This is a genomic window from Pseudomonas sp. LBUM1651, assembly GCF_059716135.1.
On sequence record NZ_CP166805.1, the window covers coordinates 4,003,709 to 4,055,870 of the forward strand.

Annotated in this window: 74 protein-coding genes and 1 pseudogene (2 of these 75 cut by a window edge); 46 read left to right on the top strand and 29 right to left on the bottom strand. The window is 58.1% G+C overall.

Annotation, left to right across the window (positions count from 1 at the left end; genetic code table 11):
• The 6 genes from ACA066_RS18655 to ACA066_RS18680 all read right to left on the bottom strand — a co-directional run.
• Positions 1–331 carry the beginning of a phage portal protein gene (locus ACA066_RS18655; protein ID WP_497696119.1) on the bottom strand. The gene continues 1,193 nt to the left of window position 1, outside the view, so 331 of the gene's 1,524 nt are visible here — the first part of the coding sequence; the start codon lies at positions 329–331; its stop codon lies off the left edge, out of view.
• Positions 328–537: a phage head-tail joining protein gene (locus ACA066_RS18660; RefSeq protein ID WP_497696120.1), complete on the bottom strand. Its 210-nt coding sequence runs from the start codon at positions 535–537 to the stop codon at positions 328–330. The genes ACA066_RS18655 and ACA066_RS18660 overlap by 4 nt, the downstream gene beginning before the upstream one ends.
• Before the next feature lie 8 nt (positions 538–545).
• Positions 546–2,447 (bottom strand): phage terminase large subunit family protein, encoded by a 1,902-nt coding sequence (locus tag ACA066_RS18665; RefSeq protein WP_497696121.1) that lies wholly within the window; start codon positions 2,445–2,447, stop codon positions 546–548.
• Between the two features lie 16 nt (positions 2,448–2,463).
• A complete protein-coding gene (locus ACA066_RS18670; RefSeq protein ID WP_497696122.1) occupies positions 2,464–3,000 on the bottom strand; it encodes a terminase small subunit in 537 nt (178 codons plus the stop codon).
• 136 nt (positions 3,001–3,136) lie between these two features.
• Positions 3,137–3,880 (bottom strand): hypothetical protein, encoded by a 744-nt coding sequence (locus ACA066_RS18675; protein ID WP_497696123.1) that lies wholly within the window; start codon positions 3,878–3,880, stop codon positions 3,137–3,139.
• A gap of 13 nt (positions 3,881–3,893) precedes the next feature.
• Positions 3,894–4,217, bottom strand: a complete 324-nt coding sequence (locus ACA066_RS18680; protein WP_497696124.1) for a phage holin, lambda family — start codon at positions 4,215–4,217, stop codon at positions 3,894–3,896.
• A 351-nt stretch (positions 4,218–4,568) separates the two neighbouring features.
• Between ACA066_RS18680 and ACA066_RS18685 the strand changes: the two genes are divergently transcribed.
• On the top strand, positions 4,569–5,009 hold the full coding sequence (locus tag ACA066_RS18685; RefSeq protein ID WP_497696125.1) for a hypothetical protein: 441 nt from the start codon (positions 4,569–4,571) through the stop codon (positions 5,007–5,009).
• 68 nt (positions 5,010–5,077) lie between these two features.
• Here the strand turns inward: ACA066_RS18685 and ACA066_RS18690 are convergent, their stop codons facing one another.
• The 10 genes from ACA066_RS18690 to ACA066_RS18735 all read right to left on the bottom strand — a co-directional run bounded on the left by ACA066_RS18690 (position 5,078) and on the right by ACA066_RS18735 (position 10,680).
• Positions 5,078–5,431 carry an antiterminator Q family protein gene (locus tag ACA066_RS18690; RefSeq protein WP_497696126.1) on the bottom strand — a complete coding sequence of 118 codons (354 nt, stop codon included), beginning with the start codon at positions 5,429–5,431 and terminating at the stop codon, positions 5,078–5,080.
• A 3-nt stretch (positions 5,432–5,434) separates the two neighbouring features.
• A complete protein-coding gene (locus tag ACA066_RS18695) occupies positions 5,435–5,758 on the bottom strand; it encodes a hypothetical protein (protein ID WP_497696127.1) in 324 nt (107 codons plus the stop codon).
• On the bottom strand, positions 5,755–6,216 hold the full coding sequence (locus tag ACA066_RS18700) for a hypothetical protein (protein WP_497696128.1): 462 nt from the start codon (positions 6,214–6,216) through the stop codon (positions 5,755–5,757). The genes ACA066_RS18695 and ACA066_RS18700 overlap by 4 nt, the downstream gene beginning before the upstream one ends.
• A 2-nt stretch (positions 6,217–6,218) precedes the next feature.
• A complete protein-coding gene (locus ACA066_RS18705; RefSeq protein ID WP_497696129.1) occupies positions 6,219–7,499 on the bottom strand; it encodes a tyrosine-type recombinase/integrase in 1,281 nt (426 codons plus the stop codon).
• Positions 7,496–7,912: a VRR-NUC domain-containing protein gene (locus tag ACA066_RS18710; protein ID WP_497696130.1), complete on the bottom strand. Its 417-nt coding sequence runs from the start codon at positions 7,910–7,912 to the stop codon at positions 7,496–7,498. Before ACA066_RS18710 ends, ACA066_RS18705 begins: the two co-directional genes overlap by 4 nt.
• A gap of 106 nt (positions 7,913–8,018) precedes the next feature.
• Complete coding sequence (locus ACA066_RS18715) at positions 8,019–8,321, bottom strand: nuclease domain-containing protein (RefSeq protein ID WP_497696131.1); 303 nt, start codon at positions 8,319–8,321, stop codon at positions 8,019–8,021.
• Positions 8,312–8,521, bottom strand: a complete 210-nt coding sequence (locus ACA066_RS18720) for a hypothetical protein (protein WP_497696132.1) — start codon at positions 8,519–8,521, stop codon at positions 8,312–8,314. Before ACA066_RS18720 ends, ACA066_RS18715 begins: the two co-directional genes overlap by 10 nt.
• Positions 8,514–9,197, bottom strand: coding sequence for a replication protein P (locus tag ACA066_RS18725; RefSeq protein WP_497696133.1), 684 nt, complete (start codon positions 9,195–9,197; stop codon positions 8,514–8,516). Before ACA066_RS18725 ends, ACA066_RS18720 begins: the two co-directional genes overlap by 8 nt.
• Complete coding sequence (locus ACA066_RS18730) at positions 9,194–9,943, bottom strand: DnaT-like ssDNA-binding domain-containing protein (protein WP_497696134.1); 750 nt, start codon at positions 9,941–9,943, stop codon at positions 9,194–9,196. Before ACA066_RS18730 ends, ACA066_RS18725 begins: the two co-directional genes overlap by 4 nt.
• On the bottom strand, positions 9,943–10,680 hold the full coding sequence (locus ACA066_RS18735; protein ID WP_497696135.1) for a phage antirepressor KilAC domain-containing protein: 738 nt from the start codon (positions 10,678–10,680) through the stop codon (positions 9,943–9,945). Before ACA066_RS18735 ends, ACA066_RS18730 begins: the two co-directional genes overlap by 1 nt.
• 145 nt (positions 10,681–10,825) lie before the next feature.
• On the opposite strand from ACA066_RS18735, the gene ACA066_RS18740 reads away from it, so the two are divergent.
• A complete protein-coding gene (locus ACA066_RS18740; protein WP_497696136.1) occupies positions 10,826–11,077 on the top strand; it encodes a hypothetical protein in 252 nt (83 codons plus the stop codon).
• 2 nt (positions 11,078–11,079) lie between these two features.
• Here the strand turns inward: ACA066_RS18740 and ACA066_RS18745 are convergent, their stop codons facing one another.
• The 4 genes from ACA066_RS18745 to ACA066_RS18760 form a co-directional block, all read right to left on the bottom strand.
• Positions 11,080–11,283, bottom strand: coding sequence for a hypothetical protein (locus ACA066_RS18745; RefSeq protein ID WP_497696137.1), 204 nt, complete (start codon positions 11,281–11,283; stop codon positions 11,080–11,082).
• 197 nt (positions 11,284–11,480) lie between these two features.
• On the bottom strand, positions 11,481–11,732 hold the full coding sequence (locus tag ACA066_RS18750; protein ID WP_497696138.1) for a hypothetical protein: 252 nt from the start codon (positions 11,730–11,732) through the stop codon (positions 11,481–11,483).
• Positions 11,733–11,754: 22 nt separating this feature from the next.
• Positions 11,755–12,099, bottom strand: a complete 345-nt coding sequence (locus ACA066_RS18755; protein ID WP_497696139.1) for a hypothetical protein — start codon at positions 12,097–12,099, stop codon at positions 11,755–11,757.
• A 34-nt stretch (positions 12,100–12,133) separates the two neighbouring features.
• On the bottom strand, positions 12,134–12,340 hold the full coding sequence (locus tag ACA066_RS18760; protein ID WP_497696140.1) for a Cro/CI family transcriptional regulator: 207 nt from the start codon (positions 12,338–12,340) through the stop codon (positions 12,134–12,136).
• 108 nt (positions 12,341–12,448) lie between these two features.
• Between ACA066_RS18760 and ACA066_RS18765 the strand changes: the two genes are divergently transcribed.
• The 5 genes from ACA066_RS18765 (at position 12,449) to ACA066_RS18785 (ending at position 15,431) form a co-directional block, all read left to right on the top strand.
• Positions 12,449–13,321 carry a S24 family peptidase gene (locus ACA066_RS18765; RefSeq protein ID WP_497696141.1) on the top strand — a complete coding sequence of 291 codons (873 nt, stop codon included), beginning with the start codon at positions 12,449–12,451 and terminating at the stop codon, positions 13,319–13,321.
• Positions 13,322–13,538: 217 nt separating this feature from the next.
• Positions 13,539–13,862: a type II toxin-antitoxin system RelE/ParE family toxin gene (locus tag ACA066_RS18770; RefSeq protein ID WP_497696142.1), complete on the top strand. Its 324-nt coding sequence runs from the start codon at positions 13,539–13,541 to the stop codon at positions 13,860–13,862.
• A 2-nt stretch (positions 13,863–13,864) separates the two neighbouring features.
• On the top strand, positions 13,865–14,278 hold the full coding sequence (locus ACA066_RS18775; protein ID WP_497696143.1) for a helix-turn-helix domain-containing protein: 414 nt from the start codon (positions 13,865–13,867) through the stop codon (positions 14,276–14,278).
• The gene (locus ACA066_RS18780) at positions 14,253–14,684 is read left to right on the top strand and encodes a hypothetical protein (RefSeq protein WP_497696144.1); all 432 of its coding nucleotides are present in this window, start codon (positions 14,253–14,255) and stop codon (positions 14,682–14,684) included. Before ACA066_RS18775 ends, ACA066_RS18780 begins: the two co-directional genes overlap by 26 nt.
• 129 nt (positions 14,685–14,813) lie before the next feature.
• The gene (locus tag ACA066_RS18785; protein WP_497696145.1) at positions 14,814–15,431 is read left to right on the top strand and encodes a hypothetical protein; all 618 of its coding nucleotides are present in this window, start codon (positions 14,814–14,816) and stop codon (positions 15,429–15,431) included.
• A 50-nt stretch (positions 15,432–15,481) separates the two neighbouring features.
• On the opposite strand, the gene ACA066_RS18790 is transcribed toward ACA066_RS18785, so the two are convergent.
• Complete coding sequence (locus tag ACA066_RS18790) at positions 15,482–15,799, bottom strand: DUF1654 domain-containing protein (RefSeq protein WP_497696146.1); 318 nt, start codon at positions 15,797–15,799, stop codon at positions 15,482–15,484.
• Positions 15,800–16,235: 436 nt separating this feature from the next.
• Here ACA066_RS18790 and ACA066_RS18795 point away from each other — a divergent pair, with 436 nt between their 5' ends.
• The 7 genes from ACA066_RS18795 to ACA066_RS18825 all read left to right on the top strand — a co-directional run bounded on the left by ACA066_RS18795 (position 16,236) and on the right by ACA066_RS18825 (position 18,858).
• Positions 16,236–16,625, top strand: a complete 390-nt coding sequence (locus tag ACA066_RS18795) for a response regulator transcription factor (RefSeq protein WP_497696147.1) — start codon at positions 16,236–16,238, stop codon at positions 16,623–16,625.
• 21 nt (positions 16,626–16,646) lie between these two features.
• The gene (locus tag ACA066_RS18800; RefSeq protein ID WP_497696148.1) at positions 16,647–16,841 is read left to right on the top strand and encodes a hypothetical protein; all 195 of its coding nucleotides are present in this window, start codon (positions 16,647–16,649) and stop codon (positions 16,839–16,841) included.
• 66 nt (positions 16,842–16,907) lie between these two features.
• Entirely contained in the window at positions 16,908–17,267 is a 360-nt protein-coding gene (locus ACA066_RS18805) for a hypothetical protein (protein WP_497696149.1), read from the top strand.
• 99 nt (positions 17,268–17,366) lie between these two features.
• Positions 17,367–17,729, top strand: a complete 363-nt coding sequence (locus ACA066_RS18810) for a hypothetical protein (RefSeq protein WP_497696150.1) — start codon at positions 17,367–17,369, stop codon at positions 17,727–17,729.
• Complete coding sequence (locus ACA066_RS18815; RefSeq protein WP_497696151.1) at positions 17,726–17,959, top strand: hypothetical protein; 234 nt, start codon at positions 17,726–17,728, stop codon at positions 17,957–17,959. Before ACA066_RS18810 ends, ACA066_RS18815 begins: the two co-directional genes overlap by 4 nt.
• Positions 17,956–18,417 carry a hypothetical protein gene (locus tag ACA066_RS18820; protein WP_497696152.1) on the top strand — a complete coding sequence of 154 codons (462 nt, stop codon included), beginning with the start codon at positions 17,956–17,958 and terminating at the stop codon, positions 18,415–18,417. Before ACA066_RS18815 ends, ACA066_RS18820 begins: the two co-directional genes overlap by 4 nt.
• Positions 18,418–18,498: 81 nt before the next feature.
• A complete protein-coding gene (locus tag ACA066_RS18825; RefSeq protein ID WP_497696153.1) occupies positions 18,499–18,858 on the top strand; it encodes a hypothetical protein in 360 nt (119 codons plus the stop codon).
• Here ACA066_RS18825 and ACA066_RS18830 read toward each other — a convergent pair.
• A complete protein-coding gene (locus ACA066_RS18830; protein WP_497696154.1) occupies positions 18,842–19,288 on the bottom strand; it encodes a hypothetical protein in 447 nt (148 codons plus the stop codon). The genes ACA066_RS18825 and ACA066_RS18830 overlap by 17 nt on opposite strands.
• Before the next feature lie 111 nt (positions 19,289–19,399).
• Here ACA066_RS18830 and ACA066_RS18835 point away from each other — a divergent pair, with 111 nt between their 5' ends.
• Positions 19,400–19,801 carry a hypothetical protein gene (locus ACA066_RS18835; protein ID WP_497696155.1) on the top strand — a complete coding sequence of 134 codons (402 nt, stop codon included), beginning with the start codon at positions 19,400–19,402 and terminating at the stop codon, positions 19,799–19,801.
• Between the two features lie 12 nt (positions 19,802–19,813).
• On the opposite strand, the gene ACA066_RS18840 is transcribed toward ACA066_RS18835, so the two are convergent.
• The gene (locus tag ACA066_RS18840) at positions 19,814–20,092 is read right to left on the bottom strand and encodes a hypothetical protein (RefSeq protein ID WP_497696156.1); all 279 of its coding nucleotides are present in this window, start codon (positions 20,090–20,092) and stop codon (positions 19,814–19,816) included.
• Between the two features lie 71 nt (positions 20,093–20,163).
• Here ACA066_RS18840 and ACA066_RS18845 point away from each other — a divergent pair, with 71 nt between their 5' ends.
• From ACA066_RS18845 to folE, 11 genes are all read left to right on the top strand, one after another.
• On the top strand, positions 20,164–21,255 hold the full coding sequence (locus tag ACA066_RS18845; RefSeq protein ID WP_497696157.1) for a DNA-methyltransferase: 1,092 nt from the start codon (positions 20,164–20,166) through the stop codon (positions 21,253–21,255).
• Positions 21,256–21,300: 45 nt separating this feature from the next.
• Complete coding sequence (locus tag ACA066_RS18850; protein ID WP_497696158.1) at positions 21,301–21,585, top strand: hypothetical protein; 285 nt, start codon at positions 21,301–21,303, stop codon at positions 21,583–21,585.
• Positions 21,582–21,896: a DUF4406 domain-containing protein gene (locus ACA066_RS18855; protein WP_497696159.1), complete on the top strand. Its 315-nt coding sequence runs from the start codon at positions 21,582–21,584 to the stop codon at positions 21,894–21,896. The genes ACA066_RS18850 and ACA066_RS18855 overlap by 4 nt, the downstream gene beginning before the upstream one ends.
• Positions 21,893–22,177, top strand: a complete 285-nt coding sequence (locus ACA066_RS18860; protein WP_497696160.1) for a hypothetical protein — start codon at positions 21,893–21,895, stop codon at positions 22,175–22,177. The genes ACA066_RS18855 and ACA066_RS18860 overlap by 4 nt, the downstream gene beginning before the upstream one ends.
• Positions 22,174–22,410 (top strand): hypothetical protein, encoded by a 237-nt coding sequence (locus tag ACA066_RS18865; RefSeq protein WP_497696161.1) that lies wholly within the window; start codon positions 22,174–22,176, stop codon positions 22,408–22,410. Before ACA066_RS18860 ends, ACA066_RS18865 begins: the two co-directional genes overlap by 4 nt.
• 89 nt (positions 22,411–22,499) lie before the next feature.
• Complete coding sequence (locus ACA066_RS18870) at positions 22,500–23,240, top strand: hypothetical protein (protein WP_497696162.1); 741 nt, start codon at positions 22,500–22,502, stop codon at positions 23,238–23,240.
• Between the two features lie 49 nt (positions 23,241–23,289).
• Entirely contained in the window at positions 23,290–23,715 is a 426-nt protein-coding gene (locus ACA066_RS18875; protein WP_497696163.1) for a hypothetical protein, read from the top strand.
• A 51-nt stretch (positions 23,716–23,766) separates the two neighbouring features.
• On the top strand, positions 23,767–24,105 hold the full coding sequence (locus tag ACA066_RS18880; RefSeq protein ID WP_497696164.1) for a hypothetical protein: 339 nt from the start codon (positions 23,767–23,769) through the stop codon (positions 24,103–24,105).
• 46 nt (positions 24,106–24,151) lie between these two features.
• Positions 24,152–24,493, top strand: coding sequence for a hypothetical protein (locus ACA066_RS18885; protein ID WP_240040542.1), 342 nt, complete (start codon positions 24,152–24,154; stop codon positions 24,491–24,493).
• Positions 24,397–25,542 (top strand): tyrosine-type recombinase/integrase, encoded by a 1,146-nt coding sequence (locus ACA066_RS18890; protein WP_497699916.1) that lies wholly within the window; start codon positions 24,397–24,399, stop codon positions 25,540–25,542. Before ACA066_RS18885 ends, ACA066_RS18890 begins: the two co-directional genes overlap by 97 nt.
• 22 nt (positions 25,543–25,564) lie before the next feature.
• Positions 25,565–26,110: a GTP cyclohydrolase I FolE gene (gene folE / locus ACA066_RS18895; RefSeq protein ID WP_010456659.1), complete on the top strand. Its 546-nt coding sequence runs from the start codon at positions 25,565–25,567 to the stop codon at positions 26,108–26,110.
• Positions 26,111–26,188: 78 nt separating this feature from the next.
• On the opposite strand, the gene ltrA is transcribed toward folE, so the two are convergent.
• The gene (gene ltrA, locus ACA066_RS18900) at positions 26,189–27,610 is read right to left on the bottom strand and encodes a group II intron reverse transcriptase/maturase (RefSeq protein ID WP_497696165.1); all 1,422 of its coding nucleotides are present in this window, start codon (positions 27,608–27,610) and stop codon (positions 26,189–26,191) included.
• Positions 27,611–28,129: 519 nt separating this feature from the next.
• Between ltrA and ACA066_RS18905 the strand changes: the two genes are divergently transcribed.
• The gene (locus tag ACA066_RS18905) at positions 28,130–28,501 is read left to right on the top strand and encodes a glutathione S-transferase N-terminal domain-containing protein (RefSeq protein ID WP_497696166.1); all 372 of its coding nucleotides are present in this window, start codon (positions 28,130–28,132) and stop codon (positions 28,499–28,501) included.
• Between the two features lie 353 nt (positions 28,502–28,854).
• Here ACA066_RS18905 and ACA066_RS18910 read toward each other — a convergent pair whose 3' ends face one another.
• Complete coding sequence (locus ACA066_RS18910) at positions 28,855–30,021, bottom strand: aminotransferase-like domain-containing protein (protein WP_497696167.1); 1,167 nt, start codon at positions 30,019–30,021, stop codon at positions 28,855–28,857.
• A gap of 82 nt (positions 30,022–30,103) precedes the next feature.
• On the opposite strand from ACA066_RS18910, the gene ACA066_RS18915 reads away from it, so the two are divergent.
• From ACA066_RS18915 to ACA066_RS18925, 3 genes are all read left to right on the top strand, one after another.
• The gene (locus ACA066_RS18915) at positions 30,104–30,550 is read left to right on the top strand and encodes a MarR family winged helix-turn-helix transcriptional regulator (RefSeq protein ID WP_497696168.1); all 447 of its coding nucleotides are present in this window, start codon (positions 30,104–30,106) and stop codon (positions 30,548–30,550) included.
• Positions 30,551–30,847: 297 nt separating this feature from the next.
• A complete protein-coding gene (locus ACA066_RS18920) occupies positions 30,848–32,197 on the top strand; it encodes an NCS2 family permease (RefSeq protein ID WP_497696169.1) in 1,350 nt (449 codons plus the stop codon).
• A gap of 80 nt (positions 32,198–32,277) precedes the next feature.
• Entirely contained in the window at positions 32,278–32,904 is a 627-nt protein-coding gene (locus tag ACA066_RS18925; RefSeq protein WP_497696170.1) for a LysE family translocator, read from the top strand.
• A 203-nt stretch (positions 32,905–33,107) separates the two neighbouring features.
• Here the strand turns inward: ACA066_RS18925 and uraH are convergent, their stop codons facing one another.
• Positions 33,108–33,461: a hydroxyisourate hydrolase gene (gene uraH, locus ACA066_RS18930; protein ID WP_017339772.1), complete on the bottom strand. Its 354-nt coding sequence runs from the start codon at positions 33,459–33,461 to the stop codon at positions 33,108–33,110.
• A gap of 421 nt (positions 33,462–33,882) precedes the next feature.
• Between uraH and puuE the strand changes: the two genes are divergently transcribed.
• From puuE to ACA066_RS18975, 9 genes are all read left to right on the top strand, one after another.
• Positions 33,883–34,809: an allantoinase PuuE gene (gene puuE, locus ACA066_RS18935; protein WP_497696171.1), complete on the top strand. Its 927-nt coding sequence runs from the start codon at positions 33,883–33,885 to the stop codon at positions 34,807–34,809.
• Positions 34,806–35,321 carry a 2-oxo-4-hydroxy-4-carboxy-5-ureidoimidazoline decarboxylase gene (gene uraD / locus ACA066_RS18940; RefSeq protein ID WP_497696172.1) on the top strand — a complete coding sequence of 172 codons (516 nt, stop codon included), beginning with the start codon at positions 34,806–34,808 and terminating at the stop codon, positions 35,319–35,321. Before puuE ends, uraD begins: the two co-directional genes overlap by 4 nt.
• 99 nt (positions 35,322–35,420) lie before the next feature.
• A complete protein-coding gene (alc, locus tag ACA066_RS18945; protein ID WP_033057158.1) occupies positions 35,421–36,416 on the top strand; it encodes an allantoicase in 996 nt (331 codons plus the stop codon).
• A 119-nt stretch (positions 36,417–36,535) separates the two neighbouring features.
• Positions 36,536–37,039, top strand: a complete 504-nt coding sequence (locus tag ACA066_RS18950; RefSeq protein ID WP_007988150.1) for an ureidoglycolate lyase — start codon at positions 36,536–36,538, stop codon at positions 37,037–37,039.
• A gap of 50 nt (positions 37,040–37,089) precedes the next feature.
• Positions 37,090–38,382, top strand: a complete 1,293-nt coding sequence (locus ACA066_RS18955; protein WP_497696173.1) for a urate hydroxylase PuuD — start codon at positions 37,090–37,092, stop codon at positions 38,380–38,382.
• 189 nt (positions 38,383–38,571) lie between these two features.
• A complete protein-coding gene (locus ACA066_RS18960) occupies positions 38,572–39,930 on the top strand; it encodes a nucleobase:cation symporter-2 family protein (RefSeq protein WP_497696174.1) in 1,359 nt (452 codons plus the stop codon).
• 187 nt (positions 39,931–40,117) lie between these two features.
• Positions 40,118–40,903 carry an outer membrane protein OmpK gene (locus tag ACA066_RS18965; RefSeq protein WP_497696175.1) on the top strand — a complete coding sequence of 262 codons (786 nt, stop codon included), beginning with the start codon at positions 40,118–40,120 and terminating at the stop codon, positions 40,901–40,903.
• Position 40,904: 1 nt separating this feature from the next.
• Complete coding sequence (locus ACA066_RS18970; RefSeq protein WP_497696176.1) at positions 40,905–41,252, top strand: hypothetical protein; 348 nt, start codon at positions 40,905–40,907, stop codon at positions 41,250–41,252.
• A 26-nt stretch (positions 41,253–41,278) separates the two neighbouring features.
• The gene (locus tag ACA066_RS18975) at positions 41,279–42,064 is read left to right on the top strand and encodes an outer membrane protein OmpK (protein WP_497696177.1); all 786 of its coding nucleotides are present in this window, start codon (positions 41,279–41,281) and stop codon (positions 42,062–42,064) included.
• Between the two features lie 105 nt (positions 42,065–42,169).
• Here ACA066_RS18975 and ACA066_RS18980 read toward each other — a convergent pair whose 3' ends face one another.
• Positions 42,170–43,342 (bottom strand): patatin-like phospholipase family protein, encoded by a 1,173-nt coding sequence (locus ACA066_RS18980; RefSeq protein WP_497696178.1) that lies wholly within the window; start codon positions 43,340–43,342, stop codon positions 42,170–42,172.
• A 172-nt stretch (positions 43,343–43,514) separates the two neighbouring features.
• Complete coding sequence (locus tag ACA066_RS18985; protein WP_497696179.1) at positions 43,515–44,447, bottom strand: lipid A biosynthesis lauroyl acyltransferase; 933 nt, start codon at positions 44,445–44,447, stop codon at positions 43,515–43,517.
• 118 nt (positions 44,448–44,565) lie between these two features.
• On the opposite strand from ACA066_RS18985, the gene minC reads away from it, so the two are divergent.
• The 7 genes and pseudogenes from minC to ACA066_RS19020 all read left to right on the top strand — a co-directional run bounded on the left by minC (position 44,566) and on the right by ACA066_RS19020 (position 50,617).
• Complete coding sequence (gene minC / locus ACA066_RS18990; protein ID WP_497696180.1) at positions 44,566–45,303, top strand: septum site-determining protein MinC; 738 nt, start codon at positions 44,566–44,568, stop codon at positions 45,301–45,303.
• 201 nt (positions 45,304–45,504) lie between these two features.
• The gene (gene minD / locus ACA066_RS18995; protein WP_028624193.1) at positions 45,505–46,317 is read left to right on the top strand and encodes a septum site-determining protein MinD; all 813 of its coding nucleotides are present in this window, start codon (positions 45,505–45,507) and stop codon (positions 46,315–46,317) included.
• Positions 46,317–46,571, top strand: coding sequence for a cell division topological specificity factor MinE (gene minE / locus ACA066_RS19000; RefSeq protein ID WP_007944431.1), 255 nt, complete (start codon positions 46,317–46,319; stop codon positions 46,569–46,571). Before minD ends, minE begins: the two co-directional genes overlap by 1 nt.
• 181 nt (positions 46,572–46,752) lie before the next feature.
• Positions 46,753–47,388 carry an RluA family pseudouridine synthase gene (locus ACA066_RS19005; RefSeq protein WP_253429331.1) on the top strand — a complete coding sequence of 212 codons (636 nt, stop codon included), beginning with the start codon at positions 46,753–46,755 and terminating at the stop codon, positions 47,386–47,388.
• 212 nt (positions 47,389–47,600) lie between these two features.
• On the top strand, positions 47,601–48,890 hold the full coding sequence (locus tag ACA066_RS19010; protein WP_084319930.1) for a M18 family aminopeptidase: 1,290 nt from the start codon (positions 47,601–47,603) through the stop codon (positions 48,888–48,890).
• A gap of 197 nt (positions 48,891–49,087) precedes the next feature.
• Positions 49,088–49,264 (top strand): hypothetical protein, encoded by a 177-nt coding sequence (locus ACA066_RS19015; RefSeq protein WP_497696181.1) that lies wholly within the window; start codon positions 49,088–49,090, stop codon positions 49,262–49,264.
• Positions 49,265–49,390: 126 nt separating this feature from the next.
• Positions 49,391–50,617: pseudogene (locus ACA066_RS19020) on the top strand (mechanosensitive ion channel family protein).
• A 193-nt stretch (positions 50,618–50,810) separates the two neighbouring features.
• Here ACA066_RS19020 and ACA066_RS19025 read toward each other — a convergent pair.
• Positions 50,811–52,162, bottom strand: the 3' portion of a protein-coding gene (locus ACA066_RS19025; protein ID WP_461954045.1) for a DEAD/DEAH box helicase. Its footprint extends 322 nt past the window's final position; 1,352 of the gene's 1,674 nt are visible here — the last part of the coding sequence; its start codon lies beyond the right edge, outside the window — the gene reads right to left on this strand; it ends in the stop codon at positions 50,811–50,813.

The window sequence follows — 52,162 nt, forward strand, 5'->3', positions numbered from 1 at the left end:
ACTTCACGCCATCTCGATCGCGCTTGGCCAGGGGCAGTGGCACGATCCCCGCGCCGACCACGTTGTCTGCGATGCCGGTTATGGCGCGTTCGGCAAAAGGGTTGTTCCGGCGCTGATCCCTCGCGCGATTACGAAGCTTGGCCAACGCTGGCGCATTCTCGGCGTTGGCATCAGTGCCGCTGGTACGCCACCCGTCATTGCGCCGGCCGCCCGCCGCGCCCTCGAAGCGGCGCTTGATCACGTCCATGGTCATTTCATTGCGAAGCTTTTTAAGGCGTGCATCTGATCGCTTGGCGGCGTACCCAGGGAACAGGCTGTCGAGCATGCTCATGGGTAATGTCCTTTCGAGAATGATGTGTAGCGGCGACCGCCGTCGTTGTTTGCGTTGAGCCCGAGCTCACCGGCCATCAGTTTCAGAATCCGGATCATCTCGTCGAGTGACCGGTAGGCGACGCTTTTATCGGCATAGCGGACGGACAGCGCGCCTTCGGCGATGGCCGCCTGCAAGGCCTGGTACTGCTCGATTGTGAAAGCCATAAGTCTCGCTACCAGAAGGTTGATTTCTTGCGTGGCCGATCATCTTCTTCAGGTTGCCCACCACCCTGTGCGATCTCGAGCAGGTCAAGGTTCAAACTGAAGCGTTGCTGGCTGATCCGCAGAGCGGCAAGCGCGTACACGAAGCAATCAAGCGCCTCGTTACGACGCTTCGCTGCATCCCAGCGAGGAACACGGCGCCCGCCGACAATTTTCAGGATCTTGGTTTCTGCGGTGAGCTGCTTCAGCTCCGCTTCGTCGCACAGTTCGTCATTCGCCGGAAGGTGAATGACGCCAGGCTGAGGATCCCCAGACTGAGAGCGAGAGGTATCAACCTGCAGTTTCAGCCGGGAATAGATCAGCTCTTTGGCGTTGTCGGTACCGACCTCGGTGAGGTAGACCTTTTTGATTTTGTTGCGTGAGCGAGGCATGTTTGCGATCGGTTTGCCGTACACGCTGGCCCCTTTAATCGGGATCACCCAGTGCACGCCATGCTTGCGACTCTGCTCATAGACCTCGTCGGTGTAGTGACCACCAGAGTCCCAGCACCAACGCTCAACCTTCATGATCTGACCATCGGAACGAACGAACTGGCGATGCAGCTCAAGACCTACCTGCCGCTTCAGTTCGTCGCTCGCAGGGTTGCCTGGGAGAATGAAGCGATGAATCAGCCAGCATTCTTCGCCCGCACCAAACGCCCAGACTCGCCCTTCGTATCTGTCGCCCTGAGTATCGATGCCACCCATCAATGCGACGGCTCGAGCAGGAATACCCGTCCATGTCTCGCGACGGCCGAACAACATTTCCCACTCGACCTTCTCGCCTTGATCCTCTTCCCATGTCTCGCCCAGCGTCGTGTTGGTGAAAGTCTTGAGCGTGTTGCTCGCCCCTTTCGCCAGCAGAAACTCGGTGGCTATGCGGCCCCACGTAGTGAACGGGCTGTATGCCGTCCAGATGTGGAACGAAACCGACTCGGGTGTTGGAATGGCTTGATCATCAGAATCGAAAAAATCGAGACCATCACGGGTCCAGATATTTGTGCGCTCACAAACCCAACGGCCATTGCCCTGTTGGTCTTGCATCTCGAACTGCTGAATGACGCAGGCGTTTGTTTCGCATTGGTACCACGCCCCTAATGGCTTGCCCGGATCCCACTTGATTCCGAAACCGCAATCTTTGCCGCCCCACTTCAGGCTCTGCTCTGAACCACAGTGCGGGCATGGAACATGAAGCCGGAACAGGTGCGGCGATTCGTCTGCGGCCGCCTCGATCTGGCAGCCACCCTCATCAACCGGGCCCCTGATCTTCGGGGTACTCCCCCTGATGCATTTGGGAAAGCTTGAGCCTTCAACCCGCTTGTCACCCAGAAAGGTCGGCGAGCCTTCCTTCTCGATGTCATGATCGAATGCCGCAAGCTCGTCATAAATGACGGTGTCGACAGATAGCTCGCGATAGTTGGTCGCGGCATTCCCGCCCCGACAGAAAAGCTGCTTGCCGTGACTGAATCGCTTGGCATCGAGCGTACTATCGCGGTGATTTTTGATCCCATACCAGGGTGCCAAGTCGCGAACAGCCGGCACGTCCCGAATCATCGTCTCGATCTGAGTCTTCATGAATCGATCTGAGCTGGTGTCGTTTGGCACCAGGAACAGAATGTTGCGGCGCTTGTGTTCGACCATGTAGCCGGCGACAGCGATCAGCAGTTTCGAGTATCCCACCCGAGCAGACTTCAGCACATTGACCGTGCGGATCTCGTCATTGCCCATGGCGTTGAGCATTGCCACCTGAAACGGCAGCGTTTCCCAGCGACCTTCCTGATAGGAGGATTCACTGGAGAGGTAAAAATTATCATCCGCCCACTCGACCGGCGTTTGCGGTGGTTTTCTGGCAAGCCCCTGCAGACCGGCCGACATGGCGCTACGACACGCGTCAATCTGTGCTATCGATAAACTCGTCATGCCACTCTGGCAACCTGTCGGAGGATTGCGCGATCAGGTTCCGCGCCTTCGTGATCTCTCTATTGATCGAATCAAGCTGCCCCGGCGTCAGGTCGGGATGCCGACGCCTGAGCGTCATGACCAGCGTGTCGAATATGGATGCTGCTGCAGGTATGAACTTGCCGAATGCGAAGGTGAGAAACTCGACCGGGACCAGCTTGCGGTGAGCGACTTCGTTCTTCAGCTCCTGGCCTTCAGCTTGGGCCGAAGTCAGGCGTAGCCTCTCGGCGATGAGCTTGTGCTCCGCGTATGGGTCGAGACCTTCAGGCCCGTCAAACTCGCCACCCGTTTCCGGTTTCACCTGAGAGTTTCCAAGGCCCCGCAAATATCGAATGTAGGCCATCCGACAGGACTCAACATCGAAGCCGCCGCGCCCCTTTGAGCCAGGCAGCACACCATCTGTAAGCAGATTTCGTACTTGGCGATCAGTCAAATCGAGGTGCTTTGCGACTTCGACTTGAGTTGCCATAGATCACCAAACCGGAACCGGAACCGGCTCTCCTGAAAAAAGTTCGTAAGTAGTCCGAGGGCGGGGCCCGAATTACCCGCAAGGGGTCGGGGGCCCGGGAAGGACCCAAAGGGGGGGGTACCCCCTGCCCTGCCCGTCAGCCTCGAGCTGTCGACAGTGCCTGGTCCATCGCGCTGGCGAACTCACGCGCTCTGTTCGCCTTCACGATGTTGTCTGCGATCTTGTAGAACGGAACGATCACTCGATACCCAGGCTCGCTTTCACTGAAGATGAAGACAGGTCGAACGGCATCACCGAACGCAGTCTTCTTCCTCTCCCAGATACCTTGGGTGCCATCGACATCACCCGCGAAGTACTTCTGTGCATTGCCTTTGCGCTTACTGCGCTTGCTGCCCGTGGCGTTGGCCTGCACACCACTGACTGTCTCGGCCGCACCCAGGCCCGACAGGATCTTCATGATCGTGCCTCGCGGTACGTTGCCGAATTGATTGAGTGCTGATGCTGCTGGGATTGCGTACTGACCTGGCTTCATGATGCCTTTGCCGATCAGCGCTTTCTCGAAACGCTTGTGCGGCCGACGACCACCCTTCACTGCCTGTTGCAGGTAGGTGTCCGCTGGTACGCCCGAGGTCCATGCGTCCTTGAAGAAGGTGCGCGCCTCAGGGTTACCCTTCTTGGCGGCCTTCACATAAAGGCTATTCATCGTTGTTGCGGTTGGCCTATCGAGGCGAGCCCTCAACACTGAGAGCTCACCCTGCTTAACCAGCATCGCTAACCGTGTAGCCATCAGGGCGAAAGCAAATGGGAGCTGCTTGCTACCAACGGTGCGCAGAGCCTTGGAAAGCTCTTCTACATTGGTTTTGGCATCGATCTTTACCATGCCTCACCTCAAATCAGCCTTCTACTTTTCGAGCCGCTGCCCGTTCGTAGTACCCGCGAACCTTCTCTACGCCAAGGAAACCAACTGCTCCACCGACAAAGGTTGCCATGCTTTGCGGCAGCCCCATCCATTCAAGCAATGGCACCAGCGAGAGTGTGACCAAGCCGCAAAGCGCACCCTCAAGGTACATTTGGCGACGTGTACCGCCGCCGTACATCACTCGCAAAACAGCGATACCGACGGATAAGCCAGCAGCGAAGAGTTGCGGCTGGCGCATCACCAACCAGGCAAGCGCAGCGGCCCACAGACCAGGATCCTTCTCAGGCATGTTCGGCATCTCGATTCCTCCCTTTCGGGGAGCGCAAATAGATCCGGCTCCAGCAGCACTCCCAGCTCGGAGCAATGGGTGTGGTGGAGCCGAAAACGAAAAAGCCCCGGCAAATGCCGAGGCTCTGTGAACTGTAGAAAGCAAAAAGCCCAACTCAGGGTTGGGCTTTGCTCGCGGAAAAACCGCAAAGTAGCTGAAATCTATATATCGACCCCGGTCCTGTCAACAGCAATTTGCAAAACATTTTCCATAACCAAAACTCAGCTATCCGAGTGTAATATTATATTGCCAGCAGCCTTGGCTGATCCAGCGCTTCGGACAGCGATGGACCCCACACTGCTTTCAAGAATGGAGTTTTTAATGCGTAAGTTTTTCGCCGTTGCACTTGTATCTGCGCTATCTCTTTCCGCTCAAGCCACTGAGTGGAAACAATTCAATCCAAAAGCCTACACGCTCGCTCCAGCGGAGGACAAAAAGGTAATTGCGCTTGCAACGCTCAATGGAGATGCGATCGTCGTAAACCTGTTTGATGTCAGAGAGCCATGTGGAGAAACAAGTAGCGCACTTTCCTCTGTAGGTCCTTACAAGGTAAACGGCACCAACGTTAAATTCGTTCAGGCCTGCGTGAGTGGTGCCTTAATCATTTCTCCCGAGACTCCAAACGGTAAACGTTTTTTCGCCGACGCTATCACCAGCGGTCCTGCGACCGTAGAGCTTGATGGAGGTCACACCCTCCATTTCAATACTGAAAACTATCAGTCAGTTAAGAAGGCGATGCTCGATACCAGGTCTGCACTTTAATCAACAAAATTAAGCAGGGGGCGCTCAGTAAATCATACTGCAGCGCCCATTTTCTCACTGGAGAGTGGTCACGCAGCTTCTCGACGAACATCTAAAGCACCATCAATCCACGCAATACCGGCCTTCCAGAGTTGCCTGGTCTTCTCTTCACCAAAACCCAATTTCTTGCCCACATCTACCAGGGCCTGGTCCCGCGCGGTGTAGTACTTCATGAGGACGTTTCCGCACTCGGGGTGTCGTTTTAATAAACGCCCCATCAGGCCATCGATCATCAACGCATCGTCATCAGTGATCATCGGCGTGTGAAGGGTGTTTTCGCGTGAGGCACAGCAGGACACGCCCGAGCCCAATATCACCCAGCGGCCCCAATGCTCCAGCAGGTCTTCCGATGTGCGGTCGGTGAAGCTCTTCGTTCTGGCCATTGATTAATCCCCTGTGAAGTTCGAAGCGCCGGCGCCGCGGCGGTTGTTCTTTTCGTATTGTTCGTGAGCCCCGCCTTGTACCTGCTTTGCCCTGGCCAACTCGGCCGAGGCATTACGCAACTTCATGTTCAGTTGCGTGACCAGCTCTTCAAGCGGCAGTGCGTTACCGGTGTCCCGGCATACCCAGCCCGATGCGTTGCAGGCCGAGCAACCGATCTGATGGAAAACGCCCTCTGTAACGCCGGCACCCCGACAGGTACTGCACTCCATCAGCGGCTTCAGCTGCTTCAGCTGCTTGCGAAAGGCAGGGCCATGGGACTTGTTCATTCACCCTCCTTCATTACGGCGGCGATCCGTGCATCACACTCCCGCCATTTGGGCGAGAACGGACCGCAGGAGTAGCAAGAGGATCGAGGGTGCGGCAGGCCGGAAGCCGCCATTCGCTGACGGCACAGCAGCGGCGTATCGAAAACATCGGCGGCGGCCATCGCCTCATCTATCACCTTGTCCAGGTCATGAACCCACGGGCCGGTTGAGGCGTACACGATCTGGAAAGAGTGAGTCCGAAACCAACGATAACGCTCGGCATCTTTGCGCAACGCCTCAAGTGAAAGTACGTCATCACCAGCGAACTCCCAGCCCAACACTGGCAGTTCAATTCGATCAGTGGCCACGTCCAAGCCACTTACGATGAGGCCCTTTTCCTTTGCCAGCTCAACCATGGCGTCAATTCGGGCAGCTGTTTCGTTGGCCGCTTCGTAATCCTCAAGATTCTTTTCGGTCATTTTTAAACCTCGCCTATGGTTGATTCTTGAAGGGCCTCGCAGGCCTTATTTTCCGTGGCTTCCGGGGCATTACCAGAATCTCCCGATCTAAAGCCGGTCAACGCGTGAATGCGCTTGAAGCCCTTCGCGTCTAGATACGCACACCACCGATCCAAAGCCTCACGCTTGCGGCTCATCACGTCCGATTGGATGTACACCTTCACGTTGTGGCCCATGGCGTGGTTGATCAGCAGCTCACCGATCAGGTGGTCGACGCCGATGTCTGCCCAACCGGTACGGGCTACCTTGCGCAGGTCGTGACTGGTCCATTCGCCCTGCCCCAGTCGCGTGAACACGGCACTGGCCTGCCCTTCACTCAGGGCCTTACCGTTGCGGGCCGGAAACAGGAACTGGCCGTCGTAGCCGTTGGCCCACTGGGTTTCGCGATAAGTGATCAGCATCTGTCGCACCTGATCAGTCAGTGGCAGGTGATGCTCGACACCGGTCTTAGTATTCTCGGCAGGAATGAACCACTCCCGCTCGGCCAGGCTGATGTGCGACCACTGGGCCTGGCGGGTTTCGCCAATGCGGGTGCCGTGGCAAAGCATCATCAGGGCGAGCATGGCGTCTGCCGGTGCGCCGGCCATGGCATCACGCAGCAGAGCAATCAGGTCCTGCAGCTGGGTGACGCGCAACCGTGACGGCTTCACGCCCACCTTGGCCTTGGAAAAGTCGCTGAACTTGACGTCCTTCATCGGGTTGGTGGCGATCAACCGAAGCTTGAACGCCTGGCGGAAGGCCAGGGCCAGCAGCTGGAACGCAGAGCGCACGTAATCGATGCCGATGGCTTCCTGCGCCGGCCACATGAACTGATCGTCCAGGGTGGCCTTGTTGATGGAGGCCAATGCCACAGTGCCCAGCAGCGGCTTTAGGTGGCATTTGATCAGTGAAGCGCCAGTCTTCTTGCGCTTGCTCGATAGACTCCGGTCGCGGGCCATCCGGTCGGCGTACCAGTCCAGCAGCTCACCGGTCAGGACCCACTTCGACAGGTTGGCACCATCGCCGGCATCGAGGCGCAGGCGGATGCTCGGCAACGCCGCCACGACCTGCTTGGCATTGAGCTCGGGGTAACTACCAACGAGGTTCCATTTCCCCTTGAGCACCAGGTACCACGATGCCCGGGCACGATCCTTGGCGAAGCGCAGGTACAGTCCTCGGTTATCGGTATCGCGCAGATCGCGGGCGGCGCCGGCAGCCTGGCGCTTGATCTCGGCGTCGGACATCTTCACGGCGGCGCTGGTCATGCGGACACCTTTGTCGCAGCGAGGCGAAGGTACGCACGAATCTGCTCCATCGCGTCGAAGTGCCCACGGCACACCACCGCGAGATAACCCTGATCGTTCAGTTTTCGAATGCGCTCATGCTGGCTGGCAGAAATCGCAGCGTCATTCGGCGGTGTGGCCTTGAACTCGATATACAGGCCGAAGAACCCGCCGCGGGCCATGGTCAACACCAGGTCAGGAATCCCGGCCACCACGCCCTGCTGCTTGAGCTTCGCCGCCACTGCCTTGTGACGGTGCCCGCCATTCGGGACGTGATAGATCAGATCAGCGACTTCCGGCATACGGACACGCAGCTCGGCCATCAACGCAGCCTGCTCGAGGCCTTCGCGGTCGATTGACTTGGCGCGTACCGGCTTGGGGGAGAACGGCTTCATCGGCGGCCACCCCGTGCTTTGCGTTGCCGGTCATAGAGGCGACGGCAAACTTCGTAAAGTGCCCAGGTGGAGAGGATCATCAGGACAAGTAACGTTGTTGGGTTGATCATGCTGCCCCCTTCACGGTGAGAATGCCGGCCCGGATCAGGGCCTCGTGTGTTTCAGCGATCGCGCGCGGCATGTCCTTCCAATCAATGTCGCCGGCGGTGCGACCGTCGATGACGTCGTGGCAGGCGCTGCACGCGAAAACCGCGACAGTGTCGAAGCCCTTCATGCCCATGCCTTTTTGGCCGCAAGGCAGGTGAGCGAGCACAGTCGTGGCTGGGTCGAAGTTGCAAGCACCAGGTGCTCGGACGGTACAGTCCTGGCCGTTGGCCGAGGCGCGAAGCTTCTTCGAGGTCACGCGCATACCCGCTCCCCCGTCGTGCGATCGATAACTTCGTAGGTGGACGGCCACATCATTTGGCCGAATTTCAGCGCCGCCGATGAATGCTCGAACAGCGCGACGGCGCGGTCGGGCTTGTCGGTCAGCTCCCACTTGTAGCCGCAGCAATGCACGGCGTAGCGGTAGTCGACGGGATCAGTTGGGGCCAGATGAGCATTAGGCACGGGCACCTCCCAGCTTGGCGCGCATCTGGGCCAAGGCATCCTTCCCAACCTCAGGCGTCACCTTCGCTTCGGCGCGCGCGGTCAGAGCCTTGGGCATTGCCTGGAGTGGCAAGCCTGCCAGCAAACGGCGGATGGTGATCGTGTAGTTACGGTCGAACAACTTGAGGCTGAGTGTGGTGTCGAGTTTGTTCAGGCTCTCGAACCCGCATTCCTTCGCGGTGTGCCAAACCGCGTCATGCGACCACTTGCCCTGCCCGGCCATCCCCGGATGAGCGTTCCTGCATGCTTCCCGGTGCGCAGCCGCAAGCGGTGGCAAACCGAGCATTTCGGGCGTCGGCTTGCACCACTCGATGAATTGACCAGGGCTTGGGATGAAGTCACCGGGCTGCTTTCGAACTTGGGTCATGCCGAAATCGATCTGACCCTGAGTGCAGATACCTTCCTCGAGGAATGCTTGGAACCATTGGCGCTTCGACGCCTGGTAGGTTTCTTTGTCCGGCCATGCCTGGCGCCACGCCGAGCGGATGGAACGAAGTTCCTTGAACAGGTCGTTGATGGCAGTCACCAACGTGCTGTTGGTTTCATTCGCGACGGGGGCAGCATCCTCAGCGGCGATGAACTCACCGGATTGGGCTTGGGTCCACAGGCTTTGGGCAATCACGGAGACGGTCTTCATGGCCTAACCCCGTTCTGCCATTCGGTATCGTCATCGTCGTAGTCAGAGGCCGGCGTCTGTTTCTGTCTGAACTGAGTGACATTGGAGGCTGCGGCGCGAGCCTTGTCGTTTGCTACCCACTTGACCAACATGCCCACCCATTCAGCCTGGGTGTTGACCTGGTGCTGAGGCTCGTAGTGGCCGGTGAAAGCGACGCGAACTTGCTCAGTGAACAGTTCAAGCGACAACCCACGGTGCAAGGCGTAGGTTTTCAGCAGCGTTTCATCCGGCACCCAGTCGAGGGTCATTTCGCTGGGCATGCGTGGATCGACGGGCTCATGCGCAGAGAGAGGTTCTTTATTCTTCTCTACATCTTCTTTAGGTAACGCACCGCTAACGTTCGCAGCGTTACTTTTACCGTTACCCGACTTATGGTTTGCCACGCGCTTTGCCGTGAGAAGCCTGTTTTTAGCGGTCTTCCCGTTGTGACGTTCGAAGTGCGGAAGGCTGATCACGCCGTCAAGTTCGATCATCCAAGCGACCGACTTCATGTGTTCGCAGAAACCGATAACGCCGACGAGACGATCCAGTAACTTTTTGCTAACGCTCGGAGCGTTACCGTTTTCGGTTTGTTGGTCGAACCAGCCCCATACACGCATCAACTTTCCGACTACCGCGTCGGGGTCAATATCGGCCAGGTCCGCAATCTGGCAAACCTCGGGCTTGTCCAGGGTGGTTAGTTCGAATTTGATCCAGTCGCCGGCCATTACGCGGCCTCCTGCAGTAGTTCAGCGAGACGGGTAAGGCCTTTCGGGGTGACCAGTGCCTGAAATGCTGCGCGCTCGATGCCAGTCTCGGTGTCAGGCTTCAGCGCTGTGACCTTGTGCTTCATGTAGCCCGAGCGGATACGCGGTTCCGCTGCTACCCAGCGGGTTGAGCCGCCCCGTCGATAGATCCAGCGATTGGCCTGCATCCAGTCGAATAGCTTCGACGGCGGAATGCCAAGCTGCTTGGCGGCGTCGGTGATGCAGATCGAGCCCTCGGCGGCTGCCAAACGCTTGATGGCGGCAACCTTTGGCGCCTGAAGCTCGATCACACCGAGCAAACGGGTGTTCTCCCGCGCCTGGTCAGCAGCAAGCTGCAATGCTTCGGCGTAATTCGCGGGAATCCGCGGGGCCGCCTGCTCTTCCAATTCCTGCCAGCGGTCCACCAAACGTGCTGTAAATTCCGGGCTCAGTTGGGCGACAACGACAAAGCTGTCCCGCTTGCCAATCAGATAGTGTTTCCCAGGACGCCCAACGGTGGCGGGGTTTTCCTCAATTTGAGGAAAATTGATTACCCGGTCGCCGGCCAACGTATAGATGGTGCGCTTCACATTGTCGTGACGCTTTCCAGTCAGCGCCGCGATCTCGCGTGACGACATGGTGTGTCGCGACACGTTTTGCTCTTGGCGAAAATGTGTCGCGACATGGTGGGTATTGCCTGGAGCGGTGCTGGTGTTCATAATGGCCCCACATTGTTTTACAAGTTGTTGAAGGAGCCGGGTTGCAGCCCGGCTTTTTTGTGCCTGCAATTCAGGCGTTGTAGGTGTCCGGCGCATCCGTGGTAGCTTTTTGCTTCCCAACGAAAAGGCCTAGGAGGCCGGACATATGAAAATCAGGAACAATCAAGAAGCGGATTTGCCCGAGAACAGCGGATGGCCTGCGCCGTTGGCAGGAGTGCTGAACCCAATTGATGACCCTTACGCCGCAGCTCAGCAGATGGCCGTAGCGATGATCAGCAGTGGTCAGCTCACGCTCCCGAGTGACCCTGTTGAAGCAGCTGAAAAGACATATGAATTTGTCCAAGCGATCACCAAGCAATACCTGAAACTTCGGGACTTCTACGACCGTAGCCAGTAGGGCTAACGCTCGACTTCAACTGCTGGAAACAGTGCGACGTATTGGTCGATGGCATCCATAACCGGGGCCATCGCCTCAATGCGGACTACCCCCCCTTCGCCGCCCCGGGAAAGCGCCTCTTGAGCGCTAATCAAACTTTTGAACCCATTAATCTTGCGAACCGCTTCTCGTACCGATGGCGCATTCGCGTTGCTTTGTTGGTCCATCGTTCACCTCTGAAGTACTGGTTAAATTCACAGCTAATCCGGTGCACTTCCTCGGACACCCGCTAAATCCGATACTTGTTCCACCAGCTCGATCAGGGACGAACCCATGACCTTCTTTTCTTCTTGGCCCCTAATTAGGTGCCAGCCACGCCGGGTCCAATCCTTGCTGTCTCGGCAACTAATTAGGTGCCGGACCGTTACCTCGATGGGAAAATTGAAACCACGTTTTCTGCCTGGGCCTCTTGCGCACAATGAGCAGAGAGGTGGCTTCGCAAGGCTGCTTTATCTGCAGCGAGGCGAGCAGCACTGCGGCGCTCGACCGCACGCTCTGTCATCTGCAAGATTCGGTCGGCCAACTGATCCATGCCGATACCGACCTCGTCAGCCCACCGCTCAAGCTCGTCTTTCTCGTCCTGCGTGTACTGCCCCACTTCCGGTATTGCAGGCATTGGTGCCTCCTCCATGGCCTAATCAGGCGCTTAGTTTCTTGTCGTTGACCGGGGGAATAGCGTCCTGCTCCCGCTTGGCTTTCAACGCCGCACGAATGAGGTCGCGAACTAGTGCGTTTGGCTGAATTTTCATTTCGCGGGCCAGCTCGCCAAGCGCCGGAAAGCCGTCCAGCTCGTTGTCATCGACCAATGGGAAGTAGCCGTAATCCTCTTTAAATCGCAGAGCCGCCAGAGTGAGGTCGCGAACCAAGGCGCCGGGCTGAAGCTCACGCGACAACGCTTCCGCCTCGATAGCGGCGTAAGCGTGGTCATTCAGGCGCGACTTCAGCTGGTGTGTGTTGCGATGCGTTTTGTTCTTGTAGGCCATGGGTTCACTTCCGGGGTCGGTGTGACGGGCTGAGTTAGGCGGCTGATTTCTTTGTGGTCGTCTGCGCCGGGAAGGACTTGAGCTCGTGCGCTTCATAAGTCCCGTCCTGATTGCAGGTGACGGAAATATTTCGCTCGGCCGCGATGGCCTTGCTGATTGCAGCAGGGCTGCACCGAAGAGCCGTGGCCGCAAAGGCCTGCCCTTTCGTAGCAACCAGCTCTGTAAGTGGGATCTGCTTCATTCTGGAAATCTCGAATGGTGTTCTCGAGGTCAATATTAACCGCCGGTTAGGTTTCTAGCAACACCGCCGGTTGCCGCAAATAAATTAACCAACGGTTAAATTTCACGGATGAGTAAAAAGAAAGAACTTTCCCCAGAGCTGAAAGCCGAGTGCGACGCCGCGAAGGCGCTTTTCGTATCGAAAAAGAACGCCCTCGGCCTCACCCAAGCGAGTCTTGCAGAAGCTGCTGATATCTCCGCTGCAGCTGTCGCGATGTACCTGAACGGCACCAATCCGCTGAATGTAAAGTTTGCGGCGGTGCTGTCGCGTTTACTTGATGTGCCAATTGAGAAATTCAGCAAGAGGCTGGCGGCTGAAATCAGCGGGCTTACAAGCGCTGCCGATCAAATCAACGCCTCATCAGAGAGCACGTCTGCCGCAGACATGGTTCGCCAAATGCTTTCCAAGCAAGGGAAAGGATTGACTGAAGATGCTCGCAGGCGGTTGCTAGCAGCTGCTGAAGCCGATGACGGCGGCGGTGTCATTGAGTTGGATTACTACCGCCCCGGCGCGATGGGTGACGAAGTCTGGATCGCGCATTACGACGTCCGTGCAGCAATGGGCGGCGGGCAGGCCCCGCACGACTATCCAGAGATGCTCCAGGATGTGAGGGTAAGCCCGCAGCATCTTCGCGAGATGGGAGTGGAGTTCAAGGAGCACTTTCATCTCAAGATGGTCACTGGATGGGGTCAATCCATGGCGCCCACGATCAAGCACCGCGACCCGCTCCTCGTTGACATCAGCATCCGTGAATTCACTGGCGATGGGATCTACATGTTCTCCTGGGAAGGTCACCTGTACATTAAGCGCCTCCAGTGGATTGGTGACGATCAGATCAACATGATTTCCGATAATTCAAGGCACCCGCCGCAAACGATCAGGGCGGATGAGACCTACATTCAGGCTCGCGTACTCCTCGTCTGGAATGCTCACTTGGTATAACGCCATGACCCTAACCAAACCGAATCAAGAACTGCGCGCATGGAGCGCATAGAAAAAATGCAGCAATCTGGCGATTTATCCACTATACCCAAGTTAACCTATAGGTTAATGTTCGGTCCGGTCCTGTAGAGCAGTGAATCTTAAAATTCATTTCTCGCACCGTTGGCAGATTACGTCACCAATGGAACAGGACGGCCGGTCGCAGGTCGAAATTTTCATGGACGAGATTGGCCCCGGTTTTGAGGCCAATCTAAGCGGCTTGATTGTCATGATGGAACGTCACAGCAAGCTAGGGCCGGAAGCGTTCAACACGGCTCAGTGTCACTACGTTGACCAAGGTGAAAAGATCTACGAGTACATAAAGGGTCGGCTACGTTTTTTTTGGTTTGAAGACGAAGAGAAAATTATCGTCTGCACCCATGGAATTGTTAAGAAAAGCCAGAAGACCCCGAGGCGTGAAATTCAGAGAGCTATTCGCGTGAAAGAAAGTTATGCGAGAAGCAAAGCCCTGAATAGCCTTACGTTTATTGAGGAGGAATAGAGATGCTCAAATCGTTCAAGGAAAGAATCGCTGAGCTCAGGAAGACCCGACTTTTCTGCCAGGAGCAGGCCAAGCTCGAGTTCGTCGGCGGCATCACCCGACTGATGAATGTGAAAGGTGTGAATAACACCATGCTGGCTGAGCGCATGGAGACTAGTCCTGCGTATGTAACCAAAGCACTTAGAGGCGATGCGAATTTCACCATCGAGTCAATGGTAAAAATTACTCATGCTCTGGGCGGCAGAATACACATCCACGTTGCTGATTCTGAGGCGAGCGTTCGATGGCTCGAGCACTTCAATTGCATACCTCAAGGACAGCCAGCGCACCAGGCTGCAATCAGGCCGCAAGAGAGAATTGATATTTCAAATTTTCTGGATGAGATGAGAAATGAAGCGCGCGAAATTTACGCTTAACCACCTGTTTTACCCAGAAATATCAGTAACCGCTAACCCTGAATTCGATCCAAATGCTCAAGAGTCGCCCACCGAGCCCACTATTAAATTGCTGCTACACAAGACGGACGACAATCAGTATCAGTTAGGTATGAGGCTCAATCTTGAGGGAGAGATTGCAGCCGACAGATACACAATCTCAGCATTTGGCGTTGCGAATTTCAACGTAGACAGTGACCTTGATGAAGATGAACAGGCTAGATTGATCACTCAAAGCGGCCCTAACATCGTATACGGGGCTATGAGAGATCACTTGGCTACTGTCACCGGGAGATCTCCTTGGGGTGAGTACTATCTACAGCCGAAAATTATCGAACCTGATGATTTTGTGCCATATGGCGAACCCGACGCTTTAGAGATGGAATAGGTAGCAAGAAGCCCGGCCCAGCGCCGGGCTTTTTCGTTCTCGCCCTTCCCTTCCTGACAATGGTGGCTGTACGCCACGAATGGTAAAGTGCAGGCTTTATCACAGGGAAGGTATCGTATGAGATCAAGCATGGCGGGCGTTCTTGCCCTTACAATCGCTGTAGGTGGCTGGTTCGGGTGGAGCGCATACGAGAGCGGACAGGAAGCCAAATTTGCGGCACAGGTCGTCCAATCTTCAGCCGTACAGACTGAGCGGCAGCTAAAGGCACGGCAAGAAGACGGTATAACCTTCGCGGAATACTTCAAGCGCGGCGCAACAACAGTGGAGGCGCTAGATGAGTCGATTTCCGGACTAGATGCCCGAAAATGGGATTACAAATCAGCTGACAAAGATGTTGTGGTCGCGTTTATAGAGCAGTGCAAAGCCAACATCCGATCAGACCTAGCTGAGACACGCTTGGTTATGGAGGGGAACAGTGCTAGGGAATCAACCGACGCGGCAAAGAAGGAGCTTGACGGTGCTGATTCATCCGTGGCGCTGGACTGGGCCAACAAGAGATATCAACGAGCTAGCAGTGAGCTACTTGAAATTCTCGGAAAGCAGATCGATGTCGTGAAGGAAAGCACGAACAAGATAAAAAAACTATTGGCTGCCGATGAGTCAGTGAAATCCAGACTTGGCGAGGGCCACGGGTTGTCCAAAGACTTGCTCGACACCTTAAAGAAACGCATCGAAACCGAAGGGTAGCTCTGCTACGCAATGTATAGCCCGCCACCAAGCGGGCTTTTTCACGCCCATCAGAAAGGTGCGGCCTCCTCCACCTCCAGCGCATCCTCTACTACGACCACGCGATCTTCTTCGGCCTGAGCCTCCCACCTCAGCGTCACCGACTCATCGTCGTTGAACGTCATGTCTATGCCGTCCGTCTCGGATAGCAGGCCCATCACCTCCTCCCATTCTCGATCCCCGTCCGTGTCCAGGCGATGAATCGTTACCCAGCGCTGAGTCTGCGCTACCGGGTGATTGATCATCGATGAAACGCGCAGACCAAGCCTCTCTATCCCGCTGATTTCCTGACGTCCTACTGGTTTTGCTTGCTTCTTCGCCTTCGCCATTTTCCCTCCTCTAGTACTGTATATGCATCCAGCTTGAGCGAAAGCATACGACATCGTAATGAAAAATAAATTAACCGCCGGTGTTGACTATATATAAACCGCCGGTTAATTTAAGGCCATCGCAACGCGGCACCCAATCAGGGGCCAGCTGCGAAGGGTTGAAAGACCTGCCGCTCTTTAACAGTCAGCGCAACAAACAACAGACCGCATTGCCTCTACCGGCGACCGGCGAGCAGACAGGCCCGAAAGCCTGCCCACGACAGGAACAACCTGGACGGCTGCTCGATGGTGAAACGCCAGAACCGTGTATGCCCAGTAGGCACGAATGACCCGGCAAGCAATGCGCCCCGCCCCTCCCGGCGGCAATAGGACGGAAAGTTTCACTGATGCACCTGGTTGACCGGGTGCATTGGGAAAACAACCGGGAGTCACAACGATGGAATCAGAAATCGTAAACGGCACATGGAAGGGTCACCTCGGTCGTGGCCTGGCACCGCGAGAACTTCAGTTCCTTTTGTGGGTGGCCCTGGGGCTTACCGCGAAGGAAATCGCACGAGAAGCCGGCATATCACCGGCCACCGTCGCGAAACGCCTCACCAACGCAATGTTCAAGCTCGGCGTCACCCGCCGCGCCGCTCTGGTCGCCGAGGCAATGCGCCGCCAGATCATCTCCCCGATGTGCTTCGTCCTGGCCACGTTGATGGCCATGAACGCGGTAACCAACATCCAGTCAGTCGAGCCTGCTCGCCGCGACCGCCGACCACCTTCGGTTCGGATTGCCCAGGTACGAATCACCCGCCGCTCCGAAACGCTCGAAGCCGCATAACTCAACCTCTAGGGAAAAAACATGATCGAGCTTGGACTGAAAGCAGAAGACAAGGTCACCGAGTTCTACGGAACGATTGTTGCCCGGGCAACCTTCCTTACAGGTTGCGACAGGTACCTCCTGCAGCCGCCAAGCCCTAAAGGGAAAAACGAAGTGATCGAGCCAGAGTGGTTCGACGAAGGCCGAATTCGGATTCTGCTCGATCGCACTCGCTGACGGACAGCATCACTTCTGCACCTTGGTGACAGGGTGCAGCGGGATGACAACCGAGAGGTAATTGATATGCCTAAGCGGGCCTATGAATGCGGATTTTGCAACGAGGTGCATGAGTTTCACCACGAAGCAGAGCGCTGCTGTCAGCCAGAGATCAACGATGTTTGGCTTTGCGACGTATGCGAAGAAGCTCACGACGACACGGAAGATGCTGAGCAATGCTGCGTCGGGAAGGTCAAGGCGCGCGGCATTGAAACAGTTCGCTGTCCAGCCTGCTTCCGTGATCAGGAGTTGGTACAGCATGCCATTGAGATTGAAGTGGCTGGTCACTGCTCCGAATGCAATCCGCACTACTCGATAGACGACACATTCAAGATCGGCGACCTGGTGGAACAGCAAATTGCTGAAAACCTTGATCGCTCACTTTGACAACCAGCCTGCCCATTCACTGAGTGGGCGGCGGGATGCAGCACGGAAACAAATTGCACCTAAACGGAAAAGTTTTTCCAGCCCAACCGAGGAAAGGACATGAATCAGACTATCCACCAACGCCGCGCCGTCCTCGATGGGCTGCGTAAACGCGCCACCATGGCCACCGCAGAGTTCTACCAAAAGGCAGGGATCACAGCTGCTGCGATGTCACCGCGCTTCACAGTCGTGCCGCACGGAAACAATCTGTTTGGCGTAGTTGATCGACAGACAGGGACTGAGCGCGCGGAGGTAGCCGGTCACATGAACGCCTGCCGGTCAGCGCAGGATCTTGAAAGTGCTGCGCGCTTTAACCGAGCCGCACACCTCACCGCCGCCAACGTGGCGCGCTGGATGACTCGTTGGGTGCTTGTGTCCGCTGTGGTGCTTTCCGTTTTCGCCTTCATGGGAGTGCCACGATGAATATCGGCCCTATGCCCAGCCCGAAAGACGCGATCATCGCGAACCTGAACCGGCAGCTGGATCAGTTCTTCGGCGCCGGTGGAAAAGCAGAGCCAGCCGCCGCTTTCAAGCCTGAGCACCGCCCGCCACGCTCCGACAAGATCGACCCCGACACCATCCTCAAGCGGCGCCGGCCTTCCCCTACCCGGGCAGAACGCATCGCGCTGCGGCGGATCACGGAGGCGTTATGAGCAAGCGCAAGGCAAACAACGGCTTTGCCCGTGCCGAACGTAGCTGCCGGGCACTGCTCCGAACCAATCATGTCGCGGTCGTGAACATCGACCCCAGCGGCGCGCAGATCATGGCGAACTGGAAGAACTGTCGGCAGATCCGGAGTTTGGCGATTGCCAACGCTCTGTTCGATTTCTCCTACCACTGGACGATCTACATCAGCGCCATGTGTCGAGACGAGCGCGGCGTTGAGTACGTCAAGTCGGTGGAGATATCGCCGGAGGGCATCTACAAGGTCGAGCGCCTGACGGATGCCATCGAGCATTACTACCTGGAGCTGCGAAACAGCTGCAACCCGAACCACCTGGTTGCGTCTGGCTGGATCGCCGTTCCTGCGGAGGTGTCGCTTGAAGAGGCGCAGGCCGCGAAGCTGTTCTACGCCGCCGGCGCCTGGCATCAGGTAAAGGTCGCAGCATGAAGCGCATCAGCAATCAGGTGCGCCAGCGCCGACGACAGACATGGCTGGATATACCGGCCCACGGAATTGAAGAGGCAGGCCATGGCCGAGGAACAGCAGGAGCCGACGGCGGAAGCCATCAAGCAGCGCAGGAAGCGCGAGAAGGCAGCAGCCCGGGACGCTGCATTGGGCGTCGAGAAATTTACGGTTGAGGTGGCCGGGGTGTTCAAGCCGGATATGAAGAAGGTGATGAAGGATCACGGCTTCAACAATCAGCAGGAGATCCACCAGAACCTGATTCGGAACTTGATCAGCGCCGACTTCGAAACACAGGCCCGGATGCTTCGGAGTGTCACGACACCTTATGAAGTTACAGAAAAGGTGTCGCGAGCATTTTACGAGAAGAGTATGGCTGAAATTACGGCCGACCCGGGTGACGAAATCATCAGCCCTTCGCCGTGAAGCCAAGAACTCTGCGAAGAATAGCGACCAATAGGCTGTATTCGATCATGTGCTCGTTGCGATCGATTAAAAGTTCTCCATCTTCAGAATGGACAGAACCATTCGGCGACACTAAGAAACTTCCAATTTCGCTCTCATTGTCGATCAAGACATCCCGCACGGTTATTGCGGCACGAAGATAGACACTTTGGTTACTGATGAGAAGGTTTGATCTGATGTTGAATTTCTGTCCAATCACTCTTCCCGACACTCGAGATTCTTCACGCTCTAATTCGAACGAAACCTCCCCGCCGAATTCTTTTGGCGAAAAGTTTATCCACGTATCCACGAGTTCAAGGTAGCTGTCAGTTGCTCGCTTATAGCTGTGCGCAGTCCTTGAAATCAGGGTTTTGAACTCATCCGTGTCATATTCAAAATCCGATTTTTTCATATTCAAACTCCCTCTCCAATTCCGGCCCCATGCCGGTCACCCGTAATACCCCAACCCAAACCAAATTGCCACCACCGGTCACGGAGGGCGGCGCCTGACTGGAGATAATCCATGAGTTACAACTGCGCATATGTCCGGCAGCACTATCAGGTACCCGCCGAAATCGGCCGGCGGGTCATTGCCTACGGGAAGCCCGGCGTCATCTTGGCCGATCGTGGCCACTACATCGGCGTGGTGCTGGACGAAGACCCGAAGAAGCGGATCAGCAACTACCACCCAACCCACGAAATGCAGTACGGCGAGATGGCCGAAACGCTTCCACTCAAAGAGTGGATGGTCCTGCCGTTCAACCATGACTGGGATGATCTCAACTGGAACCGAGAGGCCCGAGAAGACCTGGTCAGGGTGTGGGCGGCTACTCGAGGCCAGGCAAAATACAAGGCCTATGAGCGACTTCAAGATTACTGCCACAGCATCAAGGCGATGCTCCGCTTCAAGGTCCGCCGCGCCTAACAAGCGTCTCGGCTACTGCGCCGGCATGTATGCAAGTATCGCTTGGCTGACCGCAGCAATCGCGGCGAAACCAGCAGCCCACTTATTCCACTTTGTCTGAAGCTCGGCTGTTTCAAGTACGTCAAATTTTCCCTTGTCCGTCTCGACAGAAATGCTCGCTTCCCACAATCCGCTAGCGTCTCGCTTCTCTCTGTATGGTGCTTTGACCATCGCTGAGCGCACCCACAGCCCACATGAAATCAACGAACTCACGCACAGGATGAACGTGCAAGCGGCCTTCAAAGTTTCCATTCATAAGCTCCAAAAGTTCTGACGCTATTTACCTCACTTCAACGAATCACGCCAGCCGGCGAGGATCCCCTATGTCCCCATCTCATCAGATTCTGATCGGCGACTGCATTGAGTCGATGCGGACGCTGCAGGACCAGTCGGTAAATACCTGTGTCACTTCACCTCCCTACTACGGGCTGCGTGACTACGGCATGGCCGGGCAGATCGGCCTTGAGGAAACACCTGCTGAATTTATCGGGCGTTTGGTTGAAGTGTTTCGCGAAGTACGCCGCGTGCTGCGTAACGACGGAACTGTTTGGGTGAACATGGGCGACACCTACGCATCAATCGCAGGAGGCTACGCACCTGGTGGTTCAGCGGGTAAGCACGATATGGTTTCTCAGGCTACGCGCGGAGCGGTACTGCGTGGCAGGCGGCGGTCACCGCCGATAGGACTAAAACAGAAAGACTTGATGGGCATCCCCTGGCGCCTCGCCTTCGCCCTTCAAGAAGATGGCTGGTACCTGCGCCAGGACATCATTTGGCACAAGCCGAATCCCATGCCTGAATCCACCAGGGACAGGTGCACAAAGTCGCACGAATACCTGTTCCTGTTGAGCAAGTCACCTCGCTATTACTATGACCAGGATGCAATCAAGGAGCCTGTAGCACTCAGTTCGATCACTCGAATGGCGCAGGATATCGAGCAACAGCAGGGCAGCGACCGAGTGCCCGGAAAGGCAAACGGGCCAATGAAAGCTGTGCGCAGCAAGCGGGACAGTTTCAAGCGTGATGATTCGAAGCGAGAGCAACCCATCCCCGGGCAGTCATCGGGAACACACCGGCCAGACCGAGAGGAAAGCGCTTGGCCCTTGGACACGCGTAACAAGCGCAGTGTGTGGACGGTGCCGACTCAAGGTTTCAAGGGTGCGCACTTCGCGACTTTTCCTCCGGACCTGATCAGGCCTTGCATCCTTGCCGGTGCACCACTCGGCGGCGTCGTGCTTGACCCGTTCGCCGGTGCCGGCACTACGTCGGTGGTCGCGATGCAGGAAGGTCGCAGATCCATCCTGTGCGAACTGAACCCGGAATACGCCGCAATGGCTGAGCGCCGGATCGCAGCGGCCTGGCTGGACGGTGCAGCGCAGATGGACGTTTTCCGCGACTTACCCCCAGCAGCATAAATCCCCCACTCTACCGCCCGGGCATGACCCGGCATAGGACGCCCCATGCCCACAGAAAACAAACCGACTGATCCATTCGGCCCGAACGGTCGCACCTTCCACATTCATCTGAGCGTGCGCGGCGCGCTGCGCGACTTCAGCAAGCGCCAGCTCAAAGGCATGTTCCGCTTTGAGGGTGGCCGTGAGTGCACCGCCGACGAGGCGAAGGATCATCTACTTGAAGCGCTGGCCCAAGGCAATGAGGTTTTGCCGTTCGGACCGCCGTGCGAGGGATTCGACTTTTCCGGCGGTGGGTGCCCAGGGCATGACAACGACAAGGAGGTTGCATGAAGCGCATCTACCTCAGCGGCCCAATGACCGGCCTGCCCGCCCTCAACTTCCCCGCATTCGCCGCAATGACCGCCAACCTACGCGCCGACGGACACACCGTCACCAACCCCGCCGAGATCAACCCTGACGGCGGTTCCTGGGTCGACTGCATGCGCCGCGACATCGCCGCCCTGATGGACTGCGACACGGTGGCCACGCTCCCGGGCTGGGAGCATTCAAAGGGCGCCCGCCTCGAAGTGCTGATCGCTGAACGCCTCGGCATGACGGTTGTGAATGCCCATGATCTGGTATCGATGGAGATTGCAGGATGAGCGAAGTTCACCGCTACAACGTTGTGACAATGCTTTCTGAGGGCGGGAACCGAATCGGCTACGACCCTCACGGGCCAGAGGTTGTCATGGCTTCCGAATTTGATCGGGTCACCGCCGAGCGTGATGGTCTACAGCTGAGCCTGACCACGGCAGACCAGGCCATTGACGACCTTCAGGCCGCAATCGCTCGACGTAACCGGCGGATTGATGAGCTTTCGGCAGAAATTGCAACAGTGCGGCAAGGCCCGTGCAAAATGATCGTCGGGGACGAACTGCCATGACCAATCGACCAATAGTCCGAACCACCACCGGCGCGACGGTGACGCTCACGATCGAGCTGACCAACCTGGGCAGCTGGGGACCAGACTGCCAGATCGATCAGGTTTATCGGCAAGCCCGTGAAGCGGCAATCGGTCGCATCAACCGAGCATTTAAGGACGACCAGCGAGGCGTTCGAATCCTTGGGCCGGTGGTCGTGAAGGCGATAACAACGGATGTCGAGCTGCGCGGGTAAGCCCGCCTCGAGGAGTGCATCTGTACTCCGCCCCGTATTAACTCCCTCCCCCTTCAAAGTCAGCCGCTATAGCGGCAAAGGACGAAGTCATGCCCAAGCATAAGCCAGAGCTGGCCAGTATCTACAACGTGTTCGGTCTCAGTTCTAACCATGAACTGTCGACCCTTCTGGTCAATGTCGAAAACACTAAGCGCTTTGCCGATCTGCTGCACGACGTGGAGCTCGAGTTCTTCATGGTGCCCGGCGAACCATCGGGCGAGACCGAGGACGAAGGCGCACCGATTTACGCCGAGTGCCTGGTCAGTCGCTGGGGATCCACACCGGCTGAATACCTGAAGCAGTTCAAGGCGGCGTTACCTATCGCAGCAGCGAACTCGATACCGGACTATGAAGCGCCCCAAGCCGGCGAGAAGTGGTCGCTCACTGGCGATAATGGCTCGTGGGATTACGACAGCCTTGATGAATTGCTCAAGGACAACTACGGCCACGACAGCGATGGCGACGGGCACCCAGCAAGTTACAGGGCCGGGCTGTACGAGGGCGGCACGGTATATCGCGGCACTGAGTGCAAGGACGATCCGGCAGCCTTCTTGCCTGACCAAGACGATTTGCTCGAGCATATGAGCGAGCGGGCCTATGACAGCGACGCTGGTGAATGGGTCGACAACTACCCAACACTGAGTTCTGAGGCAAAGCTGGAGCTGGAACGCGCCATGCGGCCGCTCAAGGCGTGGGCGCGCAAACACTGCCAGCCTGAATTCTTCACGGTCAAGGACGTCGCCCCGCACATCGTCACCGCTGAAGATGTGAGCCGGAGCAGGAAGTCATGATCGCCCTCGCCTGGTTCGCCTACGTGTACTGCTACAAGGGGCCGCGGTGATGAACAGACTAGTAACAGAACAGGATTTCAGAAAGCCAGAGTTCAGGGGCGAAAAGCCCGAGGACTACGAGTTCCGGGAAGACGGTGCAGTTGTCCGCAAGGATCGATGGCAAACGGCGATCCATCAGATTCGCTGCACTGTCGGACCAAAAGGCCGGGAGTTTGAAATCGCGGACGTGGTCAAGGCCGTAGAGAGGCTGGCAGGCAACTGGCAAGACGCTGAGCCTGATGAAGACCCTTCCCACCAGACGATAGACCTTCGCCTTTCCTGCGGGACGGTTCTGGCTCGATGCGAGCGAGGACCAGCCCCTCTGCCTTTCACCTACCACTGGCAATTCGGCGCTATCGACTTCACCCGAGCGGACTTCGGCGCAGACGTCATCGAGTGGCAAGAATCGCCGCCACTGCCCGCCGAACAGATCTAACCCCTCTTCCACCTACCAGCCGGCCGGTGAACGGCGGGCGAGGAATCCTGCATGTTCGAATTTCTGAAAAAACGCTTTCGCCGCAAGCACGCCGATAAGCTCGCCGCGCCCACTCCGGCCAGTCGGTCAGGCAGCAGCTTCGCTGCCTCTTCATCCCAGTCGACCAGAAGCGACTCGTCATCGGATCTGCTCAACCCACTGAATCCTCTCAGCCCGCTGAGTCCATTTAGCCCATTGAATCAGGTCGACACCTACGAGCCTTCGCGGTCGAGCAGACATTGCGATACCAGCAGCTACTTCAGCTACGACAGCGGGAGCAGTTACTCATCCAGCGATAGCTGTAGTTCATCCAGCTCGAGCGACAGCGGTTCCAGTTACAGCAGCGATTAATCACCCTCCCCACCTTCTGCCGCCACGCGCGGCATGGAGCATCATCATGGCAGCAGCTGAACAGATACCGGTTGAGTACCTGTCCGACAAGGTCGCGGAGAAGAACTTCGCGGAGATGGTCGGCACCACCCGGCGCGCGCTCCAGGGTAAGCGCCAGCGCAACATCATCCCGAAAGGGGTGTGGAACGAAATCGACGGGCAGATTTACTACAGCATCAGGAGATATGAGGCATGGCTAGAAAGCCTTTGGGATTGCCCGCCGGAGTTGAATTCGCAGGTCAATCAGTCCGCATTCGCTTCACCTGGCAGTTCCGGCGCTGCGAGACCCTCGCCTATTCCCAAACGCCAAAAGGCATTAAAGCGGCCGCAGATCTACGCGCTACAGTAATTAGCCTGATCAAGCACGGCGTGATGGACGACCAGCGTTACGCCGAGCTTTTCCCAAACTCGACCTACTCAACCTATTCTGCGACGCCGCTGTTCGGAGAGTATGCGCAGACCTGGCTCGACAGTCGGGAAGTAGTCGGCGGCACCCGAAAAAACTACCGGATATCCCTCAACCTTTACTGGATGCCTCACCTCGCGCTGCTCCCAATCGATCAGATCAATTCCGCGATGCTGCGGAAAATCGCCGGCGAGACGAAGTGGAAATCATCGACTGTAAAGAGGTCGGCGATCCAGCGGCTGCACACGATGTTTGAATGCGCAGTGAATGATGAGTTGATCACGCGGAACCCAGTCGGCTCGATCGAACTGCCGGCGAAGGCGAAGAAACCCGTTGATCCTTTCACGGTTGCGGAAGCGGACGTGATCATCGGACACCTATATAAGGTGCTGGCCGGTTCGATGCAGGTATACGCGGCCTACTTTGAATTCGCGTTTTATACCGGCATGCGGCCAAGTGAGATAGCGGCGTTACGTTGGGATGAGGTTGATACAGAGGGACGTGTCGCCAACGTGTGCAGAATCGTGGCTGACTACAAAATCGAGGAGCGCACGAAAACCCGCGAGACGCGGCGAGTCATGCTGAACAGCAGGGCATTGAATGCGGTTGAGGTGGCCAAGGGTGTGGCTGAGTTGAGGGCGAAGCAAAGCCGGCGCCAGCACAAACAATCGCCGTATGTGTTCCCGCCGACCAAGAACTTTGAGTTCATTCAGCAGGCCAGCGTGACCGACAAACACTTCAAGGCGGCGCTGGTCGCATTGAAGATCAGGGCCAGACGGCAATACAACTGCCGGCACACTTACGCTACCATGTGCCTAATGGCAGGCATGAACCTCGGGTTCATTGCGAATCAGCTCGGCCACAGCGTGCAAATGCTGCTGTCGACATACGCCCGGTGGATCAACTCCAGTGAAGACTGGAGTGAAGTCGGGAAGCTGGAGCAAAGCCTGATTGGTACAAAATTGGTACAGACAGAAACCGTACCCCTCTAGAACCCATACGGAATAAAGCTCTGTGACATTGGAACAGAATTACACCGCGATTCTCGGCCAATTGGGCGAGGACGTCTCCCGCGAGGGCCTGCTCGACACGCCCAAGCGTGCCGCCAAAGCCATGCAGTACCTCTGCCGCGGTTATGAACAGACACTCGAAGAAGTCACCAACGGTGCCTTGTTCAGCTCCGACAACAGCGAAATGGTGCTGGTGAAAGACATCGAGCTGTACTCGTTGTGCGAACACCACCTGCTGCCGTTCATCGGCAAGGCCCACGTCGCCTACATCCCGAGCGGCAAGGTGCTGGGGCTGTCGAAAGTCGCGCGGATCGTCGACATGTACGCCCGCCGCCTGCAGATCCAGGAAAACCTCAGCCGCCAGATCGCCGATGCGGTCCAGCAAGTCACCGGCGCCCTGGGCGTTGCGGTGGTGATCGAGGCCAAGCACATGTGCATGATGATGCGCGGTGTGGAAAAGCAGAATTCGTCGATGATCACCTCGGTGATGCTGGGTGAGTTCCGTGAAAACGCGGCCACTCGCAGCGAATTCCTCAGTCTGATCAAATAATTTGCAAATCGAGTAGGAGGCGGATTCACATCCGCCGTCCTCTCACACCACCGTACGTACGGTTCCGTATACGGCGGTTCAGGTTATGCGGCTAAGCCGGTTTATCGTATCCAGTATCGAGACCAGCCCGAGGTTGTCCCATAGTTTCTTCGCCAGCGCCTGATTCATATGTGACGCTCCCGAGTTCCACCATGGGCCCCGCCCGTTGAACGCTGATTTGCAGGCCCGCTCTTTTCTGAGTCCCAGTCGCATCAGGTTGCGTGCCCTCGTGGAGGGCCACTTCCATTGACGCCAGAGGACGCAGCGAAGTTTGCGCCGCACCCAGCCGTCCAGTTCTTCAAGTGGCCTTCTGCTTCGGCTAAGCTGGAAATAACCTGCCCAACCGCGTAGCACCGGGTTTATTCGCTCGATGATCGTAGCCATCTTGCAACCCTGCGCGCCGTGCAGCAGCTCTCTGAGCCGATCGCGCAAGCGATTCAGGCTCATCGTTGCCACTTTCAGCTTTGGCTGTTTGTGCAAGCTCATCCCGTAACCCAAATAATCACAGACCCACGGGCGTGCCACACGGCTCTTGTCCCGATTCAACGTTAGTTTCAGACGCTGACTCAGGAAGCGCTCAACCTTGGCCAGCACACGTTCGCCCGCACGCCGACTACGCACATAAATGTTGGCATCGTCGGCATAGCGCACAAAACGATGACCCCGCCGCTCCAATTCACGGTCCAATTCATTGAGCAGGACATTCGACAGCAACGGCGAGAGCGGGCCGCCTTGCGGCGTGCCTTCCTGCCGACGACTGACGATCCCGCCCGACATAGCTCCCGCTTCGAGGTAACGACGGATCAGTCTGAGTACGCGCTTGTCTTCGACGTGACGCTCTATCTTGTCCATCAAAACGTCGTGATTCACTCGATCAAAGAACTTCTCAAGATCAAGCTCCACACACCAGCGGTGACCCGCTGCCACATGATCGCGGGCAGTTTCGATAGCTTGATGAGCACTTCTGCCCGGACGAAAGCCGTAGCTGTAGTCCGAAAACAGAGGGTCGAGGATCGGCGTCAGCTGTTGCAGCAAAGCCTGTTGGATCAGGCGATCCACGACATTGGGGATACCCAGTTGCCGTGTTCCACCTTTGGGTTTGGGGATGTCGACGGCGCGCACACCTTGCGGGTGATACTCACCGACCAGCAACCGAGCCTTGAGGATCGGCCAATACTGTTTCACGTAGCCCGCCAATTCGTCGACCGTCATGCCATCGGCACCCGGCGCACCCTTGTTGCTGACCACACGTTGATACGCACGCCTGAGGTTGGCGGGTGCAAGCACCCGCTCCATCAGCGTGTCCGGCTCCGCATTCGTCCACGCCAAAGACGCCGCCGATGTTTGCGCCCTGTCAGCCGTCATCCTCGGATACCGTCCGGGACTTGAGATAACAGTTTTCTCTTGGAGAATATTCTGCGTTTCAACATTCGACGAGACCGTGACGCCTACTGGCGGCATAACCTGTTCGGCCCTTGGTGGCGCGGTTATTCGCCACTTACTACGGCCTCGGCTGACTTCTGCACGTCCATCCCGTCGCCTCTCGACGCTCGGTAGCACAGTGGCAAACGTGCAGATCTCCCAGGGTAATTCGCGCGACCTTCCTGCTTATGCCTGTCGGATTTACGTCACAGCGTTCCGTGCAAGTATTGGGCTTTGACGATCATGGCCGCCTTACCCCGCTGCGCCGCCTCATCCGCTTCCTGTTCGTCAGGCCAGCATTTTGCCTCGGGCTTCCTTCAGATTCGCAGTCACCCGCGACACCCTTGCCTCTGGCTAACACTTCCCCTTGCCGGGTGTGTAGAGGACTTTCACCTCCAAGTCACCAGCGTGGCCACCACAGCCAAACTGGTTGCGCTTGCGCGCAACGCGCCATGCCTGGCGCACCACGAAGAAAACCGGCACTCATCGCCGGTTTTTTTTCGTCTGTGAAAAATCAGGTAAGCTGCGCGCCTTCTTTCGCCCCGTGAGGCTTGTACCGTGTTCGTTAAAGCGCTTCGTGTCGGCCTTGGCCAACTGATCATCTTCATCGACTTCATCACCCGCCCGGGCAAGAAGCAGCGCCCCGCCGCTGCTCAGGCTCAGGTCGAAACGGCCGCCAAAGGCCTGACCCTGTATCAGTTCCACGCCTGCCCGTTCTGCGTAAAAACCCGTCGTACCTTGCGCCGCCTGAATGTGCCGGTGGCGTTGCGTGATGCGAAGAACAACGAGCAGGATCGCCAGACACTGCTGGAACAGGGCGGCAAGATCAAGGTGCCGTGCCTGCGTATTGAAGAGAATGGGCAGACCACGTGGATGTATGAGTCCAAGGTGATTATTGATTATCTGGATAAGCGGTTTGCGGCGGCCTGAGATTTTGGCGGTGTCCTTGCGGACGCCATCGCCAGCAAGCCGGCTCCTACAAATAGGCGGCGCACACTAGATTTGTGACCGCCACACCCCTTGTAGGAGCCGGCTTGCTGGCGATGAGGCCCGCCCGAACACCACAAAACCAGACCAAAAAAACCGGCCCTTGAGCCTAATGCCGATCAGTTAGGCGAAAGCTGCCCCCTGTAGGAGCGAGCTTGCTCGCGATGGACGTTAACGATAACGCGTATTTTCTGGATAAACGCGTCGCCTTGAAGTCCATCGCGAGCAAGCTCGCTCCTACAAATCTGCTTAACTGACCGGCATTAGCCCTTGAGCCGGTTTTTTTGGTTCTGCGATCAGGCCGCTTTCGCCTTCTGCGCCTGACGCACCACCGCCGCCAATCGCTTCAACCCTTCATCCAGCCGCGCCGGATCGATATGGCTGAAGTTCAGCCGTAGATGCCCCGGATGGCTATCCGGTTCAGGGAAAAACGGCTCACCCGGCATGAACGCCACATCCGCCGCCAGCGCAGCCTTGAGCAACGTCCGAGTATCCAGCGGTTGCTTCAGCGTCAGCCAGAAAAACAGCCCGCCCTGGGGCACGTTCCAATCGGCCAGATCAGCGAAATGGGTTTCCAGCGCCGACTGAAACGCGTCCCGCCGAACCCGATAGAAGTCACGCAATTCACTCAGGTGATGCTGAAATTTCTCTGTACCGATCCATTGCAGCGCCTGCCACTGGCCGACCCGATTGGTGTGCAGGTCGGCAGATTGCTTGAGCTTCAGCAAGTGTGGGAACAGGTCAGGACTGGCGATCAGATAACCCACTCGCAACCCCGGCAATAGGGTTTTCGACACGGTGCCGGTGTAGATCCAACTGGCCTTTTTCAAGCGACTGACAATCGGCGTGGCACTGCCGCCGTCGAATGTCAGCTCGCGGTACGGCTCATCTTCGATCAGGGTGACGCCGAACTCATCCAGCAAGGCTGCCACAGCGTCGCGCTTGGCTTCGCTGTAGCGCACGGCCGACGGGTTCTGGAAGGTCGGGATCAGGTAGATGAACGCCGGGCGGTGTTTTTCAAGGCGTGCACGCAGTTGCATCAGGTTCGGACCATCAGCCTCCAGCGGCACGGTGATGCAGTTGGCACCGAACAGTTGAAAGATCTGCAACGCGGCCAGGTAAGTCGGCGCTTCAAGCAGGATCTCGGTGCCTTTGTCGATGTAGAGCTTCGCTGCCAGATCGAGGGTTTGCTGGGAACCGCTGACCACCAACACCTGGCTCGCCTCGCATGGCACGCCCAATGCTCGCGCCTGCGCCGCCAACGCTTCACGCAACGCCGGCTCGCCCTCGCTCATACCATATTGACCCATGGACAGCGGCATGTCGGCCCACTCGACTTTCGGCAGCATGACTTCGGCCGGCAGGCCACCGGCGAACGACATCACTTCCGGCCGTTGGGCCGCAGCAAGGATTTCACGGATCAGAGAACTTTTAAGGCGCGAGACACGTTCGGAAAAAGCCATGGGGGTCACCGGTAGCGAGGCCTGAGGAAAATGAGTCAAACTGCTTGACCGAAATTACGACAACCCGAACGGATACGTCAACATGCTTGACCTTAAAAATCCCGCCTCCCAACAGCAGGCCATGGAGGCGTTTTTCTTCGGCTACCAGGCGTTTACCGCCAAGGCCGACGAAATGCTCGAGCGTCGCGGCTTGAGCCGGGTGCATCAACGCATCGTGTTTTTCATCGCCCGTTACCCGAACCTGAGCGTCAAGGAATTGCTAGCGTTGCTTGGCGTGAGCAAGCAGGCGTTGAACATTCCGTTGCGGCAGTTGGTGGAAATGCATTTGGTGGACAGCGTTGCGTCGGAGACGGACAAGCGTAAACGGCTGCTGGAGTTGACCCACGATGGCGCGCGTTTCGAGCAGTCGCTGCGACGTGAGCAGGTGAAATTGCTGGAGCGGGTGTTTGCCGAGGCTGGGGAGACGGCGGTGAATGGGTGGTTGGCGGTGAATATAGCTCTTGGGAAAAGTCAGACTGTTGTTGATTGACTGTTCTGCCCCCATCGCCAGCAGGCTGGCTCCCACAGTGATCTGTGGTGTACACAAAACCTGTGGGAGCCAGCCTGCTGGCGAAAAGGCCCTCAAAGGCGATATATCCCTATTGAAAAACTTTTCGTCTACAAAATCAAAAACATTATTTGCATTATTTGTATACAAAAGCATAATCCACTGCGTGCGAGTTCCTGACCAAACGGTCAACAAATTCGCGAATGCCTCAAAGGGCCGCTGCCACCCTCATGGGTCCGGCCCTGGAAATAACAATAAAACTCTTGAGGAGTACTCGCTGTGGAAAGCCGCAAATCCGAAGCCCCGACGCTGGAACTCTCGCCGCCGTTACGCACTGGCTGGCTGGAGCGCATCTTCAAACTCAGCTTGCATGGCACCACGGTGAAGACCGAGCTGATTGCCGGTCTGACAACCTTTATCACGATGGCTTACATCATCTTCGTCAACCCCAACATCATGGCTGACGCCGGGATCGATCACGGCGCCGCGTTCGTCGCCACCTGCATCGCCGCCGCGCTGGGCTGCCTGTTGATGGGCCTGTACGCCAACTGGCCGGTCGGCCTGGCGCCGGGCATGGGCCTCAACGCTTTCTTTACCTACACCGTGGTCGGCACCATGGGCTACAACTGGGAAACCGCCCTTGGCGCGGTGTTTGTTTCCGGGGTGTTGTTCATGATCCTGACCTTTTCCAAGATCCGTGAATGGCTGCTCAACAGCATTCCGGTGAGCCTGCGCTTTGCGATGGGCGCGGGGGTCGGTTTGTTTCTCGGGCTGATCGGCTTGAAAACCGCCGGTATCGTCGTCGATAGCCCGGCCACCCTGATCAAGCTTGGCTCGTTGCGCGAACCTGGACCACTGCTGGCCGCCATCTGCTTCCTGATGATCGCCGTGCTCAGCTACCACAAGGTTTTCGGTGCGATCCTCATCAGCATCATCACCGTGACGCTGGCCGGTTGGGGCCTGGGCCTGGTGCATTACGAAGGGATCATGTCGGCACCGCCGAGCCTGGCACCAACCTGGATGGCCATGAACGTCGCCGGCGTGTTCAACGTCAGCATGATCAGCGTGGTGCTGGCCTTCCTCTTCGTGCACATGTTCGACACCGCCGGCACCCTGATGGGCGTCGCCCAGCGCGCCAATCTGGTGAACGCGGACGGCCGGATTGAAAACCTTTCCCGTGCCATGAAAGCCGATAGCGCCTCCAGCGTATTCGGGGCGGTGGTCGGGGTTCCGCCGGTCACCAGTTACGTTGAAAGTGCCGCGGGCGTCGCCGCGGGTGGTCGGACTGGTCTTACCGCAGTGACCGTAGGTGTGCTATTTATTGCAGCCATGTTTTTCGCACCGCTCGCTGGCATGATCCCCGCCTATGCCACCGCCGGCGCGCTGATTTATGTAGCAATGCTGATGATGGGCGGCATGGCGCACATTGAATGGGACGAAGCGACCGACAGCATTCCGGCGATCGTCACCGCGATCATGATGCCGCTGACCTTTTCGGTTGCCGACGGCATCGCGCTGGGCTTTATCACCTACGTGGCGTTGAAGGCAGGCACGGGCAAGTACAAGGAAATATCCGTGAGTCTGTGGGTGCTTTGCGCGATCTTCATCGCCAAGTTCATTTTCTTGTAAGCGGTCTACGTTTCAAAAAACAGTGGTTCAAAACAGCCTCACCCCGTCGGGTGAGGCTTTTGTGCAAATGGAGGAAAGTGATGAGTCTGGAAACCTGGCTGCTGTTCAGCGGCGCTGCGCTGGTGGTGATCCTGATCCCGGGGCCCCTGTCTTTGCTGATGATCAGCAACAGTCTGAATTACGGTTTGCGTCGTTCTTACCCGGCGTTTCTGGGTGGTGTGTTTGCGTCGATCTGCTTGCTCAGTGCGTCCGCCCTGGGTTTGGGCGCGTTGTTGCTGGCGTCGGAACAGCTGTTCAGCGCGCTGAAAATCGTCGGTGCGTTGTACCTGTTTTACCTCGCCTGGCAGAGCTGGCAGCAATCGCGCCAGCCTGCGGTCGGCGCCGAAGTGCCTCAGGCAGCCCCGGTACCCCGCTTTCGCGCCTTGTTTGGGCGCGCCTTTGTACTAGGCGCGAGCAACCCGAAAGACATTCTGTTCTTTGCCGCTTTCCTGCCGCAGTTCCTCAGCGCCGGGCAACCGTTCCTGCCGCAGTTGCTGGTGATGATTGCGACGTGGACCGTGCTGGATCTGCTGTGCAAATTGGCATATGGGCTGGGTGCGCATGGGGCGGCGCGGTATTTGCGTAGTGGCAAGGGGCAGAGTTGGTTTAACCGGGTGAGTGCGGGGTTGTTCAGTGGTGCCGGTGCGGCTTCATTGCTAAGCCGCTAAAGTCAAAAGCATCGCTAGCAGGCTAGCTCCCACATTGGATTTGCGGCGTTCACAAATCCCCTGTGGGAGCTAGCCTGCTAGCGATTACGTCTGCACGGACGCCACATTTCTCCAGACGAAAAAAAGCCCGCAGTGTAAGCGGGCGAAAGACCAAAGAAGCTATATGCGCAGTCGCTTCTCGGAGGAGGCAGCTGCTTGGCGGATCAGCTGCCGCGGTACGTGGAATAGCTGTAGGGCGAAATCAGCAGCGGCACGTGATAGTGATCCTGTTCCGCAGAGATGCCGAAACGCAGCACCACCACATCCAGGAACGCAGGCGTAGGCAACTGAACGCCACGGGCGCGGTAGTAATCGCCCGCATGAAACTGAACCTGATAGACCCCGGTGCGATAGTCATCGCCCTGCAGCAGAGGTGCATCGACACGGCCGTCGCTGTTGGTGATCGCGCTGGCGACCAATTCCAGCTGCGAGCCTTCAACGCGGTACAGCTCGACCTTGATCGAGCTGCCCGGGCAACCGTGTGCAGCGTCCAAAACGTGTGTAGTCAAACGTCCCATTGATTCTGCGCGCCTGCCTGCGTGGAGCAGTCAGACCTCGCGCCTCCTGAAGTCAGTTGAAAAGGAGACCGCACCGATTCGGAGCACGAAAAGCTGCGGCGAGCGACTGATTAAGACACTTTACAATAAAATTGTACACAATAAAAACGACATTTTTAGTGCTACCACCGCCATTCGGGATTTACCGCTGAATCCATCGGCAAACCATACGATCCAAGGGCCTTCCATCCATTAGCTGACCATTCAGGCAGGTTTCTTGCAATAACATGTGAAGATGACCGCTGATGAAAAATGCGAAAATTCAGGCTTACAAAGTCGATATAAAGTTGTATACAATCATCTCATCGCTGTGACGCCAGCCTGTCCTCTCACCGCCAAGGCGCCACACAACCTGTCAACACGAATAAGAAGGAAGACTGCAGTGAGCGCTGACTACCCACGCGACCTGATCGGTTACGGCAGTAACCCTCCTCACCCACACTGGCCGGGCAATGCCCGCATCGCCCTCTCCTTCGTCCTGAATTACGAAGAAGGCGGCGAGCGCAATATCCTGCACGGCGATAAAGAATCCGAAGCCTTCCTTTCGGAGATGGTCTCGGCGCAGCCGCTGCAAGGCGCGCGCAACATGAGCATGGAATCCCTTTACGAGTATGGCAGCCGTGCCGGCGTCTGGCGGATTCTGAAACTGTTCAAGGAATTCGACATTCCGCTGACCATCTTCGCCGTGGCCATGGCCGCCCAGCGTCACCCGGACGTGATCCGCGCGATGGTCGATGCCGGCCACGAGATCTGCAGCCACGGCTACCGCTGGATCGACTACCAGTACATGGACGAAGCACAGGAACGAGAGCACATGCTCGAAGCGATCCGCGTACTCACCGAAATCACAGGCATTCGCCCGCTGGGCTGGTACACCGGCCGCACCGGTCCAAACACCCGCCGCCTGGTGATGGAAGAAGGCGGTTTCCTCTACGACAGCGACACCTACGACGACGACCTGCCCTACTGGGAACCAAACAATCCGACCGGCAAGCCGCATCTGGTGATCCCGTACACGCTGGACACCAACGACATGCGCTTCACCCAGGTCCAGGGGTTCAACAAGGGCGACGATTTCTTCGAATACCTCAAAGACGCGTTCGACGTGCTGTACGCCGAAGGCGCCGAAGCGCCGAAGATGTTGTCCATCGGCCTGCACTGCCGGCTGATCGGCCGTCCGGCGCGTCTGGCCTCGCTCAAGCGCTTTATCGAATACGCTAAAAGTCATGAACAGGTGTGGTTCAGCCGCCGCGTCGACATCGCTCGCCACTGGCACGAAACCCACCCGTACCAAGGGGCTGCGAAATGAGCCACTTCCAGACACTGAAACCCTCGACCCTGAGCCGCGACGCATTTGTCGCCGCTTTCGCCGATATCTACGAACATTCGCCATGGGTGGCCGAGAAGGCCTTCGACCTGGGCCAGGACGTTTCGATCGACGAGATCGAAACCCTGCACCAGCGCATGAGCGACATCCTGTTGAGTGCTGATCACGAAAGCCAATTGGCCCTGATCAACGCTCACCCGGACCTGGCCGGCAAAGCCGCCGTCCAGGGCCAGCTCACCGCAGCCAGCACTGAAGAACAGTCTGGCGCGGGTATTCACCAATGCACGGCCGAAGAGTTTCAACGCTTCACCGAGCTGAACGACGCCTACAAAGCCAAGTTCAAGTTTCCCTTCATCATGGCGGTAAAAGGCAGCAACCGGCATCAGATCCTCGCGGCGTTCGAAACGCGCATTCACAACTCGGCAGATACCGAATTCAAGTGCGCGCTGGCGGAGATCAACAAGATCGCCCTGTTCCGATTACTGACTCTCTAGCAAGCAGCCCTTGTGAAAAGCCCCGAGTGTTCTTAAACGCGGAAAGCACCCAGGGCCAGCGAGCATCCCAAGCCAACTTATTAAAGGCAGACAAGAAGAATGAAAGCTTACGCCGTACCTTTCGAGAAGTTCGTCAACCTGGCCGACGCCCGGCTGGGCACCAAAATCATCTCGGTCACCGATGACTGGTTCGCAGACGCCAACCGTCTGTTCCAACCGACCCCGGCCGTGTGGAAGGAGGGCGTGTTCGATGACAACGGCAAGTGGATGGACGGCTGGGAATCTCGCCGCAAGCGCTTCGAAGGCTACGACAGCGCGGTGATCCGCCTGGGCGTACCGGGTTCGATCAAAGGCGTGGACATCGACACTTCGTTCTTCACCGGCAACTTCCCGCCGTCGGCTTCGCTGGAAGCCTGCTTCCTGGCCTCGGGCGAGCCGGACGACAACACCCAGTGGACTGAAGTGCTGTCGGCCGTCGAGCTGCAAGGCAACAGCCACCACTATCACGAAATCAATAACGACCAGGCCTTCAGCCACCTGCGCTTCAACATCTACCCGGATGGTGGCGTGGCCCGTCTGCGTGTCTACGGCATTCCGTTCCGCGACTGGTCCGCTGTCGGCGACAACGAGCAGGTTGACCTGGCCGCAGCCCTGAACGGTGGCCGCGCCCTCGCCTGCTCCGACGAACACTTCGGCCGCATGAGCAACATCCTCAATCCGGGCCGTGGCATCAACATGGGCGACGGCTGGGAAACTGCGCGTCGTCGCACGCCGGGCAATGACTGGGTCATCGTCGCGCTGGGTCATGCCGGCGAGATCGAAAAAGTCATCGTCGACACCCTGCACTTCAAGGGCAACTACCCGGACACGTGCTCGATCCAGGGTGCGTTCGTGAAGGGCGGCACCGACAGCCAGATCGAAACCCAATCGCTGTTCTGGCGCGAACTGCTGCCGGCGCAGAAACTGGAAATGCACGCCGAACACACCTTCGCCGAGCAGATCAAGGCACTGGGCCCGATCACCCACATCCGCCTGAACGTGTTCCCGGATGGTGGTGTGAGTCGCCTGCGCGTTCTCGGCAAGGTCGCGAAGTAATGCTGAGCCTGTAGGAGCACAGCTTGCTGGCGATGGCGTCAGTGAGGGCGCCTTCGCCGGCAAGCCGTGCTCCTACAAAAGCAAAGCTACAAACAACACAGAATTCGGATAAGAACAGCATGCGCACACTGACGATTGAACCGCTGACCAAAGAAGCCTTCGCCCCTTTCGGTGACGTGATCGAAACCGACGGCAGCGATCACTTCATGATCAACAACGGTTCGACCATGCGCTTTCACAAACTGGCGACGGTGGAAACCGCCACGCCAGAGGACAAGGCGATCATCAGCATCTTCCGCGCCGACGCGCAGGACATGCCGCTGACCGTCAGCATGCTGGAGCGTCACCCGCTGGGCAGCCAGGCTTTCATTCCGCTGCTCGGCAACCCCTTTCTGATCGTGGTCGCGCCACTTGGCGATGAACCTGTATCAGGCTTGGTCCGCGCCTTCGTCACCAACGGCAGGCAGGGCATTAATTACCATCGCGGCGTTTGGCACCATCCGGTGCTGACGATCGAAAAGCGGGATGACTTCCTGGTGGTTGATCGCAGTGGCACAGGCAATAACTGCGATGAGCATTTTTTCAAAGAGGATGAGCGTTTGATCCTCGCCCCCCACCAATAAGAGAAGGTCTGATCACTCGACAACAGAGTGACAGGCGAGAGGTAAAGACTGTGGAAGCACATCTGTTGGAATGGCTGAACCTGAGCGTGCGCTGGGTTCACATGATTACTGGCGTGGCCTGGATCGGTGCGTCGTTCTACTTCGTCTGGCTGGAAAACAACCTCAATCGGGTCAACCCGAAAAGCGGTCTGGCCGGCGATCTGTGGGCGATCCACGGCGGCGGTATCTACCACCTGGAAAAATACAAACTCGCCCCACCGACCATGCCGGACAACCTGCACTGGTTCAAATGGGAAGCCTACTTCACCTGGCTGTCGGGGATCGCGCTGCTCTGCGTGGTGTTCTACTCCAACCCGACGTTGTACCTGTTGGCACCGGGCAGCAGCCTGACCGGCCCTGAAGGGGTTGCCCTGGGCATCGCCTCCTTGTTCGTCGGCTGGTTCATCTACTCCTTCCTTTGCGACTCGGCCCTGGGCAAACGCCCTGCCCTGCTCGGTTTCATCCTGTTCGTGCTGATCATTGGCGCCGCCTACGGCTTCAGCAAAGTGTTCAGCGGCCGCGGTGCGTACCTGCACGTCGGCGCGATCATCGGCACCATCATGGTCGGCAACGTGTTCCGCATCATCATGCCGGCGCAGCGTGCATTGGTGGCGGCGATTGCCGAGAACCGCACACCGGATCCGGCACTGCCGGCCAAAGGTTTGCTGCGTTCGCGTCACAACAACTACTTCACCTTGCCGGTGCTGTTCATCATGATCAGCAACCACTTCCCGAGCACCTACGGCAGCCAGTACAACTGGTTGATCCTGGCCGGGATCGCCGTACTGGCGGTGTTGGTGCGTCACTACTTCAACACCCGTCATGACAGCCACAAGTTCGCCTGGACCCTGCCTGTCGCGGCTGTTGGCATGATCTGCCTGGCTTACGTGACCGGCCCGGCGCAAATGCCGAGCGCGCCTGAAGTAGCCAAGGCCCCTGGCACCATCGAGTACCAGCCGCTACCGGAAACTGCCCTGGGTGGTGGTGCCAAACCTGCCGCTGCGAAACCTGCTGAAGCACCGGTCCAGGCTGCAAACGCCGGCCCGAGTTTCGACAAGGTGCACAGCGTAATTCAGGAACGTTGCTCGGTCTGCCATTCGGCCAAACCGACCAGCCCGCTGTTCAGTGCTGCACCGGCCGGGGTGATGTTCGACACGCCCGAGCAGATCCGCCAGAACGCGGCGCGCATCCAGGCTCAAGCCGTCACCAGCCAGATCATGCCACTGGGCAACATCACCCAGATGACCCAGCAGGAACGTGACCTGATCGGTGCGTGGATTGTTCAGGGAGCTCCGACCAACTAAGCAACACAAAAGCCTGTGAAAGCGGGCTTTTGTGGCGAGGGAGCTTGCTCCCGCTGGGTCGCGAAGCGGCCCCCCTCTCTACCTGAAAAGAAGGGGACTGCTGCGCAGTCCAGCGGGAGCAAGCTCCCTCGCCACAGGTCCCCCCTGATACACAAAATCACAAGAATAAAAAAGATCCGAGGTGTTGCATTGTCCGAGCTATCCGAAGCGCGCATCCCCGACGCACCCGCCATTCAGCGTTTACCCCTTTTGCAATTGATCCTGGTCGGTCTGCAACATGTTTTGCTGATGTACGGCGGAGCCATCGCGGTGCCGCTGATCATCGGACAGGCCGCAGGCCTGAGTCGTGAAGAAATCGCCTTCCTGATCAATGCCGACCTGCTGGTCGCCGGCATCGCCACCATCGTGCAATCGCTGGGCATCGGCCCGATGGGCATTCGCATGCCCGTGATGATGGGCGCCAGTTTCGCCGCGGTCGGCAGCATGGTCGCCATGGCCGGCATGCCCGGTATCGGTCTGCAGGGCATCTTCGGCGCGACCATCGCCGCCGGCTTCTTCGGCATGATCATCGCGCCGTTCATGTCCAAAGTCGTTCGCCTCTTCCCGCCTCTGGTAACGGGCACCGTCATCACCTCGATCGGTTTGTCGCTGTTCCCCGTGGCCGTCAACTGGGCGGGCGGCGGCGCCGGCGCCACTCAATTCGGTTCACCGATTTACCTGGCCATCGCCGCGCTGGTGCTGGCTACCATCCTGTTGGTCCATCGCTTCATGCGCGGTTTCTGGGTCAACATTTCCGTGCTGATCGGCATGTGCCTGGGCTACGTGATCTGCGGGCTGATCGGGATGGTCGACCTCAGCGGCATGGCTCAGGCGCCCTGGCTGCAAATCGTCACCCCGCTGCATTTCGGCATGCCAAAGTTTGAACTCGCACCGATTCTTTCGATGTGCCTGGTGGTGGTGATCATCTTCGTCGAGTCCACCGGGATGTTCCTCGCGCTGGGCAAAATCACCGGTCAGGAAGTCTGTCCGCGGATGCTGCGTCGCGGCTTGCTGTGTGATGCCGGCGCGTCGTTTTTTGCCGGTTTCTTCAACACCTTCACCCACTCCTCGTTCGCGCAGAACATCGGCCTGGTGCAGATGACCGGCGTGCGCTGCCGCTCGGTGACCATCGTCGCCGGCGGTTTGCTGGTCGTGCTGAGTTTGCTGCCGAAAGCAGCGTTCCTGGTGGCCTCGATTCCCCCCGCCGTGCTCGGTGGCGCCGCGATTGCGATGTTCGGCATGGTCGCCGCCACCGGTATCAAGATTCTTCAGGAAGCCGACATCGGTGACCGTCGCAACCAGTTGCTGGTGGCGGTGAGCATCGGCATGGGATTGATTCCGGTGGTGCGTCCGGAGTTTTTTGCGCACCTGCCGCTGTGGATGAGTCCGATCACGCACAGCGGAATTGCCATGGCGACTCTTAGCGCCCTGATGCTGAACCTGTTGTTCAACATTCTCGGCGGCGCCGAACGCGCGGCGATCAACGACTGCCACGCCCACTCGCATTGACCCACCTGTAATGAACCGCCTCCTGTGGCGAGGGGGCTTGTCGGAACGCCGCATCGCCCCGTTCGGCTGCGAAGCAGTCGCAAAACCTGCTGACAGGGTATGGCTGGGGAAATGCCGGGGCCGCTTCGCGACCCAACGGGGGCAAGCCCCCTCGCCACAAAACAATAAAAACAAGAGGGAGCGACAGATGATTCGGACTCAGACAAACCTGCTGTTGGGCGGTGGCCTGCTGGCCGCCAGCCAAGCCATGGCCGGCGATTTATTGCTGTGGCAGACCAACAGCCTGAGCTATTTGTACGGCAAGAATTTCGCGATCAACCCGTCGATCCAGCAGACGGTGACGTTCGAGCACGCCGACAAATGGAAGTACGGCGACAACTTCCTGTTCGTCGACAAGATCTTCTACAACGGCGAGGAAGACCGCAACAAAGGCCCGCGCGCCTTCTACGGCGAGTTCAGCCCCCGCCTCTCCTTTGGCAAGATGCTCGACCGCCGCTTCGAATACGGCCCGATCAAGGACGTGCTGCTGGCCATGACTTACGAGTATGGCGAAGGCGACAGCGAGGCCTACCTGATCGGCCCCGGTTTCGACCTCGCAGTGCCGGGCTTCAACTATTTCACGTTGAACTTCTATCGTCGCCAGACCGAAGGCCCGCGCCCCGGCGATGGTGTCTGGCAGATCACACCGGCCTGGTCCTACAGCATTCCCTTGGGCAACTCCGACCTGTTGATCGACGGTTATCTGGACTGGGTGGTGGACAACGATCAGAACGCTCGCGGCACTTACCACGCCAACTTGCACATCAATCCGCAGATCAAATATGACCTCGGCAAAGCCCTGGGCTGGAGTCAGAAACAGTTCTACGTCGGCACCGAATACAGCTACTGGAAGAACAAGTACGGGGTCGAAAACAGCGCCAACCTCGACACCCACCAAAACACCGCCAGCCTGCTGGTGAAGGTGCACTTTTAAGATGGCCCGCAACCGTGCTTCAAACCTGTCGTCGGTGCGCTGTTGCGGGGCACTTGAGACCTGGCCAAGGAGTCAGTATTCTCCGCGGCCGCCCGAATCCGCTTTAAAAAAAAGCCCGGATTTAATTCCTGACCAGAAAGCCAACTTATCCCGGCCCTGGACGGTAGCAAGGCATTCCAACACCCCTCTCAATCGACTGCTCTTGAGCCGCCGAACGGAAGTTTTTTTGCTTTTCGAAAGCCTTGGCGCAGCGCTTGCCAACAGCACCGAAGCTAACCGATTGGATGATTTTTTACTGTTACAGAAAAAGGCGCCACACCAGAGCGCCGATCTTAAAAAAACAACGTGAAACACCTACTTTTTGGGAGCAACCGAATGAAACGTACGTGCACTAGCCTGATGCTGGCGGGATCCTTGCTGGCCGGGGGTCAGGCCATGGCCGGCGACTTGCTGCAATGGCAGAACAACAGCCTGACTTACCTGTATGGCAAGGACTTCAAGGTCAACCCTGCGATTCAGCAGACCGTGACGTTCGAACACGCTGACGGCTGGAAATATGGGGACAACTTCTTCTTCGTCGACAAGATCTTCTACAACGGCGACAAGGACTTCAACGTCGGCCCGAACACCTACTACGGTGAGTTCCAGCCACGTATTTCCCTGGGCAAAGTGCTCGACCAGAAGATCGAATTCGGCCCGATCAAAGACGTCTTGCTGGCGATGACTTACGAGTTTGGCGAGGGCGATACAGAGTCCTACCTGATCGGCCCGGGTTTCGACCTGGCGATTCCCGGCTTCGACTACTTCCAGCTGAACTTCTACCAGCGTCATACCGAAGGCCCGCGCGCGGGTGACAACGTCTGGCAAATCACACCGGTGTGGTCCTACACCATCCCGGTCGGCGATTCGAACATCCTGATCGACGGGTTCATGGACTGGGTAGTCGACAACGATTCCAACTCCAAAGGCGACTACCACGCCAACCTGCACTTCAACCCACAGGTTAAATATGACTTGGGCAAGGCGTTGAATGTTGGTGAGAAGCAGTTGTATGTCGGTGTGGAGTACGACTACTGGAAGGACAAATACGGGATCGACGATACCCGTGCGTTTACCACCAATCAGAATGTGACGAGTTTCCTGGTCAAGTTTCACTTCTGATCCGGCTGTAAGTGGCGTCTGCAGGCTAGCTCCCACAGTTGATCTGAGTGACACTGAAGATCCACTGTGAAAGCTAGCCTGCTAGCGATAGCCACACCGCCGATCTCAGGCCGAAACCACCGGCTCCGCCAACCCAAGAAACCGGCAAAGCTCCTCACGCTTGGCCAACGCATCCCGCCGCCCCAGATCAATCAACTCACTGCAATACCCCGCCTCGAACAGCAGGTAACTCAACACTCCCGCCCCGCTGGTCTTGGTCGCGCCCGGCCCGCGCAGGAACAGACGCAACGCCGCCGGCAATTCCTGACGGTGACGCGCAGCAATTTCATCGATCGGCTGGCTCGGCGAAATCACCAGCACCTCCACCGGCGCTACGCCGAGCGTACGAGTCGGCGTGCCGTCGGGCATCAGATGACTGAACTGATTCAGGCGCTGCAGCAACTCGATGTCGCTTTCCAGGCTGTCAATGAACGTACTGTTGAGCATGTGCCCGCCGATCTGCGCGAGCGTCGGCTGTTGGCCGGTGTAGGCGCGTTGCAACGGCTGCTCCGGGTCGACCCCGCGCGGGTTGCCGCTGACACCCACCACCAGCACGCGACTGGCGCCCAGGTGCAGGGCCGGGCTGATCGGCGCTGATTGGCGTACTGCGCCGTCGCCGAAATACTCTTCGCCGATTTTCACCGGTGCAAACAGCAATGGGATCGCTGAGCTGGCGAGCAAATGGTCGACGGTCAATTGCGTCGGCACGCCAATTCGCCGATGACGCAACCAGGCGTCGATGGTTCCACCGCCCTGATAGAACGTGACCGCCTGACCCGATTCGTAGCCAAACGCTGTAACCGCAACGGCCTGCAACTGCTTTTGCGCGATGGCGTCGGCGATGCCGGTCATGTGCAGCTTGTCGTTGAGCAACCTGCGCAATGGCGAGCTGTTGAGCAAGGCCACTGGCACTTGAGCGCCGATGCCGAGCAAACTGTGGCTGACAAACCGGCTGGCCTGACGGATCACGCCCGGCCAGTCGCTGCGCAAAACCAGATGGCTACGAAATCCTTGCCAGAAAGCGGTCAGACGTTCGATGGCACCACGGAAATCCATCGCCCCGCTGGCGAGGCTGACCGCGTTGATCGCCCCGGCCGAGGTGCCGACGATCACCGGAAACGGATTGTCTGCCCCCACGGGCAACAGTTCGGCAATCGCCGCCAGCACGCCGACCTGATAGGCCGCCCGGGCCCCGCCTCCGGAAAGAATCAACCCTGTAACCGGTTCAGCAGGACTCATCGCAACGCTCCATGGTGCTTGATGGGATTTCATTGCTCCAACCCTGTCTACACGAGACCTGTAGGAGCGAGCTTGCTCGCGAAGGTCGTCAACGATGACATTGGCAGCCTGACACCCCGCGGTGGTTTTAAGTTTCTCGCGAGCGAGCTCGCTCCTACAGGGGATCGGTGGTTCAACCGCGTTTTGCGTACAGCTTGGGTTCGCCCGGCGGACGGCTCTTGAAGCGGCGATGGGCCCAGAGGTATTGCTCCGGACAGTCACGCAGCACGCCTTCGATCCATTGGTTGATCCGCAGGCAATCGGCCTCTTCGGTTTCGCCGGGGAAACCCTCGAGCGGCGCATGGATCACCAGTCGATAACCGCTGCCGTCCGCCAGCCGCTCCTGGGTGAACGGCACCACCAGCGCCTTGCCCAGCCGCGCAAACTTGCTGGTGGCGGTGACGGTCGCGGCCTGAATGCCGAACAGCGGCACGAAGATGCTTTGCTTGGCGCCGTAGTCCTGATCCGGTGCGTACCAGATCGCCCGGCCGGCCCGCAGCAACTTGAGCATCCCGCGCACGTCTTCACGCTCCACGGCCAGCGAATCGAGGTTGTGCCGTTCGCGGCCACTGCGCTGGATGTAATCGAACAACGGGTTCTTGTGCTCGCGATACATGCCGTCGATGGTGTGCTGCTGACCTAGCAACGCCGCGCCGATTTCCAGCGTGGTGAAATGCACCGCCATCAGAATCACGCCCTTGCCGTCGCGCTGGGCTTTCTTCAGATGCTCCAGCCCTTCGACGTGGGCCAGCTTCGCCAGACGCTCCCGGGACCACCACCAGCTCATGGCCATTTCAAAGAATGCGATGCCGTTGGAGGCAAAGTTTTCCTTGAGCAGGCGTTTGCGTTCGGCAGCGGACTTTTCCGGGAAGCAAAGTTCCAGATTGCGCTTGGCAATACGCCGTCGGTCGCCCGCCGCGCGATACATCAATGCACCGAGGGCGCGGCCGATAGACAACAACGCCGGATACGGCAATTGAACAATCAGCCACAACAGCCCCAGCCCACACCACAGCGGCCAGAAACGCGGCATAAGAAATGTTTTTCGAAAACGCGGGCGATCCATTAAAGGTTCCGGAAAGACGATGGCCGCGCATTCTACATCGTTCGACCCGGCTTGCGGCTGGCGAGCGTTCTCGTTATAAGTCTCGGCACTTTTAGTGACAAGCCGTTGTATGCCGACCATGAGCCAAACCGACCCGCTAGACCAAGATCCCGTGTTCCAGTTGAAGGGCAGCATGCTCGCCATTACGGTGCTGGAGCTGGCCCGCAACGACCTCGAGAGCCTCGATCGGCAACTGGCCGCCAAAGTCGCCCAGGCGCCTGGCTTCTTCAGCAACGCGCCGCTGGTACTGGCGCTGGACAAACTTCCGGCCAGCGAAGGCGCGGTCGATCTGCCAGGCTTGATGCGCGTCTGTCGCCAGCACGGCCTGCGTACGTTGGCGATCCGCGCCAGCCGCATCGAAGACATCGCCGCCGCCATCGCGGTCGACCTGCCGGTGCTGCCACCGTCCGGCGCCCGCGAGCGACCGCTGGACCCACTTGAAGGGGCCGTTGCGAAGAAACCGGAAAAACCGGCGGAACCGACGATCAAACCGACGAAAATCATCACTTCGCCCGTACGCGGCGGCCAACAGATTTATGCGCAGGGTTGCGACCTCGTCGTGATCTCCTCGGTCAGCCCGGGGGCGGAACTTCTCGCTGACGGTAACATCCATGTATACGGCCCGATGCGCGGTCGTATATTGGCCGGGGTCAAAGGCGACACGAAAGCCAGGATTTTCTGCCAACAAATGAGCGCTGAGCTAGTCTCCATCGCAGGTCACTATAAGGTTTCGGAAGATCTGCGGCGCGACCCTTTATGGGGTGCAGGCGTACAGGTCAGCCTGTCGGGCGATGTGTTGAACATCATTCGGCTTTAACGGATACTGCCGCATTTTCCAAGCATCTCTAAAACGTAGCGAAAACGGCTCAAACGAAGTAGGAAAAAGGCCGAAAGCAGTGTTTACCGGGGGTAAACGCGGTTCAGGGCCGGATTCCAGCCAAGGCTGTCCGACTGCAGTCGTTTTTTTCAGAGATGTTTTTCGGGGCTAAATGTCCTTTTTCCTTAGGGGTGAAACACCTTGGCCAAGATTCTAGTGGTTACATCCGGCAAGGGTGGTGTGGGTAAGACCACCACCAGTGCTGCTATCGGTACCGGCCTCGCACTGCGCGGTCACAAAACAGTTATCGTCGACTTCGACGTCGGTTTGCGTAACCTCGACCTGATCATGGGTTGCGAGCGTCGCGTCGTGTATGACTTCGTCAACGTGGTCAACGGCGAAGCCAACCTGCAACAGGCCCTGATCAAAGACAAACGCCTGGAAAACCTCTACGTACTGGCTGCCAGCCAGACCCGCGACAAAGACGCGCTGACCGTCGAAGGCGTGGAAAAAGTCCTGATGGCGTTGAAGGAAGACTTCGAATTCGTGGTCTGCGACTCCCCGGCCGGCATCGAGAAAGGTGCTCACCTGGCCATGTACTTCGCCGATGAAGCGATCGTCGTGACCAACCCGGAAGTCTCCTCGGTTCGTGACTCGGACCGCATGCTGGGCCTGCTGGCCAGCAAATCGCGTCGCGCTGAAAACGGCGAAGACCCGATCAAGGAACACTTGCTGCTGACCCGCTACAACCCGCAACGCGTCAGCGACGGCGAAATGCTCGGCGTCGAAGACGTCAAGGAAATTCTCGCCGTGACCCTGCTGGGTGTGATCCCTGAGTCCCAAGCGGTACTCAAGGCGTCCAACTCCGGCGTGCCGGTGATCCTCGACGACCAGAGCGACGCCGGTCAGGCGTACAGCGATGCCGTCGATCGCCTGCTGGGCAAAACCGTGGAGCATCGGTTTCTCGATGTGACGAAGAAAGGATTCTTTGAGCGTCTGTTTGGAGGCCGGTAATGAACATTTTTGACTTCTTTCGTGCTAACAAGAAGCCAAGTACCGCCTCGGTAGCGAAAGAGCGTCTACAGATCATCGTGGCGCATGAACGCGGCCAACGCAGTACGCCGGACTACCTGCCCGCCTTGCAGAAGGAATTGGTCGAGGTGATCCGCAAGTACGTCAATATCGGGTCCGATGACGTGCACGTCGCCCTGGAAAACCAGGGTAGCTGCTCGATTCTGGAACTCAATATCACCTTGCCAGATCGCTGAGTCGATCCGGCTGGAGCCACGGCGGCTCAGGTCTGCACCTCTGTAGGAGCCGAGCTTGCTCGCGATAGCGATTGGTCATTCAATATCGTAGTTGAATGTAAAATCGTCATCGCGAGCAAGCTCGGCTCCTACAGAGGACAGGTTCTGAGCCGCCGTTGGCGTTTGTTACGAGGCTGTTTTAATGCCGCTGTCCAACATCCGCATCATCCATCAGGACGCCGCCGTACTGGTGGTGGATAAACCGACCCTGTTGCTTTCCGTCCCTGGCCGGGCCGATGACAACAAGGATTGCCTGATCACCCGCCTGCAAGAAAACGGCTACCCGGAAGCCCGCATCGTCCATCGTCTGGACTGGGAAACGTCCGGCATCATTCTGCTGGCCCGTGACCCGGACACCCATCGCGAATTGTCTCGGCAATTTCACGACCGCGAAACCGAAAAGGCCTACACCGCACTCTGCTGGGGTCAACCGGAGCTGGACAGCGGCAGCATCGATCTGCCGTTGCGCTACGATCCACCGACCAAGCCGCGCCACGTGGTGGACTACGAGTTCGGCAAAAACGCCCTGACGTTCTGGCGCGTGCTCGAACGTTGCGGCGACTGGTGCCGGGTCGAACTGACGCCGATCACCGGCCGCTCCCATCAATTGCGCGTGCACATGCTCTCCATCGGCCACCCGTTGCTGGGTGACGGGCTCTATGCCCATGAGCAAGCGCTGGCCGCTTGGCCACGGCTGTGCCTGCATGCGAGCATGCTCAGCTTCACTCATCCGCAGACGGGTGAACGCTTGCGTTTCGAGTGCCCGGCACCGTTCTAAGCGGAAAACACTGACTCTGTAGGAGCGAGGCTTGCCCGCGAAAGCGGTGTGTCAATCGACATCAACTTTGATTGACAGTCCGCTTTCGCGGGCAAGCCTCGCTCCTACAGAGGATCTGCTCCGAGTCAATTTGGGGGCTACTCCCTCAGCAGCCCACCGCCAATTCTCTGACCAATACGTTAAACTGGCGCCATTGCTGTCTGGAGCTACTTATGCGCGAAGAGTTGAACCAAGGCCTGATCGATTTCCTCAAGGCCTCCCCTACCCCGTTCCATGCCACCGCCAGCCTTGTTCAGCGTCTGGAAGCGGCGGGTTATCAGCGTCTCGATGAACGCGAGCCCTGGTCCACCGAGGCCAACGGCCGTTACTACGTCACCCGCAACGACTCTTCGATCGTCGCAGTCAAGATGGGCCGTCACTCGCCACTGCACGGCGGCATTCGTCTGGTCGGCGCCCACACCGACAGCCCGTGCCTGCGGGTCAAACCCCAGCCGGAACTGCAACGCCAGGGTTTCTGGCAACTGGGTGTCGAAGTCTATGGCGGCGCGCTGCTGGCTCCCTGGTTCGACCGCGACCTGTCCCTGGCCGGCCGCGTGACCTTCCGTCGCGACGGCAAGGTCGAGAGCCAGCTGATCGACTTCAAGGCACCGATTGCGATCATCCCGAACCTGGCCATTCACCTCAATCGTGAAGCCAACATGGGGTGGGCCATCAACGCCCAGACCGAATTGCCGCCGATCCTTGCACAGTTTGCCGGTGATGAGCGTGTGGACTTCCGCGCCGTGCTCACCAACCAGCTGGCGCTGGAGCATGGCCTGAATGCCGACGTGGTGCTCGATTACGAGCTGAGCTTCTACGACACCCAAAGCGCGGCGGTCATTGGCCTGCATGGCGACTTCATCGCCGGCGCGCGCCTGGACAACCTGCTGTCGTGCTACGCCGGCCTGCAGGCTTTGCTGACGGCTGAAACCGACGAAACCTGCGTGCTGGTCTGCAATGATCACGAAGAAGTCGGCTCCTGCTCAGCGTGCGGCGCCGACGGCCCGATGCTTGAGCAGACCCTGCGTCGCCTGCTGCCTGAAGGTGATGAGTTCGTACGCACCATTCAAAAATCCCTGCTGGTTTCGGCCGACAACGCCCACGGCGTGCACCCCAACTACGCCGACAAGCACGACGCCAACCACGGCCCGAAACTCAACGCCGGCCCGGTGATCAAGGTCAACAGCAACCAGCGCTACGCTACCAACAGCGAAACCGCCGGGTTCTTCCGCCACCTGTGCATGGCCGAGGAAGTGCCGGTGCAGAGCTTCGTGGTGCGCAGCGACATGGGCTGCGGCTCGACCATCGGCCCGATCACCGCCAGCCACCTGGGCGTGCGCACCGTGGACATCGGCTTGCCGACGTTCGCCATGCACTCGATCCGCGAGCTGTGCGGCAGCCATGATCTGGCGCACCTGGTGAAAGTGCTGAGCGCGTTTTACGCCTGCCAGGAATTGCCGTAAACCCAAAAAAGCTTCGCGAGCAGGCTCGCTCCCACAATGGAATGCATTTCAAATGTGGGAGCGAGCCTGCTCGCGAAGACGTCAGCTCAAACAACGCGAATTTCATGCTTGCAGTGATTCATATCTGATACACATCACCACCGGCCACCCAAAAGCCACCTAGACTTTAAATACCCCTTTCGACAAGGCAGTCGCTCATGATCTCGATGTCTTCATTCCACGCCATGCTGATCCCGATTCTGGGCGGGATGATCCTGCTGGCCGTCGGCTTCAATTTCCGTGACAAGAATGCTGGCGTGTTCGCGATGTGGATCGGCATGCTGACCATCCTCGCCACCGTGATTTTCAAGATCCTCGCCAAACTCAACGAATAAATGCCTCCCCCCGGCTCGCATTGATTTTGGCGGGCTCGTACACTCGGCCGATCTGCTCCTTTCAAGGTTGACCGCCTAGTGTTCGCTCGTCTTTTTGCCCTGCCGTGTTTTTTCCTCGTCTGCTTGATGGCGCTGCTGCCGATCACGCCCGCCCAGGCCGCCGGTTTGCCGAGCCTGCTCAACGGCTCCGCGAAAACCCAGCCAGAGGCGCAAGAACCGCTGGAGAACGATCAGTAACGAAGCCAATTACTGGCCGACCTGAAGAAGCTGCGCGACGCCACCAAAAAAGCCCAACCGGCCACGGAAGAAGGCGTGCTGGGTCTGATTGGCGGGACGCTGGCCAATTTCGAAAAGCAGTTTTCCGGCGCCGACAGCCCGCTCACGCGCTGGCGGCGCTGTCCACCGGGCTGTTCATCCTGCGCTTCCGTCGCCCCATCGCCCACCTGATCCGCAACCAACCGCTGTCCCGACGCCTGACCCGCCGCGCCCTCAGCGACACCATCGATATTCTCGGCACCTTCTGGTACGTGCCGGCGCTGGTGCTGGTGGCCATCTCGCTGTTCGCCACGTTCGTCTCGGCCGGCGATACCAGCACCGCCTTGCGTCAGTCGCTGATCTGCACCGTGCTGTTGGTGTTGTGCATGGTCATCAACGGCCAATGCCCGCGCGCAGACGATGATGCCGCTGATCCGCAACGTGCTGTTCGTGGCGATATTCATCGTTGCGCTGATCGTCGCCCTGGCGAACATGGGCATGAACGTCACGCCGCTGCTGGCCGGTGCCGGTGTGATCGGTCTGGCCATCGGTTTCGGCGCGCAATCGCTGGTGGCGGACCTGATCACCGGACTGTTCATCATCATCGAAGACTCCCTGGCCATCGACGACTACGTCGATGTCGGCGGCCACCTCGGCACCGTCGAAGGCCTGACCATTCGCACTGTGCGCCTGCGGGACATCGATGGCATCGTCCATACGATTCCGTTCAGCGAGATCAAAAGCATCAAGAACTACTCACGGGAATTCGGCTACGCGATCTTCCGCGTGGCGATCCCCTCGAGCATGGACATTGATAACGCGATCAAATTGATGCGCGACGTCGGCCAGAAGATGCGCACCGATCCGCTGCAACGACGCAATATTTGGTCGCCGCTGGAGATTCAGGGTGTCGAAAGCTTCGAATCCGGCAACGCAATCCTTCGGGCCCGGTTCAAGACCGCACCGATCAAGCAGTGGGAGGTTTCCCGGGCGTTCAACCTGTCCCTGAAACGCCACCTGGACGAAGCCGGGCTCGATCTGGCGACTCCACGCATGAGCGTGCAAGTGGTGACGGCGGGCGGCGGTCCGACCCTGTAGGAGCGAGCTTGCTCGCGATGGACGTAAAGGCACCGCGTTTATCCAGACAGCAAACGTAATCGTTGACGTCCATCGCGAGCAAGCTCGCTCCTACAGTGGTCGTCAAACGCAGAGTTGCACCAAAACGCAGGCATAAAAAATCCCCGAACCAGTCGGGGATTTTTTATGTTCGATCAATCAGCCCGAGAGCGGATCAATCTTCGCGATAGCGACGCAGCTTCAACTGCTTACCGGCAACGCGAGTGTCCTTCAGCTTGGTCAGCAGACGCTCCAGACCATCTTCCGGCAGCTCGACGAGGCTGAAGCTGTCACGCACCTGGATGCGACCGATTGCTTCGCGAGCCAGACCACCCTCATTGAGGATAGCGCCCAGCAGGTTCTTGGCAGCGATACCATCACGCGCACCCAGCGCGGTACGGCAACGAGCACGACCTTCGGCCAATGGAACCGGAGCGCGACGCTCACGATCACCACGGTCCGGACGATCACCGGAACGCTCTGGACGATCGCCACGCGGTGCGTTGTTTGGCACCAGTGGACGTTCTTTCTCGATTGCAGCCAGGGTCAACGCCTGAGCGTTGGTGGCCTTGCGCAGCAGGGCAGCGGCCAGGGCACGCGGGGTGCAACCGATGTCGGCGGTCAGGCGATCCAGCAGATCACCGTGAGTCGACTCGGCGTCGCCAACCAGCGGCGACAGGCTGTTGGTCAGTTTCTTGATGCGGGCATCGAGAACGGCCTGAGCGTCCGGCAGGCGGACTTCGGCAACTTTCTGACCGGTTACACGCTCGATCACTTGCAGCATGCGGCGCTCACGCGGAGTCACCAGCAGCAGTGCACGACCTTCGCGACCGGCACGGCCGGTACGGCCGATACGGTGAACGTAGGACTCAGGATCGTACGGCATGTCAACGTTGAACACGTGAGTGATGCGCGGAACGTCCAGGCCACGAGCAGCAACGTCGGTCGCCACAACGATGTCCAGACGGCCATCCTTGAGGGAGTCGATCACGCGCTCACGCTGGTTCTGGGCAATGTCACCGTTCAGCGCAGCGGCTTTGTAGCCTTTGGCTTCCAGGGCGCTGGCCAGGTCCAGGGTCGCTTGCTTGGTGCGCACGAACATGATCAGGGCGTCGAAGTCTTCGACTTCCAGCAGGCTCAATACAGCCGAGGTCTTCTGGTCAGCGTGAACCAACAGGTGAGCCTGTTCGATCGCGGTAACGGTCTGAGTCTTGGTCTGGATCTTCACGTGTTGCGGATCGCGCAGGTGGCGTTCGGCAATGGCACGGATCGACTGTGGCAAGGTGGCCGAGAACAGTACGGTCTGACGGGTCGCTGGCAGAGCCTTGAAGATGACTTCGAGGTCATCCATGAAGCCCAGCTTGAGCATTTCGTCAGCTTCGTCGAGAACCAGGTGGTTCACGGTCGACAGGACTTTTTCGTCGCGACGCAGGTGGTCACACAGACGGCCCGGGGTGGCGACAACGATCTGTGCGCCGTTACGGATTGCTTTCAGTTGTGGGCCCATAGGCGCGCCGCCGTAAACGG

Excerpts from the sequence above, each read along its gene's own strand:
- ACA066_RS18660 (WP_497696120.1), bottom strand. The coding sequence starts at position 537 with ATGGCTTTCACAATCGAGCAGTACCAGGCCTTGCAGGCGGCCATCGCC.
- ACA066_RS18665 (WP_497696121.1), bottom strand. The coding sequence starts at position 2,447 with ATGTCGGCCGGTCTGCAGGGGCTTGCCAGAAAACCACCGCAAACGCCG.
- ACA066_RS18670 (WP_497696122.1), bottom strand. The coding sequence starts at position 3,000 with ATGGCAACTCAAGTCGAAGTCGCAAAGCACCTCGATTTGACTGATCGC.
- ACA066_RS18675 (WP_497696123.1), bottom strand. The coding sequence starts at position 3,880 with ATGGTAAAGATCGATGCCAAAACCAATGTAGAAGAGCTTTCCAAGGCT.
- ACA066_RS18680 (WP_497696124.1), bottom strand. The coding sequence starts at position 4,217 with ATGCCGAACATGCCTGAGAAGGATCCTGGTCTGTGGGCCGCTGCGCTT.
- ACA066_RS18685 (WP_497696125.1), top strand. The coding sequence starts at position 4,569 with ATGCGTAAGTTTTTCGCCGTTGCACTTGTATCTGCGCTATCTCTTTCC.
- ACA066_RS18690 (WP_497696126.1), bottom strand. The coding sequence starts at position 5,431 with ATGGCCAGAACGAAGAGCTTCACCGACCGCACATCGGAAGACCTGCTG.
- ACA066_RS18695 (WP_497696127.1), bottom strand. The coding sequence starts at position 5,758 with ATGAACAAGTCCCATGGCCCTGCCTTTCGCAAGCAGCTGAAGCAGCTG.
- ACA066_RS18700 (WP_497696128.1), bottom strand. The coding sequence starts at position 6,216 with ATGACCGAAAAGAATCTTGAGGATTACGAAGCGGCCAACGAAACAGCT.
- ACA066_RS18705 (WP_497696129.1), bottom strand. The coding sequence starts at position 7,499 with ATGACCAGCGCCGCCGTGAAGATGTCCGACGCCGAGATCAAGCGCCAG.
- ACA066_RS18710 (WP_497696130.1), bottom strand. The coding sequence starts at position 7,912 with ATGAAGCCGTTCTCCCCCAAGCCGGTACGCGCCAAGTCAATCGACCGC.
- ACA066_RS18715 (WP_497696131.1), bottom strand. The coding sequence starts at position 8,321 with ATGCGCGTGACCTCGAAGAAGCTTCGCGCCTCGGCCAACGGCCAGGAC.
- ACA066_RS18725 (WP_497696133.1), bottom strand. The coding sequence starts at position 9,197 with ATGAAGACCGTCTCCGTGATTGCCCAAAGCCTGTGGACCCAAGCCCAA.
- ACA066_RS18730 (WP_497696134.1), bottom strand. The coding sequence starts at position 9,943 with ATGGCCGGCGACTGGATCAAATTCGAACTAACCACCCTGGACAAGCCC.
- ACA066_RS18735 (WP_497696135.1), bottom strand. The coding sequence starts at position 10,680 with ATGAACACCAGCACCGCTCCAGGCAATACCCACCATGTCGCGACACAT.
- ACA066_RS18740 (WP_497696136.1), top strand. The coding sequence starts at position 10,826 with ATGAAAATCAGGAACAATCAAGAAGCGGATTTGCCCGAGAACAGCGGA.
- ACA066_RS18745 (WP_497696137.1), bottom strand. The coding sequence starts at position 11,283 with ATGGACCAACAAAGCAACGCGAATGCGCCATCGGTACGAGAAGCGGTT.
- ACA066_RS18750 (WP_497696138.1), bottom strand. The coding sequence starts at position 11,732 with ATGCCTGCAATACCGGAAGTGGGGCAGTACACGCAGGACGAGAAAGAC.
- ACA066_RS18755 (WP_497696139.1), bottom strand. The coding sequence starts at position 12,099 with ATGGCCTACAAGAACAAAACGCATCGCAACACACACCAGCTGAAGTCG.
- ACA066_RS18760 (WP_497696140.1), bottom strand. The coding sequence starts at position 12,340 with ATGAAGCAGATCCCACTTACAGAGCTGGTTGCTACGAAAGGGCAGGCC.
- ACA066_RS18765 (WP_497696141.1), top strand. The coding sequence starts at position 12,449 with ATGAGTAAAAAGAAAGAACTTTCCCCAGAGCTGAAAGCCGAGTGCGAC.
- ACA066_RS18770 (WP_497696142.1), top strand. The coding sequence starts at position 13,539 with ATGGACGAGATTGGCCCCGGTTTTGAGGCCAATCTAAGCGGCTTGATT.
- ACA066_RS18775 (WP_497696143.1), top strand. The coding sequence starts at position 13,865 with ATGCTCAAATCGTTCAAGGAAAGAATCGCTGAGCTCAGGAAGACCCGA.
- ACA066_RS18780 (WP_497696144.1), top strand. The coding sequence starts at position 14,253 with ATGAAGCGCGCGAAATTTACGCTTAACCACCTGTTTTACCCAGAAATA.
- ACA066_RS18785 (WP_497696145.1), top strand. The coding sequence starts at position 14,814 with ATGGCGGGCGTTCTTGCCCTTACAATCGCTGTAGGTGGCTGGTTCGGG.
- ACA066_RS18790 (WP_497696146.1), bottom strand. The coding sequence starts at position 15,799 with ATGGCGAAGGCGAAGAAGCAAGCAAAACCAGTAGGACGTCAGGAAATC.
- ACA066_RS18795 (WP_497696147.1), top strand. The coding sequence starts at position 16,236 with ATGGAATCAGAAATCGTAAACGGCACATGGAAGGGTCACCTCGGTCGT.
- ACA066_RS18800 (WP_497696148.1), top strand. The coding sequence starts at position 16,647 with ATGATCGAGCTTGGACTGAAAGCAGAAGACAAGGTCACCGAGTTCTAC.
- ACA066_RS18805 (WP_497696149.1), top strand. The coding sequence starts at position 16,908 with ATGCCTAAGCGGGCCTATGAATGCGGATTTTGCAACGAGGTGCATGAG.
- ACA066_RS18810 (WP_497696150.1), top strand. The coding sequence starts at position 17,367 with ATGAATCAGACTATCCACCAACGCCGCGCCGTCCTCGATGGGCTGCGT.
- ACA066_RS18815 (WP_497696151.1), top strand. The coding sequence starts at position 17,726 with ATGAATATCGGCCCTATGCCCAGCCCGAAAGACGCGATCATCGCGAAC.
- ACA066_RS18820 (WP_497696152.1), top strand. The coding sequence starts at position 17,956 with ATGAGCAAGCGCAAGGCAAACAACGGCTTTGCCCGTGCCGAACGTAGC.
- ACA066_RS18825 (WP_497696153.1), top strand. The coding sequence starts at position 18,499 with ATGGCCGAGGAACAGCAGGAGCCGACGGCGGAAGCCATCAAGCAGCGC.
- ACA066_RS18830 (WP_497696154.1), bottom strand. The coding sequence starts at position 19,288 with ATGAAAAAATCGGATTTTGAATATGACACGGATGAGTTCAAAACCCTG.
- ACA066_RS18835 (WP_497696155.1), top strand. The coding sequence starts at position 19,400 with ATGAGTTACAACTGCGCATATGTCCGGCAGCACTATCAGGTACCCGCC.
- ACA066_RS18840 (WP_497696156.1), bottom strand. The coding sequence starts at position 20,092 with ATGGAAACTTTGAAGGCCGCTTGCACGTTCATCCTGTGCGTGAGTTCG.
- ACA066_RS18845 (WP_497696157.1), top strand. The coding sequence starts at position 20,164 with ATGTCCCCATCTCATCAGATTCTGATCGGCGACTGCATTGAGTCGATG.
- ACA066_RS18850 (WP_497696158.1), top strand. The coding sequence starts at position 21,301 with ATGCCCACAGAAAACAAACCGACTGATCCATTCGGCCCGAACGGTCGC.
- ACA066_RS18855 (WP_497696159.1), top strand. The coding sequence starts at position 21,582 with ATGAAGCGCATCTACCTCAGCGGCCCAATGACCGGCCTGCCCGCCCTC.
- ACA066_RS18860 (WP_497696160.1), top strand. The coding sequence starts at position 21,893 with ATGAGCGAAGTTCACCGCTACAACGTTGTGACAATGCTTTCTGAGGGC.
- ACA066_RS18865 (WP_497696161.1), top strand. The coding sequence starts at position 22,174 with ATGACCAATCGACCAATAGTCCGAACCACCACCGGCGCGACGGTGACG.
- ACA066_RS18870 (WP_497696162.1), top strand. The coding sequence starts at position 22,500 with ATGCCCAAGCATAAGCCAGAGCTGGCCAGTATCTACAACGTGTTCGGT.
- ACA066_RS18875 (WP_497696163.1), top strand. The coding sequence starts at position 23,290 with ATGAACAGACTAGTAACAGAACAGGATTTCAGAAAGCCAGAGTTCAGG.
- ACA066_RS18880 (WP_497696164.1), top strand. The coding sequence starts at position 23,767 with ATGTTCGAATTTCTGAAAAAACGCTTTCGCCGCAAGCACGCCGATAAG.
- ACA066_RS18885 (WP_240040542.1), top strand. The coding sequence starts at position 24,152 with ATGGCAGCAGCTGAACAGATACCGGTTGAGTACCTGTCCGACAAGGTC.
- ltrA (WP_497696165.1), bottom strand. The coding sequence starts at position 27,610 with ATGCCGCCAGTAGGCGTCACGGTCTCGTCGAATGTTGAAACGCAGAAT.
- ACA066_RS18910 (WP_497696167.1), bottom strand. The coding sequence starts at position 30,021 with ATGGCTTTTTCCGAACGTGTCTCGCGCCTTAAAAGTTCTCTGATCCGT.
- ACA066_RS18915 (WP_497696168.1), top strand. The coding sequence starts at position 30,104 with ATGCTTGACCTTAAAAATCCCGCCTCCCAACAGCAGGCCATGGAGGCG.
- ACA066_RS18925 (WP_497696170.1), top strand. The coding sequence starts at position 32,278 with ATGAGTCTGGAAACCTGGCTGCTGTTCAGCGGCGCTGCGCTGGTGGTG.
- uraH (WP_017339772.1), bottom strand. The coding sequence starts at position 33,461 with ATGGGACGTTTGACTACACACGTTTTGGACGCTGCACACGGTTGCCCG.
- uraD (WP_497696172.1), top strand. The coding sequence starts at position 34,806 with ATGAGCCACTTCCAGACACTGAAACCCTCGACCCTGAGCCGCGACGCA.
- alc (WP_033057158.1), top strand. The coding sequence starts at position 35,421 with ATGAAAGCTTACGCCGTACCTTTCGAGAAGTTCGTCAACCTGGCCGAC.
- ACA066_RS18950 (WP_007988150.1), top strand. The coding sequence starts at position 36,536 with ATGCGCACACTGACGATTGAACCGCTGACCAAAGAAGCCTTCGCCCCT.
- ACA066_RS18965 (WP_497696175.1), top strand. The coding sequence starts at position 40,118 with ATGATTCGGACTCAGACAAACCTGCTGTTGGGCGGTGGCCTGCTGGCC.
- ACA066_RS18970 (WP_497696176.1), top strand. The coding sequence starts at position 40,905 with ATGGCCCGCAACCGTGCTTCAAACCTGTCGTCGGTGCGCTGTTGCGGG.
- ACA066_RS18975 (WP_497696177.1), top strand. The coding sequence starts at position 41,279 with ATGAAACGTACGTGCACTAGCCTGATGCTGGCGGGATCCTTGCTGGCC.
- ACA066_RS18980 (WP_497696178.1), bottom strand. The coding sequence starts at position 43,342 with ATGAGTCCTGCTGAACCGGTTACAGGGTTGATTCTTTCCGGAGGCGGG.
- ACA066_RS18985 (WP_497696179.1), bottom strand. The coding sequence starts at position 44,447 with ATGGATCGCCCGCGTTTTCGAAAAACATTTCTTATGCCGCGTTTCTGG.
- minC (WP_497696180.1), top strand. The coding sequence starts at position 44,566 with ATGAGCCAAACCGACCCGCTAGACCAAGATCCCGTGTTCCAGTTGAAG.
- minE (WP_007944431.1), top strand. The coding sequence starts at position 46,317 with ATGAACATTTTTGACTTCTTTCGTGCTAACAAGAAGCCAAGTACCGCC.
- ACA066_RS19005 (WP_253429331.1), top strand. The coding sequence starts at position 46,753 with ATGCCGCTGTCCAACATCCGCATCATCCATCAGGACGCCGCCGTACTG.
- ACA066_RS19010 (WP_084319930.1), top strand. The coding sequence starts at position 47,601 with ATGCGCGAAGAGTTGAACCAAGGCCTGATCGATTTCCTCAAGGCCTCC.
- ACA066_RS19015 (WP_497696181.1), top strand. The coding sequence starts at position 49,088 with ATGATCTCGATGTCTTCATTCCACGCCATGCTGATCCCGATTCTGGGC.